At 49.4% G+C, this 57,671-nt stretch carries 42 protein-coding genes and 3 pseudogenes (2 of these 45 cut by a window edge); 16 read left to right on the forward strand and 29 right to left on the reverse strand.

The window, feature by feature from the left end:
• Both fdhF and lpxO read right to left on the reverse strand, forming a co-directional pair.
• Positions 1–1,134: the 5' portion of a formate dehydrogenase subunit alpha gene (fdhF, locus tag SBG_RS19505; RefSeq protein WP_077909603.1), read on the reverse strand. It extends 1,014 nt beyond the left edge of the window; the window shows 1,134 of its 2,148 coding nt (coding positions 1–1,134); it begins with the start codon at positions 1,132–1,134; its stop codon lies off the left edge, out of view.
• A 365-nt stretch (positions 1,135–1,499) separates the two neighbouring features.
• Positions 1,500–2,408, reverse strand: a complete 909-nt coding sequence (gene lpxO, locus SBG_RS19515; protein WP_000457027.1) for a lipid A hydroxylase LpxO — start codon at positions 2,406–2,408, stop codon at positions 1,500–1,502.
• A gap of 255 nt (positions 2,409–2,663) precedes the next feature.
• Here lpxO and yjdP point away from each other — a divergent pair, with 255 nt between their 5' ends.
• Positions 2,664–2,993 carry a DDRRRQL repeat protein YjdP gene (gene yjdP, locus SBG_RS19520; protein ID WP_000822660.1) on the forward strand — a complete coding sequence of 110 codons (330 nt, stop codon included), beginning with the start codon at positions 2,664–2,666 and terminating at the stop codon, positions 2,991–2,993.
• An 87-nt stretch (positions 2,994–3,080) separates the two neighbouring features.
• Here yjdP and phnP read toward each other — a convergent pair.
• From phnP to SBG_RS19535, 5 genes and pseudogenes are all read right to left on the reverse strand, one after another.
• A pseudogene (phnP, locus tag SBG_RS23515) lies at positions 3,081–3,203 on the reverse strand (phosphonate metabolism protein PhnP); the annotation flags it as partial.
• A gap of 10 nt (positions 3,204–3,213) precedes the next feature.
• Positions 3,214–3,587: pseudogene (locus SBG_RS23290) on the reverse strand (hypothetical protein); the annotation flags it as partial.
• Positions 3,535–3,969 (reverse strand): aminoalkylphosphonate N-acetyltransferase, encoded by a 435-nt coding sequence (gene phnO, locus SBG_RS19525; RefSeq protein WP_000109637.1) that lies wholly within the window; start codon positions 3,967–3,969, stop codon positions 3,535–3,537. The gene phnO and the pseudogene SBG_RS23290, both read right to left, overlap by 53 nt.
• Before the next feature lie 312 nt (positions 3,970–4,281).
• A complete protein-coding gene (gene yjdN, locus SBG_RS19530) occupies positions 4,282–4,725 on the reverse strand; it encodes a VOC family metalloprotein YjdN (RefSeq protein ID WP_001131348.1) in 444 nt (147 codons plus the stop codon).
• 207 nt (positions 4,726–4,932) lie between these two features.
• On the reverse strand, positions 4,933–5,268 hold the full coding sequence (locus SBG_RS19535) for a zinc ribbon domain-containing protein YjdM (RefSeq protein WP_000056485.1): 336 nt from the start codon (positions 5,266–5,268) through the stop codon (positions 4,933–4,935).
• A 466-nt stretch (positions 5,269–5,734) separates the two neighbouring features.
• Between SBG_RS19535 and proP the strand changes: the two genes are divergently transcribed.
• Both proP and pmrR read left to right on the forward strand, forming a co-directional pair.
• The gene (gene proP, locus SBG_RS19540) at positions 5,735–7,237 is read left to right on the forward strand and encodes a glycine betaine/L-proline transporter ProP (protein ID WP_000919715.1); all 1,503 of its coding nucleotides are present in this window, start codon (positions 5,735–5,737) and stop codon (positions 7,235–7,237) included.
• 69 nt (positions 7,238–7,306) lie between these two features.
• Complete coding sequence (gene pmrR / locus SBG_RS22320) at positions 7,307–7,396, forward strand: LpxT activity modulator PmrR (protein WP_000844397.1); 90 nt, start codon at positions 7,307–7,309, stop codon at positions 7,394–7,396.
• Positions 7,397–7,404: 8 nt separating this feature from the next.
• Here the strand turns inward: pmrR and pmrB are convergent, their stop codons facing one another.
• From pmrB to melR, 7 genes are all read right to left on the reverse strand, one after another.
• On the reverse strand, positions 7,405–8,475 hold the full coding sequence (gene pmrB, locus SBG_RS19550; RefSeq protein ID WP_079775146.1) for a two-component system sensor histidine kinase PmrB: 1,071 nt from the start codon (positions 8,473–8,475) through the stop codon (positions 7,405–7,407).
• Positions 8,476–8,484: 9 nt separating this feature from the next.
• The gene (gene pmrA, locus SBG_RS19555) at positions 8,485–9,153 is read right to left on the reverse strand and encodes a two-component system response regulator PmrA (RefSeq protein WP_000697892.1); all 669 of its coding nucleotides are present in this window, start codon (positions 9,151–9,153) and stop codon (positions 8,485–8,487) included.
• On the reverse strand, positions 9,150–10,793 hold the full coding sequence (gene eptA / locus SBG_RS19560) for a phosphoethanolamine transferase EptA (protein ID WP_000919311.1): 1,644 nt from the start codon (positions 10,791–10,793) through the stop codon (positions 9,150–9,152). The genes pmrA and eptA overlap by 4 nt, the downstream gene beginning before the upstream one ends.
• 131 nt (positions 10,794–10,924) lie before the next feature.
• Positions 10,925–12,262 (reverse strand): arginine/agmatine antiporter, encoded by a 1,338-nt coding sequence (adiC, locus tag SBG_RS19565; protein ID WP_000093130.1) that lies wholly within the window; start codon positions 12,260–12,262, stop codon positions 10,925–10,927.
• A gap of 139 nt (positions 12,263–12,401) precedes the next feature.
• On the reverse strand, positions 12,402–13,163 hold the full coding sequence (locus SBG_RS19570) for an AraC family transcriptional regulator (protein WP_001217070.1): 762 nt from the start codon (positions 13,161–13,163) through the stop codon (positions 12,402–12,404).
• A 298-nt stretch (positions 13,164–13,461) separates the two neighbouring features.
• Positions 13,462–15,729, reverse strand: a complete 2,268-nt coding sequence (gene adiA, locus SBG_RS19575) for an arginine decarboxylase (protein ID WP_088736685.1) — start codon at positions 15,727–15,729, stop codon at positions 13,462–13,464.
• A 232-nt stretch (positions 15,730–15,961) separates the two neighbouring features.
• A complete protein-coding gene (gene melR, locus SBG_RS19580) occupies positions 15,962–16,894 on the reverse strand; it encodes a transcriptional regulator MelR (protein WP_015703099.1) in 933 nt (310 codons plus the stop codon).
• A 268-nt stretch (positions 16,895–17,162) separates the two neighbouring features.
• Between melR and melA the strand changes: the two genes are divergently transcribed.
• Positions 17,163–18,518 (forward strand): alpha-galactosidase, encoded by a 1,356-nt coding sequence (gene melA / locus SBG_RS19585; RefSeq protein ID WP_024135167.1) that lies wholly within the window; start codon positions 17,163–17,165, stop codon positions 18,516–18,518.
• Between the two features lie 89 nt (positions 18,519–18,607).
• Entirely contained in the window at positions 18,608–20,038 is a 1,431-nt protein-coding gene (gene melB / locus SBG_RS19590) for a melibiose:sodium transporter MelB (protein WP_000028087.1), read from the forward strand.
• A 130-nt stretch (positions 20,039–20,168) separates the two neighbouring features.
• Here the strand turns inward: melB and fumA are convergent, their stop codons facing one another.
• The 10 genes from fumA to hemP form a co-directional block, all read right to left on the reverse strand.
• The gene (gene fumA, locus SBG_RS19595) at positions 20,169–21,815 is read right to left on the reverse strand and encodes a class I fumarate hydratase FumA (RefSeq protein ID WP_000037206.1); all 1,647 of its coding nucleotides are present in this window, start codon (positions 21,813–21,815) and stop codon (positions 20,169–20,171) included.
• A 95-nt stretch (positions 21,816–21,910) separates the two neighbouring features.
• Entirely contained in the window at positions 21,911–23,251 is a 1,341-nt protein-coding gene (gene dcuB, locus SBG_RS19600) for an anaerobic C4-dicarboxylate transporter DcuB (protein ID WP_000899151.1), read from the reverse strand.
• A 722-nt stretch (positions 23,252–23,973) separates the two neighbouring features.
• The gene (gene dcuR, locus SBG_RS19610; protein ID WP_000611309.1) at positions 23,974–24,693 is read right to left on the reverse strand and encodes a two-component system response regulator DcuR; all 720 of its coding nucleotides are present in this window, start codon (positions 24,691–24,693) and stop codon (positions 23,974–23,976) included.
• Positions 24,690–26,321, reverse strand: coding sequence for a sensor histidine kinase (locus SBG_RS19615; RefSeq protein ID WP_000682917.1), 1,632 nt, complete (start codon positions 26,319–26,321; stop codon positions 24,690–24,692). The genes dcuR and SBG_RS19615 overlap by 4 nt, the downstream gene beginning before the upstream one ends.
• Positions 26,322–26,398: 77 nt before the next feature.
• A complete protein-coding gene (locus SBG_RS19620) occupies positions 26,399–27,178 on the reverse strand; it encodes a heme ABC transporter ATP-binding protein (RefSeq protein WP_000140107.1) in 780 nt (259 codons plus the stop codon).
• Complete coding sequence (locus tag SBG_RS19625; protein ID WP_000198402.1) at positions 27,171–28,157, reverse strand: FecCD family ABC transporter permease; 987 nt, start codon at positions 28,155–28,157, stop codon at positions 27,171–27,173. The genes SBG_RS19620 and SBG_RS19625 overlap by 8 nt, the downstream gene beginning before the upstream one ends.
• Positions 28,157–28,978, reverse strand: a complete 822-nt coding sequence (locus SBG_RS19630; RefSeq protein WP_000645816.1) for a heme/hemin ABC transporter substrate-binding protein — start codon at positions 28,976–28,978, stop codon at positions 28,157–28,159. The genes SBG_RS19625 and SBG_RS19630 overlap by 1 nt, the downstream gene beginning before the upstream one ends.
• Positions 28,975–30,003, reverse strand: coding sequence for a hemin-degrading factor (locus SBG_RS19635; protein WP_001017209.1), 1,029 nt, complete (start codon positions 30,001–30,003; stop codon positions 28,975–28,977). Before SBG_RS19635 ends, SBG_RS19630 begins: the two co-directional genes overlap by 4 nt.
• A 47-nt stretch (positions 30,004–30,050) precedes the next feature.
• Positions 30,051–32,036: a TonB-dependent hemoglobin/transferrin/lactoferrin family receptor gene (locus tag SBG_RS19640; protein ID WP_000945231.1), complete on the reverse strand. Its 1,986-nt coding sequence runs from the start codon at positions 32,034–32,036 to the stop codon at positions 30,051–30,053.
• Positions 32,037–32,153: 117 nt separating this feature from the next.
• A complete protein-coding gene (gene hemP / locus SBG_RS19645; protein ID WP_071826008.1) occupies positions 32,154–32,378 on the reverse strand; it encodes a hemin uptake protein HemP in 225 nt (74 codons plus the stop codon).
• 392 nt (positions 32,379–32,770) lie between these two features.
• Between hemP and SBG_RS19650 the strand changes: the two genes are divergently transcribed.
• The 4 genes from SBG_RS19650 (at position 32,771) to SBG_RS19665 (ending at position 37,277) form a co-directional block, all read left to right on the forward strand.
• On the forward strand, positions 32,771–35,203 hold the full coding sequence (locus tag SBG_RS19650; protein ID WP_000403106.1) for a DMSO/selenate family reductase complex A subunit: 2,433 nt from the start codon (positions 32,771–32,773) through the stop codon (positions 35,201–35,203).
• 13 nt (positions 35,204–35,216) lie between these two features.
• Complete coding sequence (locus SBG_RS19655) at positions 35,217–35,843, forward strand: DMSO/selenate family reductase complex B subunit (protein WP_000816137.1); 627 nt, start codon at positions 35,217–35,219, stop codon at positions 35,841–35,843.
• Complete coding sequence (locus SBG_RS19660) at positions 35,836–36,609, forward strand: dimethyl sulfoxide reductase anchor subunit family protein (RefSeq protein ID WP_000544924.1); 774 nt, start codon at positions 35,836–35,838, stop codon at positions 36,607–36,609. Before SBG_RS19655 ends, SBG_RS19660 begins: the two co-directional genes overlap by 8 nt.
• 74 nt (positions 36,610–36,683) lie before the next feature.
• The gene (locus SBG_RS19665; RefSeq protein ID WP_015703101.1) at positions 36,684–37,277 is read left to right on the forward strand and encodes a TorD/DmsD family molecular chaperone; all 594 of its coding nucleotides are present in this window, start codon (positions 36,684–36,686) and stop codon (positions 37,275–37,277) included.
• 83 nt (positions 37,278–37,360) lie between these two features.
• Here SBG_RS19665 and SBG_RS19670 read toward each other — a convergent pair whose 3' ends face one another.
• Positions 37,361–38,761, reverse strand: coding sequence for a CBM96 family carbohydrate-binding protein (locus SBG_RS19670; RefSeq protein ID WP_000650000.1), 1,401 nt, complete (start codon positions 38,759–38,761; stop codon positions 37,361–37,363).
• A gap of 339 nt (positions 38,762–39,100) precedes the next feature.
• Here SBG_RS19670 and SBG_RS19675 point away from each other — a divergent pair, with 339 nt between their 5' ends.
• Positions 39,101–40,021, forward strand: a complete 921-nt coding sequence (locus tag SBG_RS19675; protein WP_024135169.1) for an SdiA-regulated domain-containing protein — start codon at positions 39,101–39,103, stop codon at positions 40,019–40,021.
• A gap of 237 nt (positions 40,022–40,258) precedes the next feature.
• Here the strand turns inward: SBG_RS19675 and SBG_RS23295 are convergent, their stop codons facing one another.
• Both SBG_RS23295 and SBG_RS19680 read right to left on the reverse strand, forming a co-directional pair.
• Entirely contained in the window at positions 40,259–40,648 is a 390-nt protein-coding gene (locus tag SBG_RS23295) for an Ig-like domain-containing protein (RefSeq protein WP_231845632.1), read from the reverse strand.
• 51 nt (positions 40,649–40,699) lie between these two features.
• Positions 40,700–49,852, reverse strand: a pseudogene (locus SBG_RS19680) (Ig-like domain-containing protein); the annotation flags it as partial.
• Between the two features lie 226 nt (positions 49,853–50,078).
• On the opposite strand from SBG_RS19680, the gene SBG_RS19685 reads away from it, so the two are divergent.
• The 6 genes from SBG_RS19685 to SBG_RS19710 all read left to right on the forward strand — a co-directional run bounded on the left by SBG_RS19685 (position 50,079) and on the right by SBG_RS19710 (position 56,389).
• Complete coding sequence (locus SBG_RS19685; RefSeq protein WP_001271663.1) at positions 50,079–50,525, forward strand: hypothetical protein; 447 nt, start codon at positions 50,079–50,081, stop codon at positions 50,523–50,525.
• Positions 50,488–51,537, forward strand: a complete 1,050-nt coding sequence (locus SBG_RS19690; RefSeq protein WP_231845616.1) for a hypothetical protein — start codon at positions 50,488–50,490, stop codon at positions 51,535–51,537. The genes SBG_RS19685 and SBG_RS19690 overlap by 38 nt, the downstream gene beginning before the upstream one ends.
• On the forward strand, positions 51,527–52,744 hold the full coding sequence (locus SBG_RS19695; RefSeq protein ID WP_001202481.1) for a TolC family protein: 1,218 nt from the start codon (positions 51,527–51,529) through the stop codon (positions 52,742–52,744). The genes SBG_RS19690 and SBG_RS19695 overlap by 11 nt, the downstream gene beginning before the upstream one ends.
• 49 nt (positions 52,745–52,793) lie before the next feature.
• Positions 52,794–53,981, forward strand: a complete 1,188-nt coding sequence (locus SBG_RS19700) for an HlyD family efflux transporter periplasmic adaptor subunit (protein WP_231845617.1) — start codon at positions 52,794–52,796, stop codon at positions 53,979–53,981.
• 61 nt (positions 53,982–54,042) lie between these two features.
• On the forward strand, positions 54,043–54,417 hold the full coding sequence (locus tag SBG_RS19705; protein WP_231845618.1) for a hypothetical protein: 375 nt from the start codon (positions 54,043–54,045) through the stop codon (positions 54,415–54,417).
• Positions 54,410–56,389 (forward strand): ATP-binding cassette domain-containing protein, encoded by a 1,980-nt coding sequence (locus tag SBG_RS19710; protein ID WP_000999321.1) that lies wholly within the window; start codon positions 54,410–54,412, stop codon positions 56,387–56,389. Before SBG_RS19705 ends, SBG_RS19710 begins: the two co-directional genes overlap by 8 nt.
• Before the next feature lie 203 nt (positions 56,390–56,592).
• On the opposite strand, the gene rtsB is transcribed toward SBG_RS19710, so the two are convergent.
• Together rtsB and SBG_RS19720 are read right to left on the reverse strand one after the other, a co-directional pair.
• The gene (gene rtsB / locus SBG_RS19715) at positions 56,593–56,880 is read right to left on the reverse strand and encodes a transcriptional regulator RtsB (protein WP_015703103.1); all 288 of its coding nucleotides are present in this window, start codon (positions 56,878–56,880) and stop codon (positions 56,593–56,595) included.
• Positions 56,877–57,671: the 3' portion of an AraC family transcriptional regulator gene (locus tag SBG_RS19720; RefSeq protein WP_000920201.1), read on the reverse strand. 81 nt of this gene lie beyond the right edge of the window; the window shows 795 of its 876 coding nt (coding positions 82–876); its start codon lies beyond the right edge, outside the window; its stop codon occupies positions 56,877–56,879. The genes rtsB and SBG_RS19720 overlap by 4 nt, the downstream gene beginning before the upstream one ends.

The following is a 57,671-nucleotide window of genomic DNA, read 5'->3' on the forward strand; positions in this document are numbered from 1 at the left end:
ATGCGCCGGCAGACTTTCTACGCCCCAGGCTTTGGCGAATTTCTCGCGGTTTTCCGGGAACTTAACGTACTGGTAGCCCGGATAAGTATCCGGCAGCGCGCCCATATCGCACGCCCCCTGAACGTTGTTCTGGCCGCGGACCGGGTTAACACCCGCGCTCGGCTTGCCGAGGTTGCCGGTTAACATGGCGAGGCTGGTCAGGGAACGAACGGTCTCGACCCCCTGATAGAACTGAGTCACGCCCATGCCCCACAGGATCGCTGCGCTTTTCGCGCTGGCATACATCCGTGCCGCCTGACGAATGTCGTGCGCGCTGACGCCGGTGATTTCCTCAACGGACTCCGGGGTATAGCCTTCGACAATCTTACGATACTCTTCAAAGCCTTCAGTACGAGTCGCGACGAACGCCTGGTCGTACAGGTTTTCTTCAATAATGACATGCCCCATGGCGTTGAGCAGCGCGATATTCGAACCGTTCTTCAACGCGATATGCATGTCGGCAATGCGCGCGGTTTCAATTTTACGCGGATCGCAGACGATAATTTTTGCCCCGTTGCGTTTAGCGTTAATCACGTGATTCGCCACGATAGGGTGGGAATCTGCCGGGTTATACCCGAAGACAAACACTAAATCGGTGTTATCAATTTCGTTAATAGCATTACTCATTGCGCCGTTACCGACCGATTGGTGCAGACCTGCAACCGATGGGCCGTGTCAGACGCGAGCGCAGCAGTCAACGTTATTGGTACCAATAACGGCGCGCGCGAATTTTTGCATTACATAGTTGGTTTCGTTACCCGTTCCGCGAGAGGAGCCGGTCGTCTGGATGGCATCCGGGCCATACTTCGCTTTGATGGCGCTCAAACGTTCAGCGACGTAATTGAGCGCTTCATCCCAGGAAACGGATTCCAGCTTGCCGCCACGCTGGCGACGGATCATTGGGGTTTTCAGGCGTGGGGTCAGGATCTGGGTATCATTAATAAAATCCCAGCCGTAGTAACCCTTAAGACACAGGGTACCCTGGTTGGTTTTCCCCTGCGCCGCCTCAGCCCGGACGATTTTGCCGTTATCGACCACCAGATTGATTTTGCAACCTGATGCGCAATACGGGCAAACCGTGACGACTTTTTTCATCGGTTTCGCTCCAGTTAATCAAATCGCGCATACGCGCTGTCGCCCTCAGTATGCATGTTTTATGCCACTTTTTTAGTATGGACTTCCCCTGATATTACGGGCGAATTTTGCTCAAAACCCTGACGAAAAACAGGCTATCGTCAGTTTTGACGTGTCGAAAGAAAATGCCGCATGACATTTATTATGTGGAGAAATGCTGAGCGCAGGCCAGATAAGGCGGAGCCGCCATCCGGCAATCTACTCTGCCTGAAGTGGGTGTTTTTAATAAATTATCCCAATGGACAGACTCAAGGCCAAAGAACGCTTTGATACTCACGCCGGGATAGAACAAGCCGCGGCAGACAGTTCCATACCGCGGCCCGGCTTCAGAGGAGGCTGGAAAGGATAATCGCGGCAAAAATAGCGGCAATAACGAGATATTTCAGCGCGTAATAGAAAGTGCGGTTTTTCTTTTTCAGCCGTTGCCCGGCATCGCGTGCTGCGTGAACGTATTTAAAGATACGATTAATCGCACCGGTGCGATCGTTCTCGTCGTTTGGCGAGCTGGCGGCGGACATCAACGATGCGCCGACCCAGTGGTTTACGCTCTGCGCCCAGCGCCATTTCATTGGGCGCTCAATATCGCAAAAGAGAATAATACGCGTCTGCTCAGCTTTATTTTCCGCCCAATGAACGTAGGTTTCGTCGAAGATAACGGCTTCGCCGTCGCGCCAGCTATGGCGTTGTCGATCAACTTCAATAAAACAGCGGTCGTCATTCGGTGTGCTTAATCCAAGATGGTAACGTACTGAACCGGCATAGGGGTCGCGATGTTTTCCCAGATAGGCCCCGGGAGGCAACTCGGCGAACATCGCCGCTTTGATGGAGGGGATACCGTTGACCAGCTTTGTCGTTATCGGGCATAACGTTTCCGCCGACGGGTGGGCATCGGAATACCATTTAAGGTAAAACCGTTTCCAGCCGCGCTTGAAAAAGGTATTGAATCCGGCGTCGTTATTGGCCTGCGCGGCTTTTATGTGATGCTGAAGCCGTAGCGCCTCTTCACGAATCACCTGCCAGTTTTCCGTCAGCTTCTGCAGTTCTGGAAATGCCGTGGTATCAAAGTACGGCTGCTTTGCCGGTAACGTTGAGAAGCGAGTCATGAACATATTGATAGGCGCCATAAACGTCGAGTGGTCAAAGAGCTGACGGGAAAGTTTTTGTTTTTCCACACCGCGTGAATGCGCATAAATGACGCTGATAATAAAAATACCGATAATGATTGCTGCGAACATAACGTCACTGTCCTTCTAAGAAAACCTCATCCCGGGATTTTCAGGCAACCCTCCCGGTGATGCCAAAGAGAAAAGTGTAGTTCGTTGACAATAAATTTACATTTATACAACTTCAAAGGGCAATTTTTGCTAAAGAAGCGAGTCAGCCCGTTTAACCTTTAACCAGGCTTGCCGACAGTAGAATTGAGATTACTCCGCTACTTCACCCGGTGACGGTTGATTACGTTATGCCTTATCTCCTGATGAGGCTGGCTTATGAAACGCATTTCTCTGCTTTTTTTCCTTGCGCTGTTGGCTCTGACGACGCTACCGGCACGGGCCGATATTATTGATGAGGCAATGGGGCATATTCAGCAGGCTCTCAGCGAGGCGTACAAAACGGATAATGGACGCGATTACGATGACGATCGCGATGACGGCTGGCAGCGAACAATGAGCGATGATCGCCGTCGTCAGTATGATGACAGGCGTCGTCAGTTTGAGGATCGTCGCCGTCAACTGGACGATCGCCAGCGTCAACTTGATCAGGAACGTCGTCAGCTTGAAGCCGAAGAACGTCATATGGAAGACGATGATTATCGTTAGCGCTTTTTTAAACGGCAGACCGGGTAAGCGCAGCGCCATATGGCAGTATCTTGTGATGTTTCAGGCCTGCAAATCTTTTCGGCATGTTTATTCGAAGGGGATTTCCATCCCGTTGTAGCCTGCTTTACTACCGTCTGGCAGTGAGTTCGTCATTATCCAGGCATCAAATTGATAGCTGATATGCGTCAGAATGACCTGTGGGCAACGAATCGACTCATCCTTGTAAAGTAAACGTTACAAATGGCTGCACGGTATAGCTGAAGTCGAGAATGCCGGGACGTTTAAACAGATCGTTGCAACTCTGCTCATCTGATGGACCATAAACCGGGAGCGGCGATCCGGTTCCCCAGCGTAGTGGAAATAACCCCTGCACATGATCCATATATAATAGGTGAGCAGGAACGGATTAAACGATCCAGCGGGTCAGCGATCCATCAGATCGTGCAGACCTGCATCCAGTAGCGTGACGGCATTATTGAATGTGATAACCCCTCTACAGGGACGGCGACGATGGCGTCTTATCCGCTCTACGGCTGCCAGCTCACAACGCTTTTGTGAACCGAAAATGACTTTGCTTGTAACCTTCGCGCAGATAAAAGCGGTGTGCATCGTGGCGTTTAATATTTGTGGAAAGCTCCGTTAGCTCCGCGCCCGCCTGACGCGCTTCTTCTTCTGCCCAGGCCAGAAGCTGACTGCCAACTTTTTGTCCCCGCATCTGGGGTAATACCACCAGCTCCTGAATTTCGCCAATCCAGTTGGCATGATGGAGATGAAATTGCATATGCAGGCTGATCATGCCGACCACCTCTCCGTTGCGCAGCGCTAAATGATAATGAAAGTTGGGGTCCAGTAAATTAGCGGCGAATCCATCCCTGAAAGCCTGATAATCAAGCTCATTTTTAAGTAACTCACAGATAAGCGCGTAAACAGAATCGGTATCCTCTGTTGTCGCGTAGCGTAATTCACAGACTGACATAATGTTCCTCCTGACACCTCATCAGAATTAACAATCTTTCGACAGACTGTAGCAAACTACCGTCTTTATTTATTCTATGGCAGTTAAACGGCGGATAAAGTGCTGCTCGATCCAGGCGGGCGGCGAGTTCTGCGGCATTCTCCCGCCCACGCGCCTGCTAAAATATCGGGCGAAACTGTCAGACAGGTAATAGAGAGGTGCCGTAGTGCGCCTGCGGCAGATGTGTGCACCACCCGTTGACCGCTACGTCAAAGCCGACATGCAGACAAAGATCAATTTGATGACACGGGGAAGGGCGAGCCTCCCGGGGGATTATATAGCAGGCTGCTGTTTAACCACATTAATCATCCATGGCACGCCGAACCGATCGCTGACCTTGCCGAAACCATGCGCCCAGAAGGTTTCCTGCCAGTCCATTTCGATTTGCCCATGTGCGGCAAGGTTAGCAAACCAGCGCTTCCCTTCTTCTACATCTTGTGTATCCAGCACCAGTGTAAAGCCGGAATAATGCGCCGTCCCGGACGCGATGGCGTCGCTCATCATAATGTCGCTGCCCGCAATGCGCACGTTGGCGTGGGCGATAGCGGTGTCGGGGAAGTTCATTCCTGACGGGCAGCCCTCTTCGCTACCTTGTGCCGATGGGGGCATTTCACCAAAACTGATTTTATAGAGTAGCTCTGCGCCTAACGTTTGTTGGTAATACACGATGGCGTCGGCGCAGTTGCCGGTAAAAGAGAGGTAGGGACTTAACGGCATGATCGTTACCTCAGGTAAGGGACGTCCGTTAAGTGTAGTTCAAAATTTGTACAGCATCGACAGGGGTAAGGTGTCGCCCAGGCCCGCCTGGCGAAGCGCCTATGGGCAACACAACACATGCCGGCATACCTGTTTTATCCAGCCGTGGGGGTTATATAAAACGCGTGGGCCTGCCAGGCATAACGCCATCAGGTAATGACAACCTAATCAGTTCTTTTTCACGAACTCGGATTTCAGTTTCATCGGGCCAAAACCCTCGATTTTGCAGTCGATATTATGGTCGCCTTCAACCAGACGAATGTTCTTCACTTTGGTACCCATTTTTAGCATGGAAGAGCTGCCTTTGACTTTCAGATCTTTCACGATGGTGACGCTATCGCCATCCGCCAGAAGGTTGCCGTTGGCGTCTTTAACAGTCAGTTCATCGCTCTCCTGAACGGGCTCCGCATCGTTCCATTCATGAGCGCATTCCGGGCAGATGAACATGCCGTTATCTTCGTAAGTATATTCGGAGTTACATTGCGGGCAGTGGGGCAATGACATGTTGGTTTCCTCAAAAAGTCAGCAGGGGCAAACGCGCCCAAAAATGGCAGATCGCCGAAAAAGGACGCAATTATACACAAAATCCTTAGCGTTGTTGGGACTATTGCCGGATTTTAAAAAATGGCTTGTGCGACGGTAGCTCATAAATGTTTACACCCACATAACGGTTTTTTGCTGGTTATCGCTGGCGTTAGCGCGCTATTGTTTACACCTTTTGACTAAACTGACATATATGTGTGAAGTTGATCACATATTTAAACACTGTTAGGGTAAAGAGGTCATTAACTGCCCATTCAGGCGTCAACAGGTTCGGTTGTACAGTCCGTAACCGGACGGTGTAAGTAAACCTGCTACGCTTGTATGAGGGAGCGCATTGGCGCGTTTCCTCCGCTCGACGGCGACGCTGCCGCGGTATGCCAGTGCCCGCCGTCTATAGCGCCACCGGGCTTAGCCTATGAGGACAGCTATGCTGAAAAGGAAAAAAATAAAACCGATTACGCTGCGCGATGTGACCATCATTGATGATGGTAAACTTCGCAAAGCGATTACCGCCGCTTCGCTGGGTAACGCGATGGAGTGGTTTGATTTTGGTGTCTACGGATTTGTTGCCTATGCGTTGGGTAAAGTCTTTTTCCCTGGCGCCGATCCCAGCGTACAGATGATTGCCGCGCTGGCTACGTTTTCTGTTCCCTTCCTGATTCGACCGCTCGGCGGTTTATTTTTTGGTATGCTCGGTGATAAATACGGGCGTCAGAAGATCCTGGCGATTACCATTGTCATTATGTCGATCAGTACCTTCTGTATCGGATTAATACCCTCTTATGCCACCATCGGCATCTGGGCGCCGATTCTGTTGTTGCTGTGTAAAATGGCGCAGGGCTTCTCGGTAGGCGGAGAATATACCGGCGCGTCGATCTTTGTGGCTGAATATTCACCAGACCGTAAGCGTGGCTTTATGGGAAGCTGGCTGGATTTTGGTTCCATCGCAGGCTTTGTGCTGGGCGCGGGCGTAGTGGTATTAATCTCGACGATTGTCGGCGAGGAGAATTTCCTGGCGTGGGGCTGGCGTATTCCGTTCTTTATCGCCCTGCCGTTAGGGATTATTGGTCTCTATTTACGCCATGCGCTGGAAGAGACGCCAGCGTTTCAGCAGCATGTGGATAAGCTGGAACAGGGTGACCGCGAAGGGCTGCAGGATGGTCCAAAAGTTTCCTTTAAAGAGATTGCGACTAAACACTGGCGTAGCCTGCTGGCGTGTATCGGTCTGGTGATTGCCACCAACGTGACCTACTACATGCTGCTTACCTACATGCCGAGTTACCTGTCGCATAACCTGCACTATTCTGAAGATCACGGTGTGTTGATTATTATCGCCATTATGATCGGGATGCTGTTTGTGCAGCCAGTGATGGGGTTACTGAGTGACCGTTTCGGTCGCCGTCCGTTTGTGATTATGGGCAGTATCGCGCTGTTTGCACTGGCGATACCGGCCTTTATTCTGATTAACAGTAATGTTATCGGTTTGATTTTCGCCGGTTTGTTGATGCTGGCGGTGATCCTGAACTGCTTTACCGGCGTGATGGCCTCAACGTTGCCAGCGATGTTCCCGACGCATATTCGTTACAGCGCGCTGGCAGCGGCCTTTAACATTTCGGTGTTGATTGCCGGCCTGACGCCGACGCTGGCTGCCTGGCTGGTGGAAAGTTCGCAGGATCTGATGATGCCGGCCTACTATTTGATGGTCATTGCGGTGATAGGCTTGATTACCGGTATCGCCATGAAAGAGACAGCGAATCGGCCACTGAAAGGCGCGACGCCGGCGGCGTCGGATATTCAGGAAGCGAAGGAAATTCTGGGCGAGCATTACGATAATATTGAACAGAAGATTGAAGATATCGATCAGGAAATCGCGGAATTGCAGGCCAAACGTTCGCGTTTGGTACAACAGCATCCGCGCATTGATGAATAAATGTCGCGCTTAAGGTTCGCTTAATCTCTCGCTGGCACACTCTCCTCCATACCTTTGGAGGAGAGCGTCATGAAAAGCTATATTTATAAAAGTTTGACGACCCTGTGTAGTATGCTGATTGTCAGCAGTTTTATCTATGTGTGGGTTACAACGTATTAAACGTCTGTTTATGCCTTTTTCAACAGCACCCAGGCGCGGGTGCCTGTTGTACCGGTACGGTTTTGCAGGAAAAACTGTCCCTGATGCAGTTGAGTGATGCGGCTAACGATGCTTAGTCCCAGCCCAATACCGCCATAACGGCTGTCCATTCGTACAAACGCCTCGCTTAACTTCCCGCATTTGCTTTCATCAATACCTGGCCCCTCGTCTTCGACCGCCATGATAGCGTCGGGATCGGCGCTAATATGGAGGGTGATATGGGTTCCTTCCGGACTGTAGCGGTGCGCATTTTCTACCAGGTTTCGCAGCAGCATACGCAGTAACGTCGCGTCGCCGCGTACCACCACATCCGCCGCGCTTTCCGGCAGCAATAGCGTTTGCTGGCGCGTTTCCAGCATGGTGTTCAGCTCATCGTAGGAGGGGAGAATCACATCTTCCAGCAGTTTTACTTCCTGATAATTACCGGAAGAGAATGACTGGCCCACGCGCGCCAGTTGCAGAAGTTGGGAGACACTATCCATCATCTGGTCAAGACGGGCGATAAGCGGCGCGACATCAATATTGTGGGATTTTGACAATAACTCCAGATGCAAACGCACCCCCGCCAGTGGGGTACGTAGCTCATGGGCTACATCGGCGGTAAAAAGGCGTTCATTGTCGAGCGTGGTGGTCAAGCGCGTCACCAGTTGATTGAGCGCGGAGACGACGGACTCAATCTCAAGTGTGGAGCTGTGAATAGCGATTGGCGCCAGATTGTCTGCCGTTCGTGCTTCCAGCTCTTTTTGCAGATCGGCCAGCGGGCGGGTAATACGCCGTACCGCCTGGTAGCAAATCAGCAGCGTCAGGCTAACCATAAATACGCCAGGGACGATCAGACTGGCGACCGCTTCGCGAATTTCGTGCATGATATGGCGATCGTTGTTGCGATTATCCCGCAATGCCTGCTCGAACAGCTGGATTTGTTCGGTGCTTTCATGCCATAGCCAGAAGGTGCTGATTAACTGGAATATCAGCAGAATGAGCCCAATTGTCAGCATTAAACGCTGGCGAAGGGTCATCGCTCTTTGCCGAAAACGCATCAGGCTCACTTAGCTTTCCTCAGTGGCAACCAGCATGTAGCCAAACCCGCGAACCGTGCGAATGCGCGCTTTACCGACTTTGTCGCGCAAGTTATGAATATGCACTTCCAGAGTGTTGGTCGAAGGTTCGTTATCCCAGTTGTAGATATCGTTATACAGAATCTCCCGGTGTACCGGGCTGCCCGCTTTGAGCATCAACCGTGACAGCAGGGCGTACTCTTTAGGCGTCAGGGTTAGCTCCTGGCCGTCCATCCAGACCTGGTGCCGTCCCATATTAAGCGTCAGTTTGCCGACTGTCAGTTCACTTTCGCCCTGATTATTATGGCGGCGCAGCAGCGCGCGGATACGGGCGTGCAACTCCTCCAGGGCGAAGGGTTTAACCAGGTAATCGTCCGCGCCGACGTCCAGCCCGGTGATGCGGTCATTGAGCGTATCGCGGGCGGTCAGAATGAGTACCGGCAGAGTATATTTTTTCTGTCGCACCCGTGCCAGAAAGTGCAGGCCGTCCTCATCGGGCAACCCTAAATCCAGCACCATCAGACTGTAATGACCTGACTCCAGACTATGTTCGGCAGCACGTGCTGTCGAAACGCCATCGCAGGCGTAACCTTCAGTTTGCGCGGCGAGTATTAACCCCTGTAATAATAGCGTGTCGTCTTCAACAATCAGTATCTTCATTCGCTTAGTCTCCTGCATGGTTGCAGAATATCATCTGCGGCCTGGTAATACGTCGTTTGTACGCCAGTTAATCCCAGCATGGTTGAGAAAAGGTTGTCATGCGAATAATCCAGCGTGCTCGCCCGTTTTTGCAGGCAGGCCTGATCCACCTGATAACGCTGTTGATAATCTTTAGAAAGCCAAATGAGCATCGGGACATGTTTTTGCGTATCCGGCGCAATGGAATACGGCAGACCGTGTAAATAAACGCCATTTTCACCCAATGATTCGCCATGGTCGGAAAGATAGACCAGGCTGGTTGTGAATTTATCCTGATGCGATTTCAGCAGGTTAATGGCTTTATCCACAATATAGTCCACGTACAGCACGGTATTATCATAGGTGTTGACCAATTGCTGTTGGGAGCAGTTCTGAATTTCATTGGTGTCGCAGGTTGGCGTAAATTTTTTAAACTGCGGTGGGTAACGGTTGTAATAGGTTGGTCCGTGGCTGCCAATGGTATGCAGTACAATGACGCCATCGCCTTTCAGGTGATCAATATAGTCTTCCAGACCGTGAAATAACACCTCATCATAGCATTCGCCGTCAATACACTGCCCGGGCAGGTTTAGCTCGGTGACATTTTGATGCGGAACGCGATCGCATGCGCCTTTACAGCCGCCGTCATTGTCATTCCATAATACGTTGATCCCCGCGCGCTGGATTATATCCAGTAACCCTTCCTGGTGGTGCGCTAATTCTTCATCATAATGTTTGCGCGGCATATCAGAGAACATGCAGGGAACGGAGATCGCGGTCGCTGTACCGCAAGATGTCGTATGCGGAAAGTAGACCACATCGTCTTTCGCCAGTCGCGGATTGGTGTCGCGCGGATAACCGCCAAGAGAGAAATTATCCCCGCGCGACGTTTCGCCGACAATGAGAATCGTCAGGTTCTTGCGATCGCCTTTCAGCATTAACGGATTACGATGCGCATCCTCGCCAATGCGTACCAGCGGCAAATTCGCCAGCCGTTGATGCGAATACCATGACCAGCCAGCGACAATACTGTTGGAGGGGCTTAATGTTTTGATCAGTTGTTTATTATTTCTGAAGAGCGATGCGTAATCTTTATAGAAAAAGGCAGCGACCAGAATAATTAATAAAACAGAGATCAGGACGCTGGCTATGCGGTAAAGGCCGCTGCGTAGCCGCGGCGTCGCGGGGCGGATTTTGACCCAACAGGCAATCACTGCCGCCAGAATACCGCTTAATCCCAGCGTCAGCACCATTTGCGGCGTCATCAGCGCAAAAGTTTCCGCGGGGGTGGTATCCATCATATTGGTGATCATGGAACGATCGATGATGATGCCGTAAGTCAGAATAAAATACTGGGCGGCAGCGCCAGCCAGAATAAAAATGCAGGCCAGCAGTCGGTTTAGCCAAATAAATGAGGCCAGCGTTAGCACGCTATTGACAACGCTGAAGGCGACGACCGGCATGGAAATAAATACCAGTACATTGCGCAGTGAGTTTAACGGCAGGTCTTGCAGTACATTCTTATAGAATGCAACGTTCAGGCAAACAGCAATATAAAAAGAAAAAAGCAGAAGCCAGGCGATTTGCCCAAGAACAGGTCTTTTTAGAAAGCGCTTTAACATGTTGATGCGTCCATCGATTCAGTGACGCTAATCGTGACAAAGTAAAATTAAGTGAACCTTAAGAACTTAATGTTGGTGATGGCCGGGTAACGTTTGTTACCCGGACTATTACGAGGAAATTAACGACGTGGTTAATCCTGTTTAACCGGCGCATCCAGCGGATACGGGTTTTTGTGGATGCGGTTGTAATTCAACGCATACAGTGCGGTGATAACCATCAACGTGACGAATGACCACATCACTTCTTTGGCGCCGGAGCCGATGACCGCCCAGATGCAATATACAAACGCAACGAAGGTAATCAATAAATACAGTGGGCGCGCTTTACCAAAGTGCCCATGGCCCAACAGCAACAGTGCGGCACAGGTGTAAAGATAAGGCACCAGGGTGAAGATGACCGACACAGAGGAGACCAGACCAAACTCTTTCGCAGCGTTTGGCGACATACTGCTGAACTGGAAAATAGTCATCAGTACGCCGACGATAAGCAACCCTGCCACTGGCGTACCGGCTTTATTAACCCGGGCAAAGATGGGTGGGAAGAGACCGTCATCCGCCGCCGCTTTTGCGGTTTGGCCAGCAAGCAGCGTCCAGCCCCCGAGAGAGCCCAGGCAGCCTGCCGCTGCACAGAAGGAAACAATCGCGCCAGCGGTATCGCCCAGTGCCATACGTGCCGCGTCACCGAAAGGCGATGCTGATACGCGCAACGCCGCGTTGGGTATCATCCCCATAATGGCCGTTGTGGAGAGTACATAGCAGACGGCGGCAATCAGTACCCCGCCGATAGTGGCGATAGGCACGTTGCGTTTCGGATTTTTTACTACCCCGGCTGCAACGGAGGCGCTTTCTACCCCGATGAATGACCACAGTGTAACGTTCAACGTGCTTTGGATCGCGCCGAAGGTGTTCATGCCGCTCACGTTCCAGGCCGCCATATAGGTTTCGCCTTTAAACCAGAACCAGCCGAAGACGGCAATCCCTACGATAGGTACCAGCGCCAGTACGGTGGCGACGGCCTGGACGCGGGTAATCATTTTTGGCCCCACGATGTTCAGCAGGACGAAAATCCACAGTACCGCGACGCAGGTCAGCGTTAATACCAGAGGATCTTTCAGAATCGGGAAGAAGTAGCTCAGATAGCCGACGCCGATAACCACCATCGCGATATTACCGATCCAGCACGCCAGCCAGTACAGTACGTTCGTTTGATAACCTAAAAACGGTCCGAAGCAGCGGCGTGCATAAGCATAAGACCCGCCGGGACTGGGATCTAAGGACGACATTTTGGCATAAACCATCGACAGCGCCAGGGCGCCGATGATAGTGACCAGCCATCCGTAGATTGCAATCCCGCCAGTGGCCGCCAGGTTGGCAGGGAGTAAAAATACCCCTGAACCCATAATATTCCCCGAGACCATTAAGGTGACGGGGATTAGGCCCACTTTGTGAGCATCAGCATCCGAAGACATAATTTGGACTCCTGAAAAGGTGACTTCGTTACGATAAATTACGTCGTATCATACCCCCTCAGAATGCTGCTGAATTATATCGGGGACGGGTTATCGCCAATGCTGATATTATCGTGTCTTATTGTTGAGTGTGTAAAAATTAGGCGGCTGATCGTTCCCGATGTTGGCTAACATAATGCAGAGGGGTCATGCCATAAAACTCTTTAAACACAGAGATAAAGTACGACGTGCTGTTATACCCACAAAGTTGTGAGACTTGCGAGATATTCTTTCCTTCCATTAATAGTTGGTTTACTGCATAACGCATTCGGCAGGTGGTGATTATTTGGCTATAACTGGTATTTTCATTTTTGAGCTTTTTCTTTAGCAAACTTGGGCTCAGGCATAAGCAGCTGGCGACGGTGCTCAGATTCCATTCTTTATGAATATCGCTTTGAATGATGTGGTAAACGCTGTCGCTGATACGGTTGCGCAGCATATGCATTAGCAAGGGAATAAATGTCTTATGGTCAAGAAAGCGGGATAAAACGGTGAAAAGGAGAGAGCGGGTACGTTCAATGGCCATTTCATCTTGCGTTTCCGTCGCACTGTAACGGGCTGCGATTCTGAAAATATCCGGCGTCAGGCAAGTATCGGTCAATAAGGGGATGGCATTGCGTTGCCAGACGGGGAGATGGGAAAGATCTTTATTCAGAAACTGTAAGTAGTCTTTAATTGTATTGCGACTCACTGGTATTACTAGCACGCTATTTAATGATGGAACTTCGATAACGTTATTTTCGCAAGCCAGAATGGCCATATGATTTGCTTTTAACCCGATTGGCTCCCTACCATTGATGCGTAACCATGTTTCTTTTTCAGCTAATAAAACTATGCAAGGCTCGTTGCTGCAAATCCTCATACCCGAACTCCTGGAATATGAACATAAAAAACCGTATCTCGCCAAACGGGAAAGATAACGGGGTTGACTCAATTGTGTGATGAATTGAAGCTGCACTAAAATAACTTTCCTGAATAATATTACAATATTTGTACGATGAATTACGGTGTACAAAAAGTTGTACGCTAGTGGCAACCTGTCATTTTTGTATAAAAAAAAAGCGCGGGATGGGGCCCGCGCAAAAAGGTATGACAGTATTATTGTTTTGCAGCAATACTCAGGGAATACACGTCATCCTCAAAAAAAAGACTATCTGTGATTAGGCTTTCACGCACATAACGTGATATACGCCGTCAATAATTTCCGTACCCTCAGTTTCATGTTCAAAGCCAGGGAAGTGATGATCCCATGATTGCAGAGAGCGTAAATAACCTACCTGCGGACTGTTTTCATCACCGAAGTTTTCGCCGGAAAGCAGCATCGGGATTCCTGGCGGGTAAGGAATAACCGAGTTTGCCGCAATACGACCCGGCAGATTTTCAATCGCCACCATCTCAATATCGTCGTTCACGATCGCGTTATAGGCGTCGCGCGGAGTGATATCCGCAGCCGGCAGGGTGGAATAGGCGGCGTTGAGATGGGCGCCAGGATTATTTTCACGTAGCCAGGCAAACATTTTGTCGCCCAGATCATGAATACCCATATTGGCATAGGTGTCAGGATAATCCTGCACCAGCTCCGGCATTACCTGCGCGAGCGGCGTATTCGCATCATAATGGTGTTTGAAGGAACACAGAGTGTTGATCAGCGTGCCCCATTTCCCGCGAGTTACCCCCATGGAGAACAGGAACATAATCTGGAAGTCGGTGGTGCGGGTCGGTACGATACCGTGGCGGCCAAGCCATGCAGTAACCAGCGCAGCAGGTACGCCGGATGTTTCCAGCTCACCGTCGTCGCCCATGCCTGGTGCCAGGATACTGACTTTAATCGGGTCCAGCATACTCCAGTTATCCGGCAGATCTTTAAAGCCATGCCAGGTTTCTCCGGGACGCATGACCCAGCAGTTCTGGTCGGTTGCCAGCAGTTTTGCCGGCGCGTCGGCGAAGTCATACGTTTTACCGGTTTCTGGATCGGTGACCACGTCCTTATTCCACGGTTTAAAGAACCAGTCGCCTTCTTCAGTAAATTCTTTATAAAGACGCGCCATCGCCTGACGGAAATCGACCGCTTCGTCAATCACCTCTTGAGTGAGTGACAGACCGCTGTTGCCGTCCATCATGGATACCGCCACATCGTTAGAGGCGCAGATGGCATATAACGGAGAGGTGGTGGCGTGCATCATATACGCCTGATTGAAGCGGGAGAAATTCACCGCGCCACGGCCTTCACGTACGTGAATGTAAGAGGCTTGTGAAAGCGCATTAAGCAGCTTGTGAGTGGAGTGAGTGGCAAAAACGGTTGGGCCGTTATGGTCGCCTGGTTCGCCGCGCATTGCGTAGTGATCGTGATAAATCGGATTGAAACGCGCATAGCCATACCAGGCTTCGTCGAAGTGAATACGATCGCAGGTTTCTGCGAGTAGCTCCTGTGCCTCTTTGGCGTTATAACATACGCCGTCGTAGGTACAGTTGGTCACGACGCTGTAAGACGGTTTCTGGCCCGCTTTGGCTTTGGTCAGCGGACTTGCGCTGATTTTCTTCTGCAAGGTTTCAGGCTGCATTTCCTGCGGATAGATTGGCCCGATAATACCGTAACGGTTACGGCTGGGTACCATATATACCGGTTTGGCCCCGGTAAGGATCAGCCCCTGTTCGATAGATTTATGACAGTTACGATCCAGTACGACGACATCATTATCTGTCATGCAGGCTTGCATAATGGTGCGGTTAGAACCGGATGTCCCGACAACCACGGACCAGGAGCGGTCAGCGCCGAATACGCGAGCGGCATTTTTTTCGCTTTCGCCAAACGCGCCGGTATGGTCAAGTAGCGAACCGAGCGTAGTACGTTCAATCCCCATATCGCTGCGGAACAGATTTTCGCCATAGTAGTCGTGGTAAAAGCGACCGGCGGGTGTTTTAGTGAAACCGACGCCGCCCTGATGTCCCGGCGCTGCCCAGGAATATTCATGAATGTCGCTGTATTTCATCAATGCGTTGAACAGCGGCGGTAACAGTTGTTCACGATATCGGGTCATCGCGGCGACGGCGCGCCCGGCGATAAAGTCAGCGGTGTCTTCCAGAATCCAGGCGAATTCATCGACAAGCTCCAGCAGATCGCGGTCCAGCGATGCCGTCGCTTTTTCCCTGTCACCTAACAGGAAAACGGGCACATTTTGCTGGCGCTCGTGAAGCTTACCGATCAATTGCCTGACGCTCAGGTGCTCATCCGGCTGTTCCATTTGATAGCTGAACATCAAACAGTCAATGGCTTCGTTAGAGGACAGGATGGCATAACCGTCATCGAAGGATGTCGATTTAATGACGGTCACATTTTGTTGGCTCAGAGCATCAGCCAGACGCTCAACAGCGTTGCCAACCCAGGTGTCCTGATGCAGAAACTCACTTTCAACAATTAATACTTTCATCATCTTTTACCCGGTTGTGGAGGTCGTGCAATTTACCCGTTGCAGACCCGCCGTATGAATATGACGTGGGCAAGTATTACCCCGCCAAACAGGGGGTGTAAAGCGGATAAAAAATAGCCGGTTATTAATATTAATTGTTAATTAACAATAAGTTAATTATTGATGGCGGGTGTTTTAACCAATGGTTTATCGACAGGTGAATTATTTTTTTGGCTGATAGTGATATCAGACTTCAGCCGGGCATTGTCTGACGCCGTTGCTGGCTGAGTTTGCGATATTGTTGCGGCGACATACCGACGAATTTGTTGAATGTACTGTAGAAGCGGCTGCTGGATCGGAACCCGGCGGTCAGAGCAACATCAAGGATCGTTTTGTCGGTATCGCTCAATAAGGCGCGTACATGATTGATGCGCATTGCCGTGATGTACTGCTTCATGGTCAACTGCATCACGCGCTGAAATATCCCCATCGCGTAGTTGGCATTGAGTTTTACATGCTCCGCGACGGCATTGATGGTCAGCGCCTGATCGTAATTATCGGCAATAAAACCCAGCATCTGGCTGACGTAAAACTGTGCATGGCGCGAGACGCTGTTTTCATGCGTGCGCGAGGTTTTATTGAGCAAAATAGGCTGCCAGCCGGAAAGACTAAAGCGTTTAAGCATCAGGCCGATTTCATCGATCGCCAATTGGCGAATTTGTTCATTCGGACTGTTGGTTTCCTGCTGCCAGCGTAATACTTCCAGGGTGCTAAGCTGCTGGGTGGCCAGCGATTTCACCACCATTCCATGAGTGACATGGTTGATAAGCTCGCGATCCAGCGGCCAGGAGAGAAACAGATGCATCGGCAAACTGAAAATCGCCATCTGTCGACAGTTGCCGGGACGGGTAAGCTGGTGCGGCGTACAGGCCCAAAACAGGGTGATATGTCCCTGCTTTATCTGCACGACTTCATTATTGATTAAATACTCCACATCGCCGTCAAACGGAACATTCACTTCTACCTGCCCATGCCAGTGACTACTGGCCATCTTATGCGGCGGCCTGAGTTCAACATCCAGGCGTTGATATTCAGAATAAAGCGACAGCGGGCTACGGGTCTGCTTTTCATCGCCGTTGCACATGTGCGGATCGGGCGGGAGAAAGGGGAATGGCTGGTTATTCATCATCGCTCCATTTCCTGAATTATCAGAATTATGCTCGTTTAGCCCGAGGAAAAACGAGGAACCGGGCACAGAATCCGTCGATATTGTAGAGCGTAGCCTGACTCTCAGGCCGAATACTCTACTTTTTACGCTGTTTTGTCCCAAAAACTCAGATCTTCCGCTCGCCAGCAGAAGATCTGAGTTTTTGGGAATGCTTATTGGGGAAGCCGGAGGTTTTCACCGGGGACGCGTGCCACCATGAAGAGGTTCACTATTGTTCTGGAGAGTCATGATGACGGCACCCAAAATCACTTTTATTGGCGCAGGTTCTACGATTTTTGTCAAAAATATTCTCGGCGATGTGTTTCACCGCCCGGCGCTGAAGTCGGCGCATATCGCCCTGATGGATATTGACGAAACCCGACTTGAAGAGTCGCATATTGTGGTGCGAAAACTGATGGACTCGGCGGGCGCGTCTGGCCGGATTACTTGCCATACCAACCAGAAAGCGGCGTTACAGGATGCCGATTTCGTGGTGGTCGCCTTCCAGATTGGCGGCTATGAACCCTGTACGGTGACCGATTTTGAGGTTTGTAAACGTCATGGTCTGGAGCAGACGATTGCCGATACACTGGGCCCGGGTGGCATTATGCGCGCGCTGCGTACTATTCCGCATCTGTGGCAGATCTGCGAAGACATGACGGAAGTCTGCCCGAAGGCTACCATGCTTAATTACGTCAATCCGATGGCGATGAATACCTGGGCGATGTATGCCCGTTACCCACTTATCAAACAGGTTGGCCTGTGCCACTCGGTACAGGGAACGGCAGAAGAACTGGCGCGCGATCTGAGTATCGATCCCATCTCGCTGCGCTACCGCTGCGCCGGAATTAACCATATGGCGTTTTACCTGCAACTGGAGCGCAAAACGGCTGACGGGACCTACGTTGATCTTTATCCGGAACTGCTGGCGGCATACAACGCCGGGCAGGCGCCAAAGCCAAATATTCACGGCAATGAACGCTGCCAGAATATTGTCCGCTATGAGATGTTCAAAAAACTGGGCTACTTTGTCACCGAGTCTTCCGAGCATTTTGCTGAGTACACGCCGTGGTTTATCAAACCGGGACGTGAAGACCTGATTGCGCGATACAAGGTCCCGCTGGATGAATATCCCAAACGTTGTGTTGAGCAGTTAGCGAACTGGCACAAGGAGCTTGAGGAGTACAAAACGGCGGAACGTATTGAGATTAAACCGTCGCGGGAATATGCCAGCACTATCATGAATGCGATCTGGACCGGCGAACCGAGCGTAATTTATGGCAACGTACGCAATGACGGTCTTATTGATAACCTGCCACAAGGGTGCTGCGTGGAGGTTGCCTGCCTGGTCGATGCAAATGGTATCCAGCCGACGAAAGTGGGGACGATCCCGTCGCATCTGGCGGCGATGATGCAGACCAATATCAACGTTCAGGCTCTTCTAACGGAAGCCATTCTGACGGAAAACCGTGACCGCGTTTACCATGCGGCCATGATGGATCCGCACACCGCCGCGGTACTGGGCATTGAGGAAATTTACGCGCTGGTGGATGACCTGATCGCCGCACACGGCGACTGGCTACCGGCCTGGTTACATCATTAATCTCTCTGACGCCGGGGACGCCCCGGCATTTTATCTCTGACGTTTCCCATTACAGAAGGCGGGCGCTGGCAACAGTGACCCGGTACCCTATGAGCATATCAATGACAACAAAACTCAGTTATGGATTCGGAGCGTTTGGTAAAGATTTCGCGATCGGTATTGTTTACATGTACCTCATGTATTACTACACCGATGTGGTCGGGCTATCGGTGGGGCTTATCGGTACGCTCTTTTTGGTCGCCCGGATTTGGGATGCGGTAAACGACCCGATCATGGGCTGGATCGTCAACGCCACCCGGTCGCGGTGGGGGAAGTTTAAGCCCTGGATTTTAATTGGAACGCTGGCGAATTCGTTGGTGTTATTTTTGGTTTTTAGCGCGCATTTGTTCGAAGGGACGACGCAGATTGTTTTTGTTTGCGTCACCTACATCCTGTGGGGAATGACCTATACCATTATGGATATTCCTTTCTGGTCACTGGTGCCGACGATTACGCTGGACAAGCGCGAACGCGAGCAACTGGTGCCATTCCCGCGTTTCTTCGCCAGCCTGGCCGGGTTTGTCACCGCCGGGGTGACGTTGCCGTTTGTCAACTACGTTGGCGGCGCCGATCGGGGATTTGGTTTTCAGATGTTCACGCTGGTGCTGATTGTATTCTTTATCGCCTCGACAATCGTTACGCTGCGTAACGTGCATGAGGTCTACTCATCTGACAGCGCGGCAAGCGCCGACGGCGGTCGGCTGACCTTAAAAGCCATTGTCGCGCTGATTTATAAAAACGACCAACTCTCTTGCCTGCTGGGGATGGCGCTGGCGTATAACGTAGCCTCTAACATCATCAACGGCTTTGCGATTTATTACTTCACCTATGTGATTGGCGACGCCGATCTGTTTCCCTATTACATGTCCTACGCGGGGGCGGCTAACCTGTTGACGCTGGTCTTTTTCCCGCGTCTGGTGAAGTGGTTGTCGCGGCGAATCTTGTGGGCAAGTGCGTCTATTTTGCCGGTATTAAGCTGTGTCGCGCTGCTGGGGATGGCGCTGGTGGGGTATCACAATGCCGCGCTGATCGTGTTTGCTGGTGTGCTCATGAATATCGGCACCGCTCTCTTTTGGGTGTTACAGGTCATTATGGTGGCGGACACCGTGGACTATGGTGAATACAAACTGCATGTTCGCTGCGAGAGTATTGCCTATTCGGTGCAGACCATGGTGGTAAAAGGCGGTTCCGCGTTTGCTGCGTTCTTTATTGCTGTGGTTCTGGGGATGATTGGCTATACGCCAAATGTTGCACAGTCCACGGAGACGTTGCAAGGAATGCAATTTATTATGATTGCGCTGCCCTCGCTATTTTTTGTCATCACGCTGGCGCTTTATTTCCGCTTCTATCGTCTGAACGGCGATATGCTGCGTAAGATTCATATCCACCTGCTGGACAAGTATCGGCCAGCGCCGCCATGCGACGAGCCGACGGATATTCCGTCGCTTTCTGTGGTAGCGACTGGCGATGTGAAGGCGTGAGTATGGCGCTTTCTGACTTTCCCATATCGTCCGGATGCGCGTTACGCTATCCGGTAATGAACCGATAGTGCAGACCAGAAAACCGTGGGACCGATGGCAAAAGTTTGCTGTCAGTCCCACGGTGATAGCGTCATTTCGCGCAGTTAGCGCACTGCTTGCTGACGATCTGCTGGAAGAAATCGTTGCCTTTGTCATCCACCAGGATAAAGGCCGGGAAATCTTCTACTTCAATTTTCCAGATCGCTTCCATACCGAGCTCCGGATACTCGACGCACTCCAGATGTTTAATGCTCTGCTGCGCCAGTACCGCCGCCGGGCCGCCGATACTGCCGAGATAGAAACCGCCGTGTTTTTTACAGGCGTCCGTGACTTGTTGGCTACGGTTGCCTTTCGCCAGCATGATCATACTGCCACCGTGGGATTGCAGCAGATCGACATAGGAGTCCATACGGCCTGCGGTGGTGGGGCCTAAAGAACCCGACGGATAGCCCGCTGGCGTTTTTGCCGGGCCGGCGTAATAGATCGGATGATCCTTGATGTACTGCGGCAAGCCTTCGCCGGACTCAATGCGTTCTTTCAGCTTCGCATGCGCAATATCACGACCCACGATGATGGTGCCGGTCAGCGACAGACGAGTAGATACCGGATACTGAGAAAGCTGCGCGAGGATCTCTTGCATCGGGCGGTTAAGATCAACTTTTACCGCGTCGCCTTCGCCCGCCTGGCGCAGCGCTGGCGGAATATACTGGCCCGGGTTGTGTTCCAGTTTTTCGATCCAGATGCCTTCGCGGTTGATTTTCGCTTTAATATTACGGTCTGCCGAGCAGGAGACTCCCATCCCTACCGGACAGGAAGCGCCGTGGCGCGGCAGGCGAATCACACGAATATCGTGGGCGAAATATTTCCCGCCGAACTGGGCGCCGAGGCCAAGTTTTTGCGCTTCGATCAGTAATTCCTGTTCCAGTTGACGATCGCGGAATGCCTGGCCGTGCTCGTTGCCTTCAGTCGGTAGCGTGTCGTAATAGTGGGTACTGGCGAGTTTTACGGTTTTCAGCGTGCTTTCCGCAGACGTGCCGCCAATCACAAACGCGATATGGTATGGCGGGCAGGCTGCGGTGCCCAGCGTGCGCATTTTCTCAACGAGGAAATTTTTCAGTTTATCTGGCGTGAGCAGCGCTTTGGTCTCCTGATAGAGATACGTTTTGTTCGCCGAACCGCCGCCTTTTGCCACGCAGAGAAACGTATACTCGTCGCCGTCGACGGCATACAGATCAATTTGCGCAGGCAGGTTGCTGCCAGTATTGACCTCTTTGTACATATCCAGCGGCGCGTTCTGCGAATAGCGCAGGTTATCTTCGGTATAAGTATTAAACACACCTTTAGAGAGCGCGGCCTCATCACCGCCGCCTGTCCAGACGCGCTGGCCTTTTTTACCCATAATAATCGCTGTGCCGGTATCCTGGCAGGTCGGCAGAACCCCTTTGGCGGCGATATCGGAGTTTCTTAAAAATTGCAGCGCCACGTATTTATCGTTTTCGCTGGCTTCGGGATCATGAAGAATAGAGGCGACTTGCTGCTGGTGTTCGGGACGGAGCATGAACGAGGCATCGTGGAAGGCTTGCTGGGCCAGTAGCGTTAGCGCCTGTGGTTCAACATTGAGAATAGATTCTCCGTTAAATTCGCTGACGCTGACATAATCGGAGGTGAGCAGGTAGTACTCTGTTTTGTCCTCTCCCATCGGGAAAGGTGCCTGATAAATGAACTCTTTTTTCGACATATGCTTTCAGCCTAATAGTAAGAAAATGTATTAAGAGCCTTATGGACCAGGCTCTAAGTCGCGCGCCGCGCATAACCGGACGGCGCGCGCTGCCATTACAGAAATCCGTACATAGCGGCAAAGATCCAGCCAAAGACGCAGGAAACGCTTACGCCAATTAAACCCGGCAGAATGAAGCTGTGGTTAATGACGAAACGGCCAATATGGGTCGTGCCGGAACGATCAAACTGAATTGCCGCCAGATCGCTTGGATAGGTCGGCAGGATGTAGTAGCCATAACATGCCGGCGCAGAAGCCACGATATAAGCTGGATCGACGCCGATAGCCAGCGCGACGGGAACAATCGCCGCCAGTGCCGCTGCCTGGGAGTTCACAAACTTGGAAACTAATAGCAGAACGATGGCGTAAGCCCACGGATACTCTTTGACCATTTCTCCCAGCACGCCCTGGATTTCTGACATATGCGCGCCGAACATGGTTTCCGCCATCCAGGCAATCCCGTATACCGCGACAATCGCAATCATACCGGAACGAAAGACTTCGTTTTTTGAGATAGACGCAGGATTGGTTTTGGTCAAAATAATGATGAGCGCCCCGGTCAGCAGCATAAACATCTGAATGACCAGTACCATCGACAGCGGTTTGCCGCCGAAAGAGGGACGCAGAGTAGCGTCTGCCCCCAGGATAGCCACCACGGCGATAGCCGCCAGAAAGATCCACATCGCCAGCCAGTTGCTTTTCGGCAATTTTTTATCCAGCAGCGTCGCGGTATCGCCGTACACGTACTGACGGTTTTCCGGCACAGAGATAAATTTTTGAAACGCTTCGTCTTTATCCAGATCTTTACCACGGAACCAGCTAAAAATACCAATGGCCAGGATGCCGAGAAGAGTAGACGGGATGGTGATAGAAAGCAGATCGAGGAATTCGAGGTGTCTGCCGTCGAACGTCACGTTGCCCAGCATCGCCACCAGCGAGACAACGGCGACAGAAACCGGACTGGCGATGATGCCCATTTGTGCGCCGATGGAACTGGCCGCCATTGGACGCTCCGGACGGATATTGTTCTTGATCGCTACGTCGTAGATGATCGGCAGAATGGTGTAGACCACGTGGCCTGTACCGCACAGAATCGTCAGAGTACAGGTGACGAAGGGTGCCACGATAGAGACATATTTTGGATTGCGGCGCAGCAGTTTTTCGGCAATCTGCAACATCACATCCAGACCGCCTGAAGCCTGTAACGTTGCCGATGCAGCCACCACCGCGATAATGACCAGCATGACGTCAACGGGGGGTTTACCTGGCTGGAGATGGAACACAAACACCAGAATGACCAGACCGATCCCGCCTAATAACCCGAGCGCGATCCCGCCCTTTCGGGCACCATAAAACAGACATATTAATATTATGAGAAGCTGTATACTAAATAACATTTTTATTTACCCTCGCAATAAACCCAGTCAATTTTGATAAATGGATCACAGCCATCTTCTGATTTGTATGAATGAACATCAGAAAATGGTGAATATTCAACGCGCCAGTGGCGACAATTAACGATCAAACGTTTTATAAAGTTGCTTTAAGTAATTATTTTCTTGCAATAGCGATGTTCAGAGGATGTCATCCTCTGGCGATGGGCAGGTGGAACGAGTGAGAGCAGGAAGTTGTGATTTATCTTTTTGAAAAATAATCCTGTTTTTTGTTTGCTTTGTGTCGTTCCATCATATGAATTATGGGATAAATCAAACAGAATGTGATTTATGTGACCATTATCACGCCATTTTTTTAAATAATTTGTATGACGTCTGGAGACGATTTCCTGCTCACAAATATACGTATTGTCCATAGGCGTAGCACGAGCTCCATGGCTACAAACTTAATTTTATTTAAGTATCAGGATAATTTCGGTTCAATCCCTTTTTTAATAAAAATACACACTCTCTGCCGGGGATAATACTTAATTAAGTTTTGTTATCGTTTTGAAATTAAAAACAGCGCATGACGCTGCAATAACAAAAAATAACGTTAATATGCCTGCGTTGAGTATATTTGATCTGGCACAATTTTCCAGATTTGTTATTAATGTGATAGCGTTTTATTATTGTAATAATTGTTACCAATATATAACGCTTCGTGTCGGATTCATGTTATCACCTTACTGGCAATATTGCTTAAGTAAAGAGTAATGTTCCGGCTGAACGCGGTAGCGGTAGACCGGTCTGCCGGTTACGCCGTAATGAATGCTGGTAAACAAGATATGACAGTTCACCAGCCAGATAAGATATTTACGACAGGAAACCCGTGAGATATTCACTTCGCTAGCCAACTCGTCAGTGGAAAATTCCTGCTCTTGATGCGCATCGATCCACTGACACAATGTGCGTAGCGTTTGTTGCGTCAGCCCTTTCGGCAGCCGGCGAGGTTCCTGCTCGCTGGAGGCATGGCCGTGAATGAGGAGATCAAGCTCAGACTGTTCATAATACTGGCGCTCTTCCATCGCCGTTTTCTTACGTAGCCAGCCGGTCAGCGCTTCTTCAAAGCGCGTGGCCTGGAAAGGCTTGATCAGATAATCCACCACGCCATAGTGCAGCGAGTTTTTAATGGTGGCGGCGTCTGCGGCAGACGAAATCACAATAACGTCGCTTTTGCAGCCTGCGCTGTGCAGGACAGGCAGCAGATCCAGTCCATTTTCCTGTTGCATATAGATATCCAGCAGGATCAGGTCAATGTGATTTTCACTGTTGAAGATAAACTCTTTCGCTTTTTCCAGCGTCGAAGCGGTACCACAACAATGAAAACCGGAAATTTGCGCGACGTAACGGCGATTTAACTCCGCCACCATCGCATCGTCATCGACAATTAATACATTGATCATAGGCTGGTCCTTTCCCCGTCCCAGGGTAACTGTACAAAAAATTGTGTGAAGATCCCGGGTTCGGATTCCACAGAAATCACGCCGCCAAGTGCTTCAATTTGCTGTTTAACCAGCGCTAAGCCGACGCCACGATCGGCGCCTTTTGACGAAACGCCTTTTCCAAATATCACGTCGATGTTTTCAGGCTCAATACCGGGGCCATCGTCGCTGACTTCGCAATGTAGCCAGCCATGACGGTAGTGTAACGAAACACTGATTTCTCCGCCGGGCTCCTGACCCAGCGCTTCCAGCGCATTTTCAATCAAATTACCCAGTGCCGTAATCAGCGCTGTGACCTGATCTTCATTGTGATTATCCGGTAACTGGCTGTCGCTGCTTATCACCAGGCTGTGCCCTGAATCAGAAGCGCGATTGATTTTGCTGAGCAAAAAGCCAGCGATGATCAGTGACTTGATTTTACCCAGCAGTACACCAATCTCTTCCTGATAGTTATTAGCCGTCTTGATAATATATGCTTCAAGCTGCTTATAACGCTTCAGATGCAATAATCCCAGAATCACATGTAATTTGTTCATGAATTCGTGGGATCGTTCACGGAGCGCGTCCGCGTAGTTCACCATTCCGTCCAGCCGTTGCATCAGTTGGCGAACTTCTGTTTTATCTCTGAAGGTTGATATTGCACCAATAATTTTACCGTTACTACGTATCGGAACGGTGTTAACGAGCAGCAGACGGCCTTTGACGATAATTTCTTCATCGCGACGCGGCGTACCGTCGTGCAACACGTCGTTAATGTCTACCACCTGCGACCAGGCATGACTCAGCGTGGATAATTTGGCGTCATCCTGCGTTTTTCGATAATCGAGCAGATCCTGCGCAGCAGGGTTAATCAACGTCACCTCGCCGCTATCATCGACGGCGATAACCCCTTCTTTGATTGACTGCAGCATTGCCTGACGCTGTTCAAAAAGGGTTGATATCTCATAGGGCTCCAGCCCAAACAAGATACGTTTTAATACCTTGACCAGCACATACGTTCCTAGTAAACCAACCAGCGCGCCGAACAAAATAGACCAGATAATGCTACCGCGGCTATTGTTGATCTGCTGCGTAACGTGTTTGAGTTCCAGGCCAATCGCCACAACGCCTATCTGCCGGTGGCGTTCATCATAAACCGGCGTGAAAACACGCAACGCCCTGGCGAGAAAACCGCGATTAATGGCAACATTCTCTTTTCCCTGTAACGCGAGCAGTATATCGTCGCCTTTGAATGGTTGACCGATTCGCTGCGCTTCTGGATGCGAATAACGGATACCCTGCATATTGGTCACCACAATAAACAAAAAGCCGTTATGGTGACTCACCGTTTCGGCGAGCGTCTGAATGCCGCTTTCCGCGGGCGCTTTTTTCAGTCCCTGGCGAACTGTCGGAGAGTCCGCCAGCGAGCGGGCCACCGCCAGCGCTTTATCCGCCAGAGCATCACGCGTCATGCTGCTGATTTGTGAAAAATAGATCAGATGGACCACGACGAGCACCGAGAACAAGACGGCGCTGACCATCAGGATGACGGTCGTGCCGAGTTTCATGGGGCGTTTGCGGAACGCCCGGCATGGCGGGGAGTGTTTCATAGTGGGCCTGAACTGACGAATCGTAGGGCTATTATCCCTGATGAAGCGTCTAATTCAAAGGGAGTACCCGGCAGGGGCTAGGGGGCAAGAAAGACCTGCGGCGTATCGGTATGTGGGTGAACGCCAACCTGAACATCGGCGCCATACCAGTGCGCAAGCGTACGGGTCTGTAAAACGGTTTTAGGCGATCCTTGCGCGGCAATCGTACCGCCATGCAGCAAAATAATGCGATCCGCCCAGAGCGCCGCCAGGTTGAGATCATGCAGTACAACGCAAACGTGAAGATGTCCGGAGCGGGTCAACGATTTCAGCAGCCGCAACAGGTGCTGCTGGTGGAAGAGATCCAACGCTGAGGTCGGTTCATCCAGAAAAAGCCAGCCGCGCGGCGCATTGTTATCCCATAGCTGTGCCAGCGCGCGGGCGAATTGTATGCGCTGTCGTTCGCCGCCGGAAAGGGCAGCATAGCGTCTTCCCGCCAGGGGCAGGCAGCCGGTGATCTGCATAACGTGCTGAATAATCGATACTTCAGGTGCTGGCGTCCAGGGTATCCGCCCCATGCCGATTACCGCCTCTACCGGCCAGTCGAAGCCCATCTGCGTTTGTTGCAGCATCACGGCCCGGCGGCGTGAAAGCGCTTGCGCTGGCCACTGTGCCAGCGCTTTTCCCGCCAGAATGCAATGCCCGTCGGCAGGCGGGAGATAGCCGGTCAGTAAGCGTAGCAGCGTTGATTTACCTGCGCCGTTGGGGCCGATCAAAGTGACAAGTTCCCCCGGAGAAAGCGTAAGAGAAACATCGTGAATAAGCGTCTTGTCAGCGACGGCGTAGCGGATATTTTCGGCAATAAGCCGTTCAGTCATGTGATGTTCCCCGACGAAAAATAAGCCACAGAAACCACGGTGCTCCCAGCAAACTGGTTAATAGCCCGACGGGCATTTCTGCCGGGGCTACCAGTGTGCGGGCGAGGGTATCGGCCAGTAACAGTAACAAAGCACCCGCCAGCACGCAGCCGGGGATCGTCGCGCGATGATCGGCCCCCAGCCACATACGAATCAGGTGCGGTACTACCAGGCCAATAAAACCGATAATCCCACTGACGGCAACCGCGGCGGCAACCAGCAGGGCGCTGGTTGTCAGCAGGATACGTTGTATCGTTCGCACATTAACACCCAGATAGTGCGCCTCTTCCTCTCCCAGTTGCAGCAGGTTAAGCGCGGCAGCAAAGCGCCAGATAATCCATACCGTCGGTAACATGAATGATGCGACCGCCAACAGCGTTGACCACTGAGCTTGTCCCAGGCTGCCCATCCCCCACAGGGAAAGCTGGCGTAACTGAGCGTCATTACTCACCCATGACAACACGCCCACCGCCGCGCCGCATAACGCATTTATCGCGATACCAATCAGTAATAGCCTTGATAGCGTACCGTCTTGCTGCCGACTGAGCAGAAAAATGACCGCCGTGGCCGCCAGAGCGCCGAGAAATGCAGCCAGCATCGGGGCGTAGAGCATCAACAGCGGCGGCAGCGCCAGTGGCAACACCACCCACAGCGCAACGGCTAACGCCGCTCCGCTACTGATCCCAAGTAGCCCCGGATCGGCGAGAGGATTACGAAATAATCCCTGCATCACGCACCCTGCCAGCGCCAGCGAACCGCCGATAGCCAGCGCAAGCAGTACGCGAGGCAGGCGAATGGTAAACCAGATCTGACGCAAGGCGTCGTCGCGCCAAATCAGGCTGACAGGCAGGCGTAGCGCGCCAAATCCGCTCGCCGCCACTGTTCCCAGCACCAACAACAGGGCAAGCGCATATAACGAAAAGGTGATCCGCCGCGTCATCAGGGTAACGACTCCGCTTTGGCCCGTAACTGTTGGATCGCCTGTGGCGTGCGCACGCTAAAACCGAGCAGCGCCATATCATCCACTGCCAGCACTTGTTTATGTCGCCCTGCCGGAGTCTGCGCCAGCCCTGGCAGCTCCCAGAGGGCGTCTTCGCCGCCGATAGCCGCGAGTCCCTCCTTTGGCACCACGACGAAATCGGGGCGACTGGCAATGACGCCTTCCTGGGTCAGTGGTTGATAACGTGAAAAGCCTTGCATAGCGTTTTGCAGCCCTGCGGCGCGAATAGCGGCATCCGCCGCCGTATGTTGCCCGGCGGCCATCGCGCTCATACCGCTGTGGTTAAGAATAAACAGCACGCGTCGATTGAGCGGGGCCGTTGGCAGAGTGGCAATGGTGTTGCGCAGCGTCGTGCGCAGGGATTCGCCTTCTGCCGAACGGCCTGTTGCCTGGGCGATAATACGGACTTTTTCATCGATCGCCTTGAGGTCATTATCGCCCGGTACAATAATGACGTTAACGCCGCTTTGCGCTAACTGTTTGAGCGTTAGCGAGGGCTGTGCCTGGCTGCTGGCCAGTACTTTATCGGGACGCATGGCGAGAATACCTTCCGCATTCAACTGACGCAGATAGCCGACATCCGGTAGAGCGGTGACTTCTGGCGGCCACTGGCTGGTGCTGTCACGGGCGACAAGCGACGACTGTGCGCCGAGGGCGTAGATAATCTCCGTCACATCGCCGCCGAGCGCGATCACTCTTTCCCCGGCGGCGGCTAATGCCGCCAGAGGCAGAACGATGATCAGGACAAGCAACGCTTTCATGCTGCCAGCCCTTTTACTGCCAGTGCATCGATTTGTTGCCGCCACTGGGCTTGTTCCGGTTCCCCTTCGCTACGTTGTCCATAAAGCTGGGCGATTTGCGTACCGTCGTGGGCAAATAACTCCAGGCTGGTCACGTGCCCGTCCGCGGTCGGTTTACGCGTCACCCAGGCTTCGGCAATGCTCTCCTCCCGTAAATGGAGCGTAAAGGTAGGGTTGAAGATATTCAGCCAGCCTTTCATTGGGGTGACGTTTTTAATCGCGCCAGTAAAGATTTGCACGCAGCCTCTGTTGCCGACAAACACCATAATTTCATTACCCGCATTAAGCGCTGCGTCAAGGATCTGGGCCAGAGCGTTATTGGGTACTTTACAGGCCAGATCGTCGGCAACCCGTTCGAAAGCCTGCTGACGAGTCAGGTTGTGCCGTTTTAGTAAGGTAAAGAACTGGTGGACGTCGGTCATCGCTCGCCATTCGCGTTCAACGGTGGTGGCATCAATCGTTGAGGGCGCAGTGGGCGGTTCAGCGTCTTTTAGCGTCAGCGGCTTATTTTCTGGTGTGTTAAAGCGTTTGAGCAGCGCTTCCCAGGCGGGCTGATGCGTATTCTGTGTGACGTAAACTTTCAGTAGCGCATCGCCCTGATGATCAAAAAACTGAATACTTTGCCGTTCGCCGCGAGCGGTAGTTTCCCGGAGATGGAATACGCTGGCCCACTGGTTGAGAAACAGGCGCAGGTCAAGCGCGCGCGGGTTCAGTACTAGTCCGGCATGGTCGCCCAGATGCTGATGGGTAAAAGCGCCAATCTGCTCATGGACTGCATATTCATTGCGGCAAATGCATTTTGTCTCGCCTGCGGACTCCAGCGCCGCGAGAATTTCATGGATATCGTCGTGTAGCCGCCAGGCGTCATGACCAACCCTGGCGAAGGCGAGTTCCGCTTCGCTGATATGCATCTGTTTTGCAATATCACGCGCATACGCTCCTGGATGCTGTTTTTTGAGTTCAAGCCAGCGGGTGTAATGATTCATTTTTTCCTCCTTCCGGATATGCGCCCTGGCAGGCCGGGGCGCAGGGATTACCATTGATAACTTACGAAAATCTTGCCGTTGCGCCCGTCCTGCGGAATGCCTTGCGGCGACCAGTACGCTTTGTCAAAGGCATTGCCTAACACCAGCGTAGTGGTCATCCCTTTCAGCGCCTGCTGTCCCTGATAGCTGATGTAAAAGTCGTTTACCGCGTAGCCCGGTTGCTTTGTGTACTGGCTGCTGACATGCGTTGAGCGGTCAGCAAATGTAGCGATCCAGCCCACGGAAAAACCGCTATGGGCGAGAGGAATATTCAGCTTGCTGGTGACGGTATCGGGGTTAATGCTGGAGATATACTCTCCGGTATCCATATTTTTACCGCGGGTGCGGTTATAGGCCATGTCCAGACTAAACAGATCGGCGGTATATTTCGTCATCACGTCCCAGCCCCAGATTTTGGCGTTTGGCACGTTATAGGACATGGTGGTTCTTGCGGCAAAATCGACGGTGGTTGAGATGTAATCTTTGGCGTTAGTGTCAAAATAGCTGGCTTTAAATTCCAGCGCGTCGTCAGCCAGCATCAGATTGTCAAAGCGCAGACCGATGCCATATTCCTGCGTTTCGTTCGTTTCCGGGCGCAGGTCAGGATTTGGTACCCAATAATTTGTGTAGAAACGTCCAATCGAAAAATGCTTCGAATCGTTGTACATCTCTCCCATCGTTGGCGCGCGAAAGGCTTGCGCATACGAACCAAATAGCATCAGCCAGTCGGTAGGGCTAATGGTCATGCCAGCGCGGGACGACCATTTATCGGCATCCACATCGGCATATCCATCGCTGCTGCCGCGGTAGTTATCGTAGCGTGTGCCGCCCAGCAGGGTGACGGGCAGGTTGCGCAGGGTGATCTCGTCCTGTAGCCAGCCGGAACTGAAGTCGATTTTCGCCTCCGGAAAACCGGTAGTTACGCCGCCTGGTTTCTGCTCCTGACGGTAATATTCCCCACCATAGGTCAGCAGGTGTGAGGCAAACGAATCCGTCAGCAGGCGGGTGCGGTTTTCCACTTTCCCGCCTGTAGTGGTCTGTTCGCGATATTCACTGGTATTGTCGATGTTTTGTGCATTGATGCGCGCTTCGGACCAGTACACTTTGCTTTCCGCGTTGAGCCAGTCGTTGCCCTGCGGCGCGAGCTTATAAGTGAGTTGCATATCGCGCTGAATGGTTGAGCGATCCGTCATCGGATTACTGACGCTGTTCGCCGCAAGGTCCTGTGGATTTTTCGGCTCCTGCGCGGCATTGTTGTAATAGCGTAATGAGCCGCTTAGCGCCTGCGCCTCGTCAATTTTCCAGGTGCCTTTAGCCAGCATATTATTGATGGATTCATCGTTTGGCGCTGTGGAACCGTCCCCCTGACGCAGATCGCCGCGATCGCGGCTTGACCAGGAGAGCAGCCCGTCCAGGTTATCAGTACGGCCAAAAGCGCTGGCCCCCATACCCAGACTGTGGTCGCCGGTACCGCCCGTCCCAAAAACGCGGAAGCCATACCGCTGCCCTTCCATTAGCAGGTCGCTGGCATCGACGGTAGTGTAAGCAATCACCCCGCCCAGTGCGCCGCTGCCGTAAAGTAAAGCAGAAGGGCCGCGGACAATTTCAACACGTTTAATAAGCGCCGGGTCGAGGAAAGTGCTGTTGAGATGCCCGGTATCGGTACCCTGGCGAACGCCATCCACCAGAACCAGCACGCCGCGACGATCGTAGCCGCGTAGATTAACGTCCTGACCGTTGGTTCTTCCTGTCCCGCTCAATGTGATACCAGGGACAGAATGCAGGAGATCGGCGGCGGAGGCGGCGGTCTGATTTTCTGGATCGGCGGTATCTATCACGCTAACCATCATTGGCGCTTCAAAGGCGCTGCGGGGATTCCCCGTCGCGGTAACGGTAAGGGTGTCAGTAGTCGCGAAAGCCGCGCTGGGGAAGGCGCTGGTGATAGCCAATGCCAGTAGCGATGGGGGCATAAAGCCAGATTGCAGGCGTAACATAACAACTCTCCATAAGGAAATTGAAAAATGCTGGCTGCCTGGGGATGACCTGGGTGGCTGGCGAAATTGGTTATATCCCTCACTGCTATGCGCCTGATGGCGGCGCTGAGGGGAAATTTATTTAGTCAGGATCAGTTTTCCGGATTGTGTCTGACGCAACAGATACAGTTGACCGTTATGTTCAATCAGCGCCCATCCCTCGTCGCCAAGCAATGTTCGGCTATCAATCTGACGTTTAGTTCGGGCAGGAGAGAGCGGCGCGTTAACGTTTTTGGCGGCTGCCGTTGTGTTATGCATATCAGGTCGATCCGTTATGAAAATGATAACGATTATGATTATCATAAAGATCAAGTTTCGCATCAAGCATTTTTTGTCAAAACAGTGACAGGATCAATTTTGTTGCGAATCGGTAAATGATGAGAGGGGAGGTGTGTGACAGGAACGACGCAACGTGTTTTCTCATCAACAGCGCATAGCCTGCGCTGATGCAAGCTGGCAGACGTGATGACACTAATTAATATCGCCGGATACTGTGATGGGTAATTTATTTTTACCATAATGACATAAAATAGTTTTTATTAATTTTGACAATAATGAATGCGGTATCATCTTTTATTTTTACTAACGTTAATAATACGTTTGATCACAATCAACCAGTGCTAATGTTCATTCTATTATGATTGTTTTTTATTACATATTATTAATAATAATGGAAGCAATGTGAGAAATAAAAAATGGAAATAAAAGAATGGCTGAACACAACAATAACCCGACGTGATGCAATTGCCGCAACTGCCAAAGTCGGGGCGGCAGTGACGCTAAGCCAGGCGATTACTCTGCCTTTTGCTACTACAGTCCAGGCGCAGGATACCACGGTGATTCCGAAGGAAACGAGCGGCGAAATTGTCAGACACAGCGCCTGTCTGGTCAACTGCGGCAGCCGCTGCCCGCTCAGGGTCATTGTGAAAGATGATCGCATTGTACGTATTGAACCGGAAGACGCGAAAGACGACGCGGTATTTGGCGAGCATCAAATTCGCCCCTGTCTGCGCGGGCGTTCCAGCCGCTGGCGCGTCTACAGCCCGGATCGCATTAAATACCCGATGAAAAGAGTAGGAAAACGCGGCGAAGGAAAGTTTAAACGTATTTCATGGGATGAGGCCACGGCCTTTATTGCGGCGGAGTTAACGCGCGTTAGCGAACACTATGGCCGGGAAGCTATTTATTATAATTATCAATCCGGAGCGTATTACCATACGCAGGGAACACCCGCCTGGAAACGATTGTTAAATCTTACGGGCGGCTATTTAAATTACCATAATACTTATTCGACCGCGCAAATTGCGACGGCAACGCCTTATATGCATGGTACGTATGTCGGTAGCCATTTTACACAAATCGCGCATTCCGATCTGGTGGTGCTATTTGGCCTGAATCTCTCAGAAACGCGGATGTCCGGCGGCGGCCAGGTTGAAGAGCTACGCCGGGCGCTGGAGACGTCACAAGCCCGGGTCATTATTATTGATCCACGCTATACCGATTCGGTCATTGCTGAACACGCCGAATGGCTACCGATTCGTCCGACTACGGACGCCGCGTTAGTCGCCGGCCTGGCGCATACGCTGATTACCGAACAGCTTATCGACGAGGCGTTAGTAAACCGCTATTGCGTTGGCTATGACCGCAGCACGTTGCCGGATGCGGCGGCGCCTAACGCCAGCTATAAAGATTATGTTCTTGGCACGGGCGATGACGGTATCGCGAAAACGCCGGAATGGGCGGCGGATATCACCGGTATTCCGGCAACGCGTATTCGTCAACTGGCGCGTGACATCGCCTCGGCGCGCGCCTGCTATATTTGCCAGGGCTGGGGACCGCAGCGTCATGCCAACGGCGAACAAACTGTGCGCGCGATTCAAACGCTGCCTGCCTTAACTGGTCACTTTGGGCGGCCCGGCACGAACAATGGTAACTGGCCTTACGGTACGCCGTATGGCGTACCGCTGCTGCCGACGCTAACCAACCCGATTAAAACGTCCATCCCTTGCTACCTGTGGACGGACGCCATTCAGCATCCGGAGAAAATGACCGCGACGACGATGGGAGTGAAAGGCGCGGACAGGCTAAAAACCGGAATTAAGCTGTTTTTCAACCAGGCGGGTAATACCTTGCTGAATCAGCACGGCGAAACTAACCGTACCCGTCAAATTCTCGCTGATGAAGCACTGTGTGAAACCATTATCGTGATTGAAAACCATATGACGCCCAGCGCGAAATATGCGGATTTGCTGTTGCCGGAGACCAGCTACCTTGAGGCGGAGGACCTGGTGGACAGTTCCTATGCGGCGGGATCGCATAACTATATGATTGCGATTCAGAAAACGGTTAAACCGATGTGGGAAGCGCGCAGCACGTATGACATCTGCGCGGATATCGCCGGGCATCTTGGACTGCGCGAGCACTATACCGAGGGCCGAACTCAGGCGCAGTGGGCAGAGATGCACTATCAGCAGATCCGTGAAAAACGTCCGTACCTGCCAGAGTGGGGCGTGGCGAAAGAGATGGGCGTGATTGACCAGCGTATCGCTACCGAGCAGCAGAGCCTTGCATTTGCCGATTTCCGCGCCGACGCCGAGGCTAATCCACTCTCCACGCCGTCGGGCAAAATTGAAATTTACTCCCAGGCGCTGGCAGATCTGGCGCAAGCGTGGACCTTACCGGAAGGCGAGCGAATTCCCGCACTGCCGGAATTTTGTCCGGCGAAAGAATCACACCTTAACAAAGCGCTGACGGCGAAGTATCCGTTGCAGTTAAGCGGTTTTCATACCAAAGGGCATACCCACTCTACCTACAGCAATGTGCTGATATTACATGAGGCGGTGCCGGATGAAGTCTGGATTAACCCGATTGACGCCAGCGCCCGCCAACTGAAGTCAGGCGATCGGGTGCAGGTATTCAACGATCGCGGCGTGGTGGAGCTTCCCTGTAAAGTTACCCAGCGCATTTTACCCGGCGTGGCGGCGATGCCGCAGGGCGCGTGGACGCGGCTTGACGGCAACGGCGTTGATGTAGGGGGTTGCATTAATACACTGACCAGCCACCACCCTTCACCGCTGGCGAAAGGCAATCCGCAGCATACCAATCTGGTTGAAATTAAACGCGCTTAAGGAGTGATGTACGATGAAACAGTATGGCTTTTATGTTGACTCCTCGCGCTGTTCAGGCTGTAAAACCTGCCAGGTAAGCTGCAAGGATAATAAAGATCTGGATGTCGATCCGAAACTGCGCCGCGTTTATGAATATGGCGGCGGAAGCTGGGTGAAAGAGGGGGAAAGCTGGCATCACGACACCTTTACCTACTATCTCTCTATTGCTTGTAACCATTGCGATGAGCCGGTATGTGTCTCCGGTTGTCCAACCGGGGCGATGCATAAACGCAAAGAAGATGGTCTGGTGCTGGTGGATGACAGCGTGTGCGTTGGCTGCCGTTATTGCGAAATGCGCTGTCCCTATGGTGCGCCGCAGTTTGATGCACAGGCGAACGTGATGCGTAAATGCGACGGTTGCCTCGACCGGCTGGAAAAAAATTTGCGTCCTGTCTGTGTCGATTCTTGCCCGCAGCGTGCGCTGGATTTCGGACCAATTGATCAATTACGGGCAAAATATGGGGTGGAGAATCAAATCGCGCCGCTGCCTTCGGCGTCGTTCACCCATCCTAACCTCATTATTAAGCCGCATCCGAAAGCGAGACCCACGGGCGATACGGAAGGCGCAATCATGAACATACGGGAGGTGCGCCATGCATGAGTTACCGCTGGTCTTTTTTACGGTCTTTACCCAGAGCGCGGTCGGCGCGTTTATTCTGCTGCTGATTGGCGGCGCAATGGGGCTGGTCGCGCCGCGGCGCAAGGCTATTGGTCTGTTCTCGGTAATGTGCCTGTTTGGGCTTGGCGTCATTGTCGGCACCTTCCACGTCGGACAACCGCTGCGCGCGCTGAATATGCTGCTGCGCGTTGGACATTCGCCGATGAGTAACGAGATTGTCTTGTCGGCGGCTTTTGCGGCGCTCGGCGGTCTGGGGGCGCTCGGTTTGTTGCTGAACCGTGCGACGCCGCTGTGTAACGCGTTGGTCTGGTTGGCGGCGATAGTCGGGGTGGTCTTCTTATACGCCGTTCCGCAGATTTACCAACTGCCGACGGTGGCGACCTGGCGTTCATCTTACACCACGGCAATGATGATATTGACGCCGTTGATTGGCGGTGGCGCGTTGGCGGCATTGTTTGGCGTGCACCGTCTGGGGCTACTGGTCAGCGTGTTGGCGATTTTGGTGAGCTTTTGTCTGCGTCCAGGCTATATGGCGACGCTGATGAATGCCGATAGCGCTCTGACCGCCGCGCAGCATAGCTGGTTTACCGCCCAGGCGGTATTGCTGGCGGCGGGCGTGGTCGGGGTAGTGATCTGTGCGCGTATGAAATCGAGCGCCGCGGTACTGGCTATGACGACGGCGGTAGTTATCGCGGCAGAGTTAATGGGTAGGATCGCGTTTTACAATCTATGGACGCTACCAATGTAGTTTTGCGTCCGGCTTGTGGCGTGCAGGCCTGATGAGCGCAGCGCCATCAGTCCACTATTTCAGGAGTTATGGCTATGCCTTCCCGTGCTGTTTTACCGCGTATCCTCGGCGCACTGTTTTACTACTCTCCTGACAGGCCAGAGGTGAAAGCGTTGTTCGACTGTCTGCCTGTGTTGGATGCGCTTTATCCCTGGCGCGATCGCGGACATATTGAACTGCTATGCGCGTCATGGTCGCTGCCGGATGATGACACGCTTGCATGGCAATTTTCCGTGTTGTTTGAAGGCCAGGGAGAGATGCCTGTCCCGCCCTGGGGATCGGTTTATCTGGAAAAAGATAATTTGCTGATGGGGGAAACTACCGCCGATTATCGGTCTTTTTTACAGTCGCAGGGAATGGTATTCACGAACCGTGAACGCGAGCCGGAAGATCAGTTTGGCCTGATGCTATTAGCCTGTAGCGATCTGCTGGCGCGAGGTGAAAACCTGGCGGCCAACCGGTTACTGGAGACGCATCTGCTGCCCTGGGGATTCCGCTATCTGGAGCGACTGCAACGCAATACCGTTAGTGCGTTCTATGGCCGGCTTGCCATCGTAGCGACCTGTTATCTGCAGGATGTTCAGCAGCAACAGGGACTACAGCCTGAGAATAAACGGTTGTTTTTCTGAGGTATTGGTCAGGTTTTGACGACGTGCTGTAATGTTTGTGTCGCCATCGTGCCCGCTGTTGCGTCAGCGGGCACAGTTTGCTATTACAGCTCCGGCGTCTTTTTGAAACCGGTCAGCATCAGCACCAGGCTCTGTTTTGAGTCCGCAGGCGTAAAGTCGTAGTGATTTCCCTGACGGTCGCCGCCGATATACCAGGATATTTCTGTTTTCCCTTCCGCCAGCGCTTTGCGCACCGCTTTATCGACATCAACCATACGGTATTCATGTGAATGGTTTAGATATAATACGGCATCAGAACGGTAGTTGAGCGCCGGTTTATTGTTCCATGACACGGTACTGACGTGCCAGTCATTGCTGGTCGGGTAAAAGAAGATCTGATCGGCGCCGTTCGTTTCTGTTTTACCGCCAAAAAGGCGAATACGGTATTTGAATAGCGAAGCGTCCATGTTGGCAGGCAGGGGGGGGATCTTAAATTTCACCAGCGTGAGTGTTTCCGGATGCTGCGTGCGTCCGCCATTGGTCCAGTCATCCTGTACGTATAAGGTATCGACGCCGGCATGTGGTTTGTCATTATCGCTGCTTACCCAGGTATTTTCTTCCGCTTTACGGTAAGCGTAAGGAACCATGGTGCCGCAGTCCAGTCCCTGATTCATGCACAGGTCTGTCATAAACTGCGCGCCGTCTTCCGTCCAGCCATTCATAAAATCGGCATGGGCAGTATAGAGACTTCCCCAGCGCTCTTCCCGCGTTTCACCATGCATCACCGGGTCCATTGAGAGCTCCACTTTGGCAGTATCCAGTGAGGAGATTTGCGGTAACACCCAGGCGATATTCATGTTGATCGTCGGGATTTTGACCGGATACTGCGCGGAACACTTTCCGTTATCAGCATAGGCCGCATTATTGTGATTATGGGTCGGTTTCAGGTTGACGCCATCCCAGCAGTTGGGGAAAGCAATTCCGATATTAAGCTGGACGGCATCACCTGCTTTACGCAGGCCGCATATTTCGCCTACCTTGTTGGTATAACCTTTGCCGTTGGCACATAAAAAGGTGATTGCGGAACTGGGGCCAGTACCGTGATGATCGCCTGCCAGTAACTCCAGCCCGGCCGGGAATGGATGGAGCGGATATTGCGCTACATTTGTGGACTGATAATAGGTCTTCTGGTAGGCCGGTTTTACGACTTCACCATCGGGTAATTTCAGGGAAGGGGCCCAGTAAGCGGAGCTGTCCGCTTGATTATCGCAGGTGGTGTCTGGCTGCGCACGCAGTGTCTGCCTGGTGGAGACCGCATCGGTGTGCGTATTGCCAAAAAAATCATGCCACATTGCCTGATTCGCTTTACCAAACATCATAATCGCGTCATCACCCAGAGTGTGATGATAGCCGCAAACGACATGCGCCTGGGGGCCAGCATGGGCCGGGAGTGCGCCAGCGGCAACGAGCGTAGCCAGGCTTGCGGTAATAAGATTACATTTCATTTTTTACTGTCCGGTTGAATAAACGTGAGAGCAGCAATAGCAGGTCGGAGGGCGATGTTGCATATCATTAATTACTATATTTTATCATTGGTTCTAAATAGCGAAATTAATTACAAACTAAATTTAAATAATGAACGTCATCTTCTTGAATAGGTAAGTTTACAAAAAAAGAGACATTAGTGGTTAAATTCGGGCTGTTTGTGGTAACACCTATCCTTCCATGATGTCTATACTGGTGGCGCTCGCCATTACTGGATAGCGGCTCTGCCGAACCTTGGCTTTATTTTTTAGAAATGCGTTACGCCGCCAGGTCGTGACGTGATCTGCTATGGGCTTTTTATGAAATTATTAAAATGCAGTATTATTGTCGTACTCTTTGGCGTAATTTTATTTATGTTAAGGGATGATATTCGCTATGTCTATCAACTGATAATGAAATATGGCGATAAACCCTCTGCGCTGACGTTGAGCAGTTATAAAGCAGTTATTCAGGAAAAACCAGTGGCAGGCATTAAAAGTAACCTGTCAGGTTTGACCTATTCAGCCGAAGAGAGGATGCTTTTCGCTGTTATTAATAATCCCCCGGAACTGGTCTGGCTGACGACAGAAGGGCAACTCGTGGGGCGGATGGCGCTCCAGGGAATATGTGATCCAGAATCTATCGCCTGGAGCGGAGGGAATCAGTTCCTGATTGGTAGCGAGAAAGAGGGTGCGGTATATAAAACGCAGGTAGATATTCAGCACGGTACCATGCAGATCATCTCCACGGTGAAAATTGAAGGCTATAACAAAGCAAAAAATAAAGGACTCGAAGGTACGGCATGGGATGCGAAAAATGAGAGATTGTATGCCGCAAAAGAAAGAAGGCCTATTGTGCTCACTGAAATCACGATGAGCAAAAATGGTCTCACCCGGGTGTTGCCTTCTACCATCACGGCGAGTGTTAGCGATGTCTCAGGACTGGAATATTATGCCCCGACGGATTCGCTACTGGTATTGTCGGATGAGTCGAAAGTCATTCTGGAGGTCAGTTCCGACTGGCGGGTACGCGATCGGTTGTTTCTGACAGCGGAGTGGTCAGGGCTCAGAGAAGATATCCCTCAGCCAGAAGGGATTGCCATAGATGACGACAATAATTTGTATATTGTGAGCGAACCTAATCTGTTTTATAAGTTTTCCCGTAATATACAGAACGATCAAAATGTATTTTTACTGTCACATCATGAAAACCCGGAACGGCGCACTGAATTTAATAACTGAAGATTGGTTGATTCCTCGTTTGAGTTAGTTATGTTTTACTGACAGCAGTAACGGATTACTTTGTGGTGTAGCGTAACGGTAATTGTCCTCCTCATGTTTGCGGCAGCATAGTCTGCCGCTTTTTTTATGGCATTAATATGAGATTTAATTATCAAATATAATCATTACCAGGCAATAAATATGATTATGCTGTTTTAAAAAAGGCCTCCGAAGAGGCCGTGTGATGGTACCCGTGAGTTATAAAGTATAATGCTCTTCTTCAACGCTTGCGGTATATAGCGTTGCTTCACTAAGGGAAGCCATTTCCGCTGCGTCTGAACTATTGTTGACCGAATTGTCGGCTGGCGGCGTACTGGTAAATGTTCCGTTGATGGTGCCGCTATTGCCGGCGGGATCGGTTGCCGTAATGGTGTATGCGTTTTCTCCTGAATGAATAGCGGATTGCGGCACTGAAACATGCCAGTTACCGGTATCGTTATCAACACTGGCGGTATAGTCCGTATCGTTGACCGTGACCTTCACCTGAATATCCTGATTCGCCTCCACGACTCCCTTAAGGGTGACCGTATTATCCACACCGCTAGCAGTCGATCCCAACGTTGGTTCGGCGGGCGGTTGTGTATCAATAGTCAGACGCTCGTTCAGCGTATTCTCATTCCCGGCAGCGTCTTTAGCCGTAATGGTGTAGTCATAAGCGCCATCATTGAGGGGCTGATCAAGAGTAATTGACCATTTTCCTGTTTCATCTGCGGTTGTTATAAAATCCTTATTATCAATAGTCAGCTTAATTGTTGCGTGAGCTTCTGAGGCGCCGATAAAGGTCGGTGTATTGATGTTAGTGATATTATCGCCTCCGGCGCCGGTATCACTATTACCCTCCATGGAAAGTACTGGCGGTGTAGAGTCGATCGTCAGCCAGCCGGTAGACAGCGAAGAGGCGTTTCCTGCCTGGTCTTTAGCCTGTACCGTATAGCGGTAAACACTGTCATCTAACGCATCAGCATCCGGTAAGGTAAATTCCCATCTGCCGTCATTTTCGGCCTGGAATGTATACGTTTTTTGGTTGAGTGTCAGAATAATCGTTGCTCCCGGTTCTGTTGCGCCAGTAAATGTCGGCGTTTTATCACTGGTGATGTTATCTCCCTTGTCGCCGGTATCTGAATTCTCGGTAAGCGCGCCAGTAGGGGCCGCGGGCGCTGTGGAATCAATGGTAAGCGAACCGCTGGTTGGCGTAGACGTATTTCCGGCGGCGTCTTTTGCCTGTACCGTATAAATGTACGTATCGTCAGGCAGCGCATTTTCTGTCGGCAGTGTGAAACGCCATGCACCGTGAGTATCAGCCTGGATCTCATACGTTTTATTGTTAATGGTAAGAATAATGATCGCGTCAGGCTCTGTCGTACCGGTAAAGGTCGGCGTGCTCACGCTGGTAATACCATCATTTTTGGTTCCTGTATCCGTATCGTCAGACAGTTCCCCAGTGACCGGTGTTGGCGGCGTCGTATCGATAGTTATCGAACCCGTGAAAGCCTCAGAGGTCGTACCCGCGATGTTTTTACCGTGTAGCGTAAAATCATAGGATCCGTCGTTCAGTTTGTCTTCAGCGGGTAAGGTAAAGCGCCAGGTCCCATCATTATTCACTGGCACGTCATAGCTTTTATTATTGATGGTCAGAATAACGATGATATTCGGTTCTGCCGTACCGCTGAAGGTGGGAAGATCCGCACGGGTAATATTATCGCCGGTGTTGCCCGTATCCGACTCAATATCCAGCCCGCCGTTTGGAACGGCCGGGAGGGTGAGATCGATGGTTATGCTGCCGTGGGTCGTTGCGGAGACATTACCTGCCGTGTCGGTGGCTAACACGGTATAGGCGTAGTTACCGGTTGTCAGCGCATCTGCCGTGGGTAACGTAAAGGCCCATGTTCCGTCGTCCGCCGTAGGACATTCATACGTTTTATTGTTGATTGACAGAGTGATTGTCGCGCCTGGCTCTGCTTTTCCGGTAAATTTCGGCGTAGTGATACGCGTGATATTGTCGTCATCCACTCCCGTGTCATAACCGGGGGCAAGACTGGCTGTGGGCGCGGTTGGCGGTGTCGTATCAATGATGACCGAGCCTGCCTGTTCTGCGGAGGTATTCCCGATAGCATTTTTGCTCTGTAGGGTGTACTCGTAAGTGCCCTCAGTAAGACTATCTTCTGCCGGTAATGTAAATTTCCAGGCGCCGTCATTGCCTGCCTGGATCTCATACGCTTTATCGTTGATTCGCAGAATGACGACGCTGTGAGGGTCAGCCTTACCGCTAAATGTCGGGGTGGTTACGTTAGTCGTGTTATCCGTACCGGTACTGGCATCCGGATCGTGTGTGAGGCCTCCCGTAGGGACTGTTGGCGCGGCGGTATTAATAATGACAGACCCCGCCGTGGATGCAGACTGATTTCCGGCGGCATCCTGGGCCAAAACGGTATACTGATACGTACCGTCTGGTAGCGAATGGCTTACAGGCAATGTGATTGTCCAGGCGCCGTCGCTTCCGGCTTGAGCGGTGTAGTCTTTGCCGTTAATCGTCAGTATTACGGTAGCGTTCGCTTCTGCCGTTCCCGCAAAGGTTGGGTTCTTAATGTGGGTAATGTCATCACCCTTGACGCCGCTGTCTGCGATTTCCGCCAGGGCGGCGACGGGCGCGTCCGGAGGCGTGGTATCAATCGTAAAGGCGCCCTCATAGCGAGATTCGTTGCCAGCATTATCCGTGGCCAGAACCTGGTAGGTGTAGGCGCCATCCGTTAGCGTAGTCGGTATCTGGAATGTCCAGTTACCTGCCGCATCGACCGGAATGGGATAATTCACGCCAGCGTATACAATAACAATCGACGCGCCAGGCGCGGTTTTGCCCGACAGCACAGGCTGAGTGTTGTTGGTCACTTGTTCGCCCGTGACGCTGCTGTCGCTCCCGGCGTGTAACCCGGCATTTGCTGAGGGCGGCGTGTGTTGAACAGTGACATTACCGTTCACCTGTGCGTTGCTCGTGTTGCCGCTGGCATCCGTCACGGTAATCGTATACGGATAGCTGCCATCCGCTAATTTACCGGCTGTCGGCAGGGTAATGCTCCATTTACCATTCTCACCCGCGACGGTGGTATACGTTTTACCGTTAATCATTAGCGTGACGGTTGCGCCGTTTTCCGTGACGCCGCTAAAGGTTGGCATCGTCTGATTAGTAAGATGACTGCCGGCTCCCCCGGTTTCGCTGGTGGTATCCAGTCCGCCGGTTAAATGGTCGGGAGCGGTGGTGTCAATCGTGATGGTTGCCATCGACGATGTTGTATTGTTTGCACTATCGGTGGCAGTGACCGTGTAATGATACGTGCCATCCGTTAAGGCGTGAGTCAGCGGGATAGCCCATTCCCCGTCTGCGTTCGCTGTGGTGATGTACCTGTTACCGCCAATTATGAGTGTAATAGTTGCATTGGCGTCAGCGGTTCCCGTTAGTGTGGGCGTGGTATTACTGGTGGTATTGTCGGCTTTCGTGCCAGAGTCTGTATCATGGCTAAGTCCGTTTATCTGAAGGTGCGATTCGCTGTCGATAGTCACCTGCCCGGTCAGTGGCGGCGATTGGTTACCCGCTATGTCTTCGAGCGCGATCGTGTAATCATGAACGCCATCGCGCAATGGGTTGGTAATCGCCAGCATCCAGTTACCGTCCCGATCGGCTACGGTTTTATACGTTTTGCCGTCAATGGTGACGACGACCGTGACGCCAGCAGGCGCGGTGCCGGAAAAGTTAGGTTTTTTATTGCTGGTGAGGGTATCGTTGGTATCGCCGGTATTGCTGTGAACATCCAGGCCGCCAGTTACCGAACCGGTAATGTTTCCACTTTGAATATTCAGCGTACCGGTTGTTGGTGGGCTGATATTTTGCGCAAGGTCGGTAACGGAAACAGTATAATTATGCGTACCCGTATTTAATGGCGTGGTGACGGCCACTTCCCAGAGTCCTGTATTGTCCGCTACGACCGTATATGTTTGTCCATCAACCGTAAGCGTTACTGTAGCGCCTGGTTTCGTTTTGCCTGTAAACACGGGCGTTTTATTGTTAGTGATAAAATCACCCAACGTCCCACTGTCCGTAGCGACGCTGAGCCCTACCGTTGTGGTGGGCGGCGTATTATCAATGACAAACTGGCCGGTAATGGTGGATGAGGTGCCCGCTGTATTGGTGGCTGTCACGGTATAACTGTAGCTGTTGTTGGCCAGATCGGGGAGATGCAAAGTCCAGTTGCCATCAGCGGTAACGGTTGGCGTATAGATAACATCGTTGATTGTCACCGTCACGGTGGCGCCTGGCGTGGTTGTACCTTTTAACGTTTGATCATTGTGATTACTCCAGCCATTGGCGATATTCGGATCGGCGGTTGTGTCCAGTCCTCCCGTCAGCGCTATGCTGGAAGTATCTACGGTAAGGGTGCCGGTAACAGGAGTGGAAGCATTACCTGCCTTATCAACGGTCGATATGGTGTAATCATAATTGCCGTCCCGTAGCGCTTCCGGCACGGTAAAGCTCCATTTACCGGCATTATTGGCGATTACCGTGTAGGTTTGCCCGTTCAGCGTAATGGTTACTTTTAGACCGGCATCCGTGCGGCCACTAAACGTAGGTTTGGTGTTATTCGTGATGCCATCGTTCGGCGTACCGGTATCGCTGGTGCTGTCCAGACCGCCAGTTAAGTTTGGAGGAACGGAATCGTGGGTGATTCTGACGGTGTAGGTTGTTTCCAGACCATAGCTGTTTGTCACAGTAAGATTCCAGGTGTAATAGCCGCCCTGGGGGGTATCTGCCGGGAATTCTGACGCCGGTAACTGGATTTTCCAGTTACCATCCGCGTCAACAACGGCAGTCAGAGGGGCTGGGCCTCCTACGCTCTTTCTGATAGTGATCGTATCGCCCGGATTACCGCGTCCGACGATAACTGGCGAAGTGCCTGTATAGAAAATAGCGTTAGTTGAGCCAGCGGTACCAACGAGGTAATCCTCATGACCACCAAATTGCGTGGCGGGTGCATTGACGACATTGTTAATCGTGCCGTGAAATACGCCGCTATTTCCTGCACCATCGGTAGACGTTATGGTGTAATCATAACGTGTGTCAGGAAGAAGATTGGCATTCTGTAACAGGACTTCCCAGTTACCATTACTGTCTGAAGTGGTTGAGTAACGTTTTCCGTTGATCTCTATGATCACTTCCTGATTGGGATCTGCTTTTCCACTGAACGTAGGGTTAGGCCAGCGGGAGGCAGAAGGGTCATTCGGCGTCGCATCGTTGGGCCTAAGTCCCCCGGTAATATCCGGTGGCGTCAGGTCTATTGTAAAGGAACCGTTATATGTTGTAACGGCGTGCCCGACAATCTCGGTCAGCTTGTAATGATACTCTCCTTCAACGAAAGGGCCGCCCGGTAGGGTAAAAGTCCAGGTGCCGTCGGCATTAACCGGAATCGTATATTCCTGTGCATTGAACTCAATGCGTAAGGTGGCGCCGATACTCGCTTTCCCGCTTAATGACGGTGAAGTATTTTGCGTCTGGTTGTTGCTCACCGTGCCGGTATCATCATCGGGAGAGATATACCCAACCAGCGTACTGATAGTCACCGTAGCGGTATGGGTGGTTTCTGTACCAAATTTATCCTTGAACGTCAGCGTATAGTCATGAATTCCTGAACCCAGCGGTGCGCCGTCGGGGACCGTAAACGACCATTCTGTTCCTCCTGCCGTAATGGTAAGCGGATAGGTTTTACCGCCGATGGTAATGGTGCCACTCAGCTTGTCGTTGGCCTGACCTCCAGCGATGGTACCCTCCAGCGTTGGGCGGGTCACGGATGTCAAATTATCGCCTTTGGTATCGCTATCCGTTTCAGCAGAGAGTCCGCTGGTGATAGTCAGTTTACGCTTACAAATATAAATGGCGTCAGTGTTTGTCGTGGTATTGCCTGCGGCATCGGTTGCCGTCATGTAAAAGCGAACCGTGTTATAACTGCCGTTATCCGCTACCAGCCCCGCAGGGAGAGTGAATTTCCAGGTGCCGTCGCTGGCGATATCCGTCACGTCGTAGGTTGTGTTATTAATACGAATGGTCAATTTTGAACCTGGCTCAACCCGCCCCGTCAATGTGGGGGTGAGATCGTTAGTCCAGTATCGGTCTTTGTCGCCCGTATCGCTACCGCTGGCCAGCTCAGATCCTGTCAGCGTTGGCGCTTTATTATCAGTGATAACATTCCCTTTTGTGGAGGTTTCGTTTCCGGCTTTATCCGTGACGGTAACGGTATAACTGGCCGTGTAATTAGGCGGTAGCCCCCAGGTCGGGCCTTGCAGCGTCCAGGTTCCGTTATGGTCTGCTGTGGTGTTAAGTATTTGGCCATCTATATGTAACGTGATCGTCGCGCCAGGCTCGGTTTTCCCGGTAAATACGGGCCTGGTCGATTGGGTGATCATATCCCCTTTGATACCGGTATCAGAATCGTCCGTTAAACCGACGGTGGACATAGGATTAAGGGTATCAATAAAAACATTATTCGTGGCGATGGCGGAGAGCCCGGTAGTGGTGTCCGTCGCGGTAACCGTATATTCGTTGAACCCTTCGTGCAATGGGTTTGTCACCTCAATAGACCAGCTGCCGTCGGCCGCCGCCGTGGTGGTATAACTTTGCCCTGCGATGGTCAGGACAATCACGGTATCCGGCGTAGCCTGCCCGACAATTTTTGGCGTATTGTTATTGGTAATATTGTCGCCCTTAGTGCCGCTGTCGCTATCCGTATCCAACTGCGCCATTACTTTAGGCGGGACAATGCCTGAGGGAACATAATTAAAATTGCCCGTTATCGTTGCCGTGTTCCCGGCGAGATCCTCTGAGGTCACGGTATACTCATTCAGGCCGGGAGCCGCATCTTTGGGTAAGGTCAGTTTCCACCTTCCGGAATTATCTACGGAAGCTGTATAGGTCGCGCCTTTTATGGTGACGGTGACGAGGCTGCCGGGTTCGGCCATACCGCTGAGCGTTGGGCGAACAAGCTGGGTCGTCGTATTCCCCACAGTCCCTTCCATCACGCTGGAAAGGTCAAGCCCACCGCTGAGTTGGGAAACGGTATCAACAGTAAACTGATGTTCGCTACTTGAGGTATTGCCCGCTTTATCGGTGGTGACGACCGTATAAGTATAAGTTGCATCAGTAAGGTCGTTCGGCATCGCATATTGCCAGACGCCATCAGCGCCGGCTGTCAGAGTATGACTTACGCCGTTAAAAATAATTTCTACGCTGGCCTCGGGTTCTGTCGTGCCGGTAAGGATAGGGCGGATAACCTGAGTAATGCCATCCTGCGCACTCTGTCCACTATCTGATGCTTCGTCTAATCCTGCATCAGATGAAGGTGGTGTGGTGTCCACGGTAATCGTCCCCGTTGCGATCGCGCTGCTTCCCACCGCATTCTTTACTTGTACCGTATATTCATAGGTTTCATCCGCAAGCGCATCCGGGAGCGTTAAGGACCAGCTACCGTCCGCACCCACGACGACGGGATAGTCGACATGATTAATGGTAAAAATAACGGTGGTATTTGGTGTCGCCGTACCGTGGAAGGTTGGCTGATTAACCTGGGTGATATTATCGCTGTTGCTGACACCGCTGTCATCGCTGTCCAGCAAGCTGACGGTGATTTCCGGCCGACTGGTATCAATAACCAGGGTTATACTCCCTGCGGTTTCGCTCATATTTCCTGCGCTATCTTTTGCCACAACGGTGACGTCATAGCGTCCATCTGCCAGCGGTGTATCCAGCGTGAGCTGCCAGTCGCCATTTTCATCGGCCTGCAGGGTATAAACGTGATCGTCAACAGTCACCAATACTTGCGTGTGGGGGGCAGACTTTCCGTACAGAGTGGGCGTTGTTATATTGGTGATGTTGTCGCCTGAATCACCCGAATCGCTGTTAACGTCAAGGGCCACTGTGGGCGCTGGCGGTGGCGTCGTATCAAGTGTAAAACGGCCTTCTAAAGGCGAAGAGGTGTTATTTCCGGCCGCATCGGTGACTGAAAGCGTATAAACATGCTCGCCATCATCTAATACCAGATCTTCTGGCACTTTCCAGGCCCATAGCCCGTTTTCATCAGCCCGTACAGAAAACGATTTGCCGGCAAGTGTAACGGTAACCACGGCAAAAGGTTTCGTGCTCCCGGTTAATACTGGATGGGGATTATTGGTAATGCCGTCAGCATCACTGCTACCAGTATCTGACTCTGCGGATAATGTTGCCGTAACCGTCGGGAGTTGGGTATCAATAGTGACGGTACCGGTTTGCGTGGCGGTATTGCCCGCGATATCGGTTATGGTGACAGTAAAGTCATAGCTGCCGTCGTCGAGCGCCGGGGTGATTTTAAGTTCCCACTGTCCCTGCTGGTCGGCGGTGACTTCATAGACGTGGCCATTCAGGGTGAGCATCACGTCCGCGCTGGGTTCGGTTTTACCGGTCAATACGGGCTCGGGAATATTCGTCAGAAAATCGTCCTGTTGTCCGGTATCCGTGGCGTCGGATAACGCAAACGTGACGTCAGGCGCAGTGGCATCAATCGTGACGCTGTTAGTCACCGTGGCGGTATTGCCTGCATCATCGGTGGCGGTAACCTGGTAATGGTAGACACCATCAGGCAAATTTGTGCCCGGAGATAAGGACCAGAACCCCTCAGCGTTGGTCACCGTAGTTAATGTCATCCCACCTATGGTGACATTAATAATGGACCCCGGTTCGGAGGTTCCCTGAAGTACGGGCTTGGCATTATTTGTTATTGAATCACCTGTAAGGCCGGAGTCTGACAGAGGATCAAGCGAGGCAGTCAGTCCGGTAATTTCGCTATCAATCACGATGGTGGTGGTGGACGTTGCCGTTTTGCCGCTGCTATCGGTAATGGTAAAGCTTACGTCATAATGACCATCCGGCAGGGCGGAAGGGAGTTGTAATGTCCATTTCCCATCTTTGTCGACGGTTAGCGGATAATGTGTTTTGTCGATGATAAGACTTGCCGTTGCGTCTGGTGTGGCATTCCCGCTAAAGGTAGGGGTAGTAATGTTGGTTATCCCATCTCCTTTTTTGCCAGAGTCCCATTTCGCATCCAACTTACCGGTAATAAACAGGGGAACTTCCGGGGTGGGTAACGATGCCTGGGTTTTTTCCGCCTGCTCTCCTGATGACGAACTGGATGAAGAGGACGAGGCAGGAGGAGGTGGTGGTGTGGCTACGCTATTTTGTACCTCCTCTTCTGTTGGTTTTAAATTTTTCGACAATTCTTGTTTTACTTTCTTATCAACAATCTCTTTTTTTTCCGCAGAAAGTTCGTTTTTTTCGAGCTTTATATTTTTTTTCTGTTCTTCAGTGCGTGCTTTGAGAAGTACTTCATACTCTTTAATTTTTTGTTGTAAGGCAGCTTCTAAGGATTTATTCGCCTCGACAGATGTCTCCTGAGTCTCTTCATCTGCTTTCTCATTATTGGTTTCAATAGTGGATTCTTCGCTTTTTAACATATCAGCAAGGTATACCGTATCTAAACCAAGCTGATAGGTTTTTATAGATGAGATAACATGATCCTGATTAATTGTTTTTCCCGAAGAGTCGCGTAATTCAATATTGCCCAGAACCAGGTTAGTTAAGCCATCTTTTAATGTTGTGGTATTACCGTCAGCGGTAGTGACTATCAGGTCAAAACCACTGACTTTATACGATTTAATATCCGTAACACTCTCAGGTTTAACGTTCGGTTTTTCAGTCGAAGAGATATCATTTTTCGTCGTCATGCTGTCGATTTCCTGAATATAGCTAAGGGTGGATCCCCAAAATGGTTTTGATAGTAAGCTAACTTTTCTTTTTCAGAGACCTAATTTTACCTGTCAATAAACATGAAATAAATTAAGTAGTACCTTAATGGTCTAAAAATGCAACATCTCAAGCCTATGCTTATATGTCAGAATGGCGTTAGATATTTATAATCAAATTACTGTTAACAATATTTAAGATGGCCGTATGAGTGCAGAGGAAAATAATGGCGATGAAGAACTGGCGCCGATGGTTGATGGGTTAAGTGGGGCACTTTGTATACTAATACTGGTCTCCACAGTATTTATGTTATCAGGAACAGATTCGCTTGTAACATCGGATGGGGGAGCATTAAAGTTCAGAGATTCATTCACGGATCTCAGTAAGAACACTATTTACTATAGTGGGGCTGTTTCACTTTCGTCTACCGATTTGTATCAAACCCGTAAGCATCTCATTGACTCAGGAAAGAAAAAAATCACGTTTTATGGTGCGGTGTCTGAATCTATAGAAAATTACAAGGCGAAAAATACATTTAATCTATTGAAAATTTATACGGACTTAAAATTACCATCTGATATAGAAGTCGATTTCCGAGAAGGAAACGTCTCACAGTGTGGAAAAAACCTGTCGTGTATTTACTGGAGCTATTAAACAAATGCATTTTCTGGGTCTGATTTTTTATATATTAACGGCTGCCTGCTATCTTTTGTTCCCTGCCATCAAAAACATGGTTAATCAGGCTGCTTTTCTGGCACCACAAATTACTTATGCTTGTGGGGTATTGTTTGTATTACCGCTATTCCTGTTTTTAACGCATTGGATATTCAGATTAAAGGCCCGAAGATACTATGCCTTACTGGCAACGCAAACGAAGTTGGCGGCGTCAGTTGCGGTTTCATTGGGACTTATCGGTACCTTTATGGGGTTAACCGATATGGTATCCGCTATTGCAGGTTCGCTGGGGGGAGAAGGCGACCTGGCAGCAAAAATGGGGGCTATGATTTCATCGATTTCATCAGCTCTGACGGCAATGTCATTTGCGTTCCTGACGTCTATATTAGGTGTTGCTGTTTCAGTATTACTTCTGGTCAGTCTTAATTTTTGGGAATTTTACTACGAAACTGAGAATCACGCTGACAATGAATCGGGGAAAAAGCCTTCGGAGGACGAACTACACGCGTTACTCAACCGGGTTATGTTGCTCGAAGAGATTAACACCAATATCGCCACTAAATTGGTCTGTATACCTGATAATACCAACCTGACGGAACTATTGGTTGTGAACAGCAATGTGATGGCAGAGAGCTTACAGCAAATAAACACGGCCATAAGCCATCTACAAACAATAGCAAAAACATCTGCAGAACTTAATGATAAGGCATTTTCAAGTATCAATACCTCACTCATGGATGTTAATCAAAGCAATATGCTGATAAATGAAAGAATAACATCTGGCAACGAACAATTAATGGAATTGAACGTCGGTATCAACACCCTGGTCTCGTTAATGAAGAAAAATGCTGAATTCATTGAAAAGATGGAAAGCATGAAGGCAGATCAACTGAAAGTTATTAGCGACAGGCAAGAGGCTCATTTCCACGAACAATATAAATTTAAGAAAAAACTACAACAAGTTGTAGAGGTGTTGACGAATGAGAGCTAATTTTAGCATTATAGGATGTTTGTTTTTTAGTCCATTTGCTTTAGCCAGTGAGGGGACTTTACATTATTCTGAATTTGTTAATGAAATGTATCGAGAATCAGGGGGGATTAGAGCCAAAGCGTTAGAGTTGGAGGCAGAGTTATTGCGTGCGAAACAAACTGATTTATATTTTATGCCGAAGGTTTCTGCAGAAAGTAAGTATAAATCAGATACCACCCGTGGTGATATAACTGATTCTAAAGTAACAGCGAGCTCTTTAATTTTTAGCACAACGATCGCTGATCGCTTTAAAGAAAAAAATAGTCGGGTTCATGGCGCAGAGTTATCCTTATTGAAAGAAAAAGAGAACCTGTATAAAACGTTAGTAGAGAATTTGATTGGTATTAAATATTACAATAATCTTGAGTTGAAGGCAGCGAGTCTGGAGCAAACCGCCGTCGAATTATACCAACAAATTGAGGGGCGATATATATCAGGTATTGCTAAGGCAAGCGATGTTGAACAGGCTCGCCTGTTGATTCAAAAAATAAAAACAGAATCAGAAAGTATTAATAAAGAGATTGAGTTGCTTAAATCTAATATAGAACTGGCAACCGGCATTGCTTTTCCTGCTCAGGGGGTTTATCTACCTGATAATATCATAGATAAAATAAACAGTTATACAATAAATGAGAAGAAAATTTATAATAACCTCGATTACAAATTGTTGAACGAGCAGGCTGACACAGCAAAATTTAACGCATGGCAGCAGGATTCATTGGTTCAGGTGAGTCTGGTTGCGGAAGAACGATATAATAACAGCCAGCGTATAGATAAAGATTCCTGGGGAGGGATCCAGGTAACTGTTAATTTATTTGATTACGATAAGAAGATTGCCAGGCAAACAGGGATTAAAGCATACCAGGTTTTAAAAACAAAGATGGACTTCAAATATAAAGAGCTACTGGCAAAGATGAAGTCCTTGCAATTGACTATCAATTCAAATGAAAAGGAACTTCAAGGGTTGGTAGATCAAAGTAAAACGACGAAAGTAATTTTGGCTAATCAAAAAAGAGAATATAATATTTCACAGTCATCCTATTATGAGATGTTAAATACACAATATGATTATTTTGCTTTAGAGCGAAAGATCATTGAAATGAAGATAAGTGATACTATTAACAAAGTCTCTTTGTTACAGATCTCAGGCGAACTATTAAGTCTGTAATATGAATAATAAGACGCTTTCACGCAAGTTTTTAGCCTTAATCATCATAATGATGATTTTGATTATTTATATCTGTGTGGCGAAAATAGATATCGTTTCTCCCGGCACAGGGGTTATTACGGGGGCCTCGGATAAACTGGTAATAGTAAGCCCTGACTCAGGTTTTATTAATAAATTTGATCTACAAACCGGTTCGCCCGTCAAGATAGGGGACATTCTTTTCTCTTATACCAATCTTGATGTTTTTCATCAAGAGAAAACGCTTAATGAGCTGGTATCATTTGCTGACAGGCGTATTCAGAATCTTGAAGAAGATCAACGCTTACTTAAGATGATTCTTGCGGGAGAAGTACCTGAAGAAAATAAATTTTTAGTAGGAAGTACAGAAATATTCTCTCAAGAGCTCAGTGCTTATAAGTTTTTGAATGAGCTTTTCTCTTTAAGGAATGAAGAGAAAAACTTAAAATTGCGGGAAGAGAAAATGATTGAAGAAAAAGACGATCTTCATGATCGATTACTCCTTTTAAAAAGAAAAGGTAATTTACTAAAGTCAGCCCGTGCGCCGGAAATAGAGATAATAAATAATCAGACTGAAATTAGTCAGATTGTGTCTCAAATAACAACTGGAGAAATTAGTTTGCTCGCTTTACAAAATGATATTAAGTTAGCAAATAATCGATTCCGTAGCAGTGTTCTGGAGCAGCTTAATAATAATGCTGAACAGTTGGAGCAACTACGTAGAGAACACCTTGAAAATCGTGGGCAATTGGAGCTTCTAAGAAATAAAATTAAGGCTAACAGCATTTTATCTCCTGCCAATGGCGTGATATTAAGTATAGAGCGTAGTTTTGAAAAGGGATCGTATGTTGAGAATTCGCAGCCAGTCATGACCATCAAGAAGAATGATGAAAATAAAGTTGTAGATGCGAGGATTTTAGCAAAGTATCGACCCTTTATCTTTACCGGAACGACTACAAAAATTACAGTTAATTCTCCCGGTTATAAAAAAACCATCGCCGGGCACATTACAAGAATAAGCGCTGATTCTTTTTCTGATGATGAAAAAAATGGTGCTGAACGCTATTACAAAATTGAAATAAAGCCAGACGATAGTGTTAAGGTTCCACCTGAACTGGAGGGTGTGCAGGTTAATGTATATGCGCTTAGCAAAAAAGTTACGCTGTTAAACTACATTACAGCGTTGGTAGGCGATAATATCGTATTTAATGTTTGGTAATGTAACTATGCTTGGATTTGTTTCTGCCTTATCCTCGGCTGTAGCGGTAATGATATTACTGATGTCTGTATTATTAGCTAATCTTTTATCGGCAGCCATTTCAAAAGATGCAAAGTTAAACTCGTCTACACTTAATTATAGTTCTGGTTCTGGTTCTGTGGAATCGAAGGGCAAGTCAAAAGTTGTTATTACTCCAGGTAAGGGTTTTTCTCTATCAGTTTCGGACCTTTTACCACTCCGTTCTTCTGATTCTGCAGTCAGGATCTACTGTGCATATGGTAATAATATGAGCCTGGAGATTGCTAAAAAATATACGACCTATAATTATATAGTTGCTAAATCAGTTTTAGGGGACAAAAAAATTGTTGTTGTATCACCGATTTATGAGCCGACAAGTAAAAATAACTGTGCTGTTGAAGAATTGAAAAATGAATGATAATTTTTTTGAAGCTATCAGAAAATATTGCCTGGTAGAGGAACTTGCTTTTGTTTATAAAAATAAAAGCAAAGATATGCATGATATCCTGCAGAATTTTAATGAATATGTCAATGATAGTTTTTTTGACTTTGAGATAACTAGCAATAGCTATTGTGATTATGCTCATCTACCAAAAACATTTATAGTTGAATGGACCGAGTCATATTTTTTAATCTTACAGAAAGAAAAAAACAAGATTATTAATTTGAGCTCTACTGAGGTAGTAACACAAGATAACTTACGTAGTAAAAGGATATTTTATATTTCAAAGGAATTAAAAAATATAGATGACCGGGATGTTTTTGAAGCTATTAAAAAGATGACGCCGAAGGCAAGTTATCTTGCGCTAGGGTTAATCTTTTTTGCTTTAATGACACCGCTTTATTCGAATTTATTTAATACGAGACTGGTTTATAGTGATTCTTACCATTCTATCATTTTTGTGACTGGAATATTCATAATCTTTGTGTTATTTGAACTCATTTTAAAAGCTATCATTTATGATAAAACATCTGCTCAGGTTAGAATTAATAATATAAAATGTAATGCTTTTTATCTCCATGCTTTAAAAGCTTCCAACTGCAGGAATGCTGCGGTGAAAATACGTACTATTGAATCTTCAGTGGCGGCTCTTTGGGAATCATATCCATTAATATCAGTAGATTTATCATTAGCATTTCTGTTTATGGTCGGCCTTTTTGTAATGATGGGGGGCTATGCTTTTCCTCTGTTGATCTACTATATAGGCTTAACATTTGTTTGCGTCTATATACGTTTTTCTGCCTATAAAAAAACGTTGCAAACAAATACCGCTAGCTATGAAAAAATGTCTACGTTGATCTCTTTAGAAGAAAAAAGGAAAGAACTGAAGTTTTTACGCGGTACCTTTTTTGAAAAGCTGTTGATGGATAAAACTCATCGTGATGAGTATACAAAAATGGAGATGAATATCGAGAATCATCATTGGGCGGAGATGATAAAGGCTAATACATTTGTTTCTATGATTGTTATGTTTTTGTCATCCTATTTTGCTGTAGCTAGCGGTACGTTGGCCACGGCTTCTATCATTGCCATTATGATTATTAATTCCAGACTTTCCGGAGCCTTAGTAGGAGGAGTTAATAAACTATATTTATCAAAGTTGCATATGTTTCATATTAAAAGTAGTTTGGCTGAACTATTGAAAGATAAGGACACCTTTATTTCACATAGTGGAATATATATATCCCGTATCGAAAAACTATCGGTTGAAAAACTTTCCATAGCATTTGCGGAACGAAAACTGATTGATCAGCTTTCATTTACTGCTGTTCCTGGAGACTTTATTGGTATCATAGGTGCGTCAGGATCAGGTAAATCATCCTTAATCAAAGCATTATCAAACGTCAGTCATTGTTATACGGGAACTGTTAAATTGAATAATGTCGACATCACACATATTTCTGAAGATTATATTCAGAATTGCCTTGCTTACCATTCTACGAATAGCACCTTTATAAAAGGAACGCTTCGTGAAAACTTTATGGTATATGGTGTGGTTGATGATGATGATATTATAAAAATATTAACACTGTGTTGTAATAATCTTGTTCTGTCTAGAGAGAACGTAGACGAAAAATTTGTTGAGGAACTCAATCTTTCTAATGGTGAAAAACAAAAAATTTTATTGTATCTGGCCTTATTCAAAAAACCAGAGATAGTGTTTTTGGACGAATCAACGTCTTATCTTTCCACAAATGATGCGTTAGCTTTTCTTGAAAAGATAAAGCACCTTTATTGTCATAGTATTGTTATTTTTGCAACACATGACATTTCACTGCAAAGAATTTTTACTCGTAAAATTGACCTTTCTGGTGATAAGTTAAGCGCAGTAATAAGAGCAGTAAATAGTACAACGATAAGCGTACCACAAATGAAGTTAAGCGGATGAAATCTGCAGTGAAAAAATTATAAGCAGCGCGGTGATATACCTAAGAAATATCGCCGCTTGCATTCTTACACTTATCCTGCGGGAATTTTCCTGTAGCAGAAAAATAAAGGCAATACCGATAAATTTATTTGCGCGATAACATTATCAACACGACAGTAAGTGTTAAGCAACCGGTACTAATTAACGAGTTATTTTTGAAAAAATCACGTAATATCGACTGATATATAAAACTCGTTTAACATCAAATGGATTAATTCAACATCAGTAGTAATTGCCATTTTTTTATAGGCCGATCTCTTTTGTGTTGAAATTGTTTTTATATTTCTCTCTAATAAATTTGAACAACTCTTAACAGATAGCCCTGCCGCCACGTAATAAACAACCTTTTTTTCACTCAATGTCAGGTTGAATTTTTTAGCGAGTAACAGAATTCCATTTCTAATATTGATATGTTTTGCTTTTCTTTTATACTGCATTGTCAGATATCTCAATTAACATATTGATGACGAGAGGAAGATAAAAACGCCAAAAATTCTGATGGTGTTGTTTTGAAATGCTTTTTAAAAACACATGTAAAATAAGACGCACTGTCATAACCACACATATAAGCCACTCGAGTGACATTATATTCACTATTACGCAGAAGCTTTGCCGCTTTATTCATTCTGGCATTTAGATAAATTTCACTAAATGAAGTACCTTCATGTTTTAGTTTCCTTTTTAAAGTAGAGCAACTCATATAAACTGTATCAGCGATGTCTTTGAGTGTCCATTTTCGGCTTATATCGCCCATAACAATGTTATAAACGTTTTCGGCCATCGAATTTTCTGACAGAGCGCTAAAGAGAGAAAATGCTTCTGGCTCATAGATAAATTCGGAAAGTAAAAACCTTAATAAATGTTCTTTTTTATCCTTTGATAACTTCTGAGCTTTATTTGACGTATGTAGTAAATTAAATACCCTTGAAATTCCAGTTTCAATTGGAGCTAGTAAATATTTTTTTATAGGTTTTGTTAATGGAACGGATAAACCTTCATGTTCGTACAGGAAAAAGTCACAGGCACTTTTAATTGATTGAGAATCCAGTTCAATTAAGTTATAATGCGGCTTTTCGTTACTCTCTTCTAGGGTGATATTAATAGTTTGGCCTTTAGCCAGAAAAATAAGTGTTGGGCCTGTTGCTGTAATATATTCTCCGGTTGCTATTTTAATTGAAATTTTTCCAGTAGAAAGTTTCATGAGCACCGATTGTAATAAATTTAATCCATGAAGTGATACTGA

The sequence above is a fragment of the Salmonella bongori NCTC 12419 genome (genome assembly GCF_000252995.1).
Classification (GTDB): domain Bacteria; phylum Pseudomonadota; class Gammaproteobacteria; order Enterobacterales; family Enterobacteriaceae; genus Salmonella; species Salmonella bongori.

Excerpts from the sequence above, each read along its gene's own strand:
- lpxO (WP_000457027.1), bottom strand. The coding sequence starts at position 2,408 with ATGTTCGCAGCAATCATTATCGGTATTTTTATTATCAGCGTCATTTAT.
- yjdP (WP_000822660.1), top strand. The coding sequence starts at position 2,664 with ATGAAACGCATTTCTCTGCTTTTTTTCCTTGCGCTGTTGGCTCTGACG.
- phnO (WP_000109637.1), bottom strand. The coding sequence starts at position 3,969 with ATGTCAGTCTGTGAATTACGCTACGCGACAACAGAGGATACCGATTCT.
- yjdN (WP_001131348.1), bottom strand. The coding sequence starts at position 4,725 with ATGCCGTTAAGTCCCTACCTCTCTTTTACCGGCAACTGCGCCGACGCC.
- SBG_RS19535 (WP_000056485.1), bottom strand. The coding sequence starts at position 5,268 with ATGTCATTGCCCCACTGCCCGCAATGTAACTCCGAATATACTTACGAA.
- proP (WP_000919715.1), top strand. The coding sequence starts at position 5,735 with ATGCTGAAAAGGAAAAAAATAAAACCGATTACGCTGCGCGATGTGACC.
- pmrR (WP_000844397.1), top strand. The coding sequence starts at position 7,307 with ATGAAAAGCTATATTTATAAAAGTTTGACGACCCTGTGTAGTATGCTG.
- pmrB (WP_079775146.1), bottom strand. The coding sequence starts at position 8,475 with ATGCGTTTTCGGCAAAGAGCGATGACCCTTCGCCAGCGTTTAATGCTG.
- pmrA (WP_000697892.1), bottom strand. The coding sequence starts at position 9,153 with ATGAAGATACTGATTGTTGAAGACGACACGCTATTATTACAGGGGTTA.
- eptA (WP_000919311.1), bottom strand. The coding sequence starts at position 10,793 with ATGTTAAAGCGCTTTCTAAAAAGACCTGTTCTTGGGCAAATCGCCTGG.
- adiC (WP_000093130.1), bottom strand. The coding sequence starts at position 12,262 with ATGTCTTCGGATGCTGATGCTCACAAAGTGGGCCTAATCCCCGTCACC.
- SBG_RS19570 (WP_001217070.1), bottom strand. The coding sequence starts at position 13,163 with ATGAGGATTTGCAGCAACGAGCCTTGCATAGTTTTATTAGCTGAAAAA.
- adiA (WP_088736685.1), bottom strand. The coding sequence starts at position 15,729 with ATGAAAGTATTAATTGTTGAAAGTGAGTTTCTGCATCAGGACACCTGG.
- melR (WP_015703099.1), bottom strand. The coding sequence starts at position 16,894 with ATGAATAACCAGCCATTCCCCTTTCTCCCGCCCGATCCGCACATGTGC.
- melA (WP_024135167.1), top strand. The coding sequence starts at position 17,163 with ATGATGACGGCACCCAAAATCACTTTTATTGGCGCAGGTTCTACGATT.
- melB (WP_000028087.1), top strand. The coding sequence starts at position 18,608 with ATGAGCATATCAATGACAACAAAACTCAGTTATGGATTCGGAGCGTTT.
- fumA (WP_000037206.1), bottom strand. The coding sequence starts at position 21,815 with ATGTCGAAAAAAGAGTTCATTTATCAGGCACCTTTCCCGATGGGAGAG.
- dcuB (WP_000899151.1), bottom strand. The coding sequence starts at position 23,251 with ATGTTATTTAGTATACAGCTTCTCATAATATTAATATGTCTGTTTTAT.
- dcuR (WP_000611309.1), bottom strand. The coding sequence starts at position 24,693 with ATGATCAATGTATTAATTGTCGATGACGATGCGATGGTGGCGGAGTTA.
- SBG_RS19615 (WP_000682917.1), bottom strand. The coding sequence starts at position 26,321 with ATGAAACACTCCCCGCCATGCCGGGCGTTCCGCAAACGCCCCATGAAA.
- SBG_RS19620 (WP_000140107.1), bottom strand. The coding sequence starts at position 27,178 with ATGACTGAACGGCTTATTGCCGAAAATATCCGCTACGCCGTCGCTGAC.
- SBG_RS19625 (WP_000198402.1), bottom strand. The coding sequence starts at position 28,157 with ATGACGCGGCGGATCACCTTTTCGTTATATGCGCTTGCCCTGTTGTTG.
- SBG_RS19630 (WP_000645816.1), bottom strand. The coding sequence starts at position 28,978 with ATGAAAGCGTTGCTTGTCCTGATCATCGTTCTGCCTCTGGCGGCATTA.
- SBG_RS19635 (WP_001017209.1), bottom strand. The coding sequence starts at position 30,003 with ATGAATCATTACACCCGCTGGCTTGAACTCAAAAAACAGCATCCAGGA.
- SBG_RS19640 (WP_000945231.1), bottom strand. The coding sequence starts at position 32,036 with ATGTTACGCCTGCAATCTGGCTTTATGCCCCCATCGCTACTGGCATTG.
- hemP (WP_071826008.1), bottom strand. The coding sequence starts at position 32,378 with ATGATAATCATAATCGTTATCATTTTCATAACGGATCGACCTGATATG.
- SBG_RS19650 (WP_000403106.1), top strand. The coding sequence starts at position 32,771 with ATGGAAATAAAAGAATGGCTGAACACAACAATAACCCGACGTGATGCA.
- SBG_RS19655 (WP_000816137.1), top strand. The coding sequence starts at position 35,217 with ATGAAACAGTATGGCTTTTATGTTGACTCCTCGCGCTGTTCAGGCTGT.
- SBG_RS19660 (WP_000544924.1), top strand. The coding sequence starts at position 35,836 with ATGCATGAGTTACCGCTGGTCTTTTTTACGGTCTTTACCCAGAGCGCG.
- SBG_RS19665 (WP_015703101.1), top strand. The coding sequence starts at position 36,684 with ATGCCTTCCCGTGCTGTTTTACCGCGTATCCTCGGCGCACTGTTTTAC.
- SBG_RS19670 (WP_000650000.1), bottom strand. The coding sequence starts at position 38,761 with ATGAAATGTAATCTTATTACCGCAAGCCTGGCTACGCTCGTTGCCGCT.
- SBG_RS19675 (WP_024135169.1), top strand. The coding sequence starts at position 39,101 with ATGAAATTATTAAAATGCAGTATTATTGTCGTACTCTTTGGCGTAATT.
- SBG_RS19685 (WP_001271663.1), top strand. The coding sequence starts at position 50,079 with ATGAGTGCAGAGGAAAATAATGGCGATGAAGAACTGGCGCCGATGGTT.
- SBG_RS19695 (WP_001202481.1), top strand. The coding sequence starts at position 51,527 with ATGAGAGCTAATTTTAGCATTATAGGATGTTTGTTTTTTAGTCCATTT.
- SBG_RS19700 (WP_231845617.1), top strand. The coding sequence starts at position 52,794 with ATGATGATTTTGATTATTTATATCTGTGTGGCGAAAATAGATATCGTT.
- SBG_RS19705 (WP_231845618.1), top strand. The coding sequence starts at position 54,043 with ATGTCTGTATTATTAGCTAATCTTTTATCGGCAGCCATTTCAAAAGAT.
- SBG_RS19710 (WP_000999321.1), top strand. The coding sequence starts at position 54,410 with ATGAATGATAATTTTTTTGAAGCTATCAGAAAATATTGCCTGGTAGAG.